General features: G+C 63.3%; 39 protein-coding genes (2 of these 39 running past the window's edge). 27 read left to right on the top strand and 12 right to left on the bottom strand.

Features of this window, described 5'->3' with window-relative positions; translation table 11 throughout:
- Both ACVOLQ_RS02455 and ACVOLQ_RS02450 read right to left on the bottom strand, forming a co-directional pair.
- Positions 1-109, bottom strand: partial view of an AmpG family muropeptide MFS transporter gene (locus tag ACVOLQ_RS02455; protein ID WP_481526948.1) — the start only. 1,421 nt of this gene lie to the left of the window's left edge; 109 of the gene's 1,530 nt are visible here — the first part of the coding sequence; the start codon lies at positions 107-109; its stop codon lies beyond the left edge, outside the window.
- The gene (locus ACVOLQ_RS02450) at positions 106-906 is read right to left on the bottom strand and encodes an exodeoxyribonuclease III (protein WP_313174632.1); all 801 of its coding nucleotides are present in this window, start codon (positions 904-906) and stop codon (positions 106-108) included. The genes ACVOLQ_RS02455 and ACVOLQ_RS02450 overlap by 4 nt, the downstream gene beginning before the upstream one ends.
- Before the next feature lie 196 nt (positions 907-1,102).
- On the opposite strand from ACVOLQ_RS02450, the gene pyrE reads away from it, so the two are divergent.
- The 8 genes from pyrE (at position 1,103) to ACVOLQ_RS02410 (ending at position 11,271) form a co-directional block, all read left to right on the top strand.
- Positions 1,103-1,762 carry an orotate phosphoribosyltransferase gene (gene pyrE / locus ACVOLQ_RS02445; RefSeq protein ID WP_313174631.1) on the top strand — a complete coding sequence of 220 codons (660 nt, stop codon included), beginning with the start codon at positions 1,103-1,105 and terminating at the stop codon, positions 1,760-1,762.
- Between the two features lie 75 nt (positions 1,763-1,837).
- Positions 1,838-2,488: a hypothetical protein gene (locus tag ACVOLQ_RS02440; RefSeq protein ID WP_481526954.1), complete on the top strand. Its 651-nt coding sequence runs from the start codon at positions 1,838-1,840 to the stop codon at positions 2,486-2,488.
- 904 nt (positions 2,489-3,392) lie between these two features.
- A complete protein-coding gene (locus ACVOLQ_RS02435; RefSeq protein WP_054660392.1) occupies positions 3,393-3,485 on the top strand; it encodes a potassium-transporting ATPase subunit F in 93 nt (30 codons plus the stop codon).
- An 11-nt stretch (positions 3,486-3,496) separates the two neighbouring features.
- Positions 3,497-5,215, top strand: coding sequence for a potassium-transporting ATPase subunit KdpA (gene kdpA / locus ACVOLQ_RS02430; RefSeq protein ID WP_481526947.1), 1,719 nt, complete (start codon positions 3,497-3,499; stop codon positions 5,213-5,215).
- Positions 5,216-5,223: 8 nt separating this feature from the next.
- Positions 5,224-7,269, top strand: coding sequence for a potassium-transporting ATPase subunit KdpB (kdpB, locus tag ACVOLQ_RS02425; protein WP_481526946.1), 2,046 nt, complete (start codon positions 5,224-5,226; stop codon positions 7,267-7,269).
- A gap of 8 nt (positions 7,270-7,277) precedes the next feature.
- Positions 7,278-7,874 carry a potassium-transporting ATPase subunit KdpC gene (gene kdpC, locus ACVOLQ_RS02420; protein WP_481526945.1) on the top strand — a complete coding sequence of 199 codons (597 nt, stop codon included), beginning with the start codon at positions 7,278-7,280 and terminating at the stop codon, positions 7,872-7,874.
- Positions 7,875-7,910: 36 nt separating this feature from the next.
- Entirely contained in the window at positions 7,911-10,571 is a 2,661-nt protein-coding gene (locus ACVOLQ_RS02415) for an ATP-binding protein (protein ID WP_481526944.1), read from the top strand.
- A complete protein-coding gene (locus ACVOLQ_RS02410) occupies positions 10,561-11,271 on the top strand; it encodes a response regulator transcription factor (protein WP_313173141.1) in 711 nt (236 codons plus the stop codon). The genes ACVOLQ_RS02415 and ACVOLQ_RS02410 overlap by 11 nt, the downstream gene beginning before the upstream one ends.
- A gap of 398 nt (positions 11,272-11,669) precedes the next feature.
- Here ACVOLQ_RS02410 and ACVOLQ_RS02405 read toward each other — a convergent pair whose 3' ends face one another.
- The 3 genes from ACVOLQ_RS02405 to coaBC are packed head-to-tail and all read right to left on the bottom strand — an operon-like array spanning position 11,670 to position 15,743.
- Entirely contained in the window at positions 11,670-14,021 is a 2,352-nt protein-coding gene (locus ACVOLQ_RS02405) for a phosphomannomutase/phosphoglucomutase (RefSeq protein WP_481526943.1), read from the bottom strand.
- Between the two features lie 16 nt (positions 14,022-14,037).
- Complete coding sequence (gene dut / locus ACVOLQ_RS02400; protein ID WP_313173143.1) at positions 14,038-14,505, bottom strand: dUTP diphosphatase; 468 nt, start codon at positions 14,503-14,505, stop codon at positions 14,038-14,040.
- On the bottom strand, positions 14,502-15,743 hold the full coding sequence (gene coaBC, locus ACVOLQ_RS02395; RefSeq protein ID WP_481526942.1) for a bifunctional phosphopantothenoylcysteine decarboxylase/phosphopantothenate--cysteine ligase CoaBC: 1,242 nt from the start codon (positions 15,741-15,743) through the stop codon (positions 14,502-14,504). Before coaBC ends, dut begins: the two co-directional genes overlap by 4 nt.
- A gap of 97 nt (positions 15,744-15,840) precedes the next feature.
- Between coaBC and radC the strand changes: the two genes are divergently transcribed.
- The 12 genes from radC (at position 15,841) to ACVOLQ_RS02335 (ending at position 28,519) form a co-directional block, all read left to right on the top strand.
- Positions 15,841-16,515, top strand: coding sequence for a RadC family protein (gene radC / locus ACVOLQ_RS02390; protein WP_481526953.1), 675 nt, complete (start codon positions 15,841-15,843; stop codon positions 16,513-16,515).
- Between the two features lie 185 nt (positions 16,516-16,700).
- On the top strand, positions 16,701-18,389 hold the full coding sequence (gene argS, locus ACVOLQ_RS02385) for an arginine--tRNA ligase (RefSeq protein ID WP_481526941.1): 1,689 nt from the start codon (positions 16,701-16,703) through the stop codon (positions 18,387-18,389).
- Positions 18,390-18,410: 21 nt separating this feature from the next.
- Entirely contained in the window at positions 18,411-19,295 is an 885-nt protein-coding gene (locus ACVOLQ_RS02380; RefSeq protein ID WP_481526940.1) for an SPOR domain-containing protein, read from the top strand.
- Positions 19,296-20,162: 867 nt separating this feature from the next.
- The gene (locus tag ACVOLQ_RS02375) at positions 20,163-20,912 is read left to right on the top strand and encodes an SDR family NAD(P)-dependent oxidoreductase (RefSeq protein WP_313173147.1); all 750 of its coding nucleotides are present in this window, start codon (positions 20,163-20,165) and stop codon (positions 20,910-20,912) included.
- 260 nt (positions 20,913-21,172) lie between these two features.
- Positions 21,173-21,862, top strand: coding sequence for a HEPN domain-containing protein (locus ACVOLQ_RS02370; RefSeq protein ID WP_313173148.1), 690 nt, complete (start codon positions 21,173-21,175; stop codon positions 21,860-21,862).
- 139 nt (positions 21,863-22,001) lie between these two features.
- On the top strand, positions 22,002-23,009 hold the full coding sequence (locus ACVOLQ_RS02365; RefSeq protein ID WP_313173149.1) for a helix-turn-helix transcriptional regulator: 1,008 nt from the start codon (positions 22,002-22,004) through the stop codon (positions 23,007-23,009).
- Positions 23,010-23,215: 206 nt separating this feature from the next.
- Complete coding sequence (locus ACVOLQ_RS02360) at positions 23,216-24,010, top strand: ATP-binding protein (protein WP_313173150.1); 795 nt, start codon at positions 23,216-23,218, stop codon at positions 24,008-24,010.
- Between the two features lie 35 nt (positions 24,011-24,045).
- A complete protein-coding gene (locus ACVOLQ_RS02355; protein ID WP_313173151.1) occupies positions 24,046-25,329 on the top strand; it encodes a hypothetical protein in 1,284 nt (427 codons plus the stop codon).
- Positions 25,329-26,981, top strand: coding sequence for a hypothetical protein (locus ACVOLQ_RS02350; RefSeq protein ID WP_481526939.1), 1,653 nt, complete (start codon positions 25,329-25,331; stop codon positions 26,979-26,981). Before ACVOLQ_RS02355 ends, ACVOLQ_RS02350 begins: the two co-directional genes overlap by 1 nt.
- Positions 26,978-27,625, top strand: coding sequence for an OmpA/MotB family protein (locus ACVOLQ_RS02345; protein ID WP_481526938.1), 648 nt, complete (start codon positions 26,978-26,980; stop codon positions 27,623-27,625). The genes ACVOLQ_RS02350 and ACVOLQ_RS02345 overlap by 4 nt, the downstream gene beginning before the upstream one ends.
- Positions 27,626-27,716: 91 nt before the next feature.
- Positions 27,717-28,115, top strand: a complete 399-nt coding sequence (locus ACVOLQ_RS02340; protein ID WP_481526937.1) for a hypothetical protein — start codon at positions 27,717-27,719, stop codon at positions 28,113-28,115.
- Positions 28,112-28,519 carry a hypothetical protein gene (locus ACVOLQ_RS02335; protein WP_481526936.1) on the top strand — a complete coding sequence of 136 codons (408 nt, stop codon included), beginning with the start codon at positions 28,112-28,114 and terminating at the stop codon, positions 28,517-28,519. The genes ACVOLQ_RS02340 and ACVOLQ_RS02335 overlap by 4 nt, the downstream gene beginning before the upstream one ends.
- 564 nt (positions 28,520-29,083) lie before the next feature.
- On the opposite strand, the gene speA is transcribed toward ACVOLQ_RS02335, so the two are convergent.
- Positions 29,084-30,973: an arginine decarboxylase gene (speA, locus tag ACVOLQ_RS02330; protein ID WP_313173156.1), complete on the bottom strand. Its 1,890-nt coding sequence runs from the start codon at positions 30,971-30,973 to the stop codon at positions 29,084-29,086.
- A 234-nt stretch (positions 30,974-31,207) separates the two neighbouring features.
- On the opposite strand from speA, the gene speE reads away from it, so the two are divergent.
- Together speE and ACVOLQ_RS02320 are read left to right on the top strand one after the other, a co-directional pair.
- Positions 31,208-32,065, top strand: coding sequence for a polyamine aminopropyltransferase (speE, locus tag ACVOLQ_RS02325; protein WP_282267936.1), 858 nt, complete (start codon positions 31,208-31,210; stop codon positions 32,063-32,065).
- Between the two features lie 269 nt (positions 32,066-32,334).
- Complete coding sequence (locus ACVOLQ_RS02320) at positions 32,335-32,991, top strand: RIO1 family regulatory kinase/ATPase domain-containing protein (RefSeq protein ID WP_481526935.1); 657 nt, start codon at positions 32,335-32,337, stop codon at positions 32,989-32,991.
- A 157-nt stretch (positions 32,992-33,148) separates the two neighbouring features.
- On the opposite strand, the gene ACVOLQ_RS02315 is transcribed toward ACVOLQ_RS02320, so the two are convergent.
- A complete protein-coding gene (locus ACVOLQ_RS02315; RefSeq protein ID WP_057628415.1) occupies positions 33,149-33,487 on the bottom strand; it encodes a P-II family nitrogen regulator in 339 nt (112 codons plus the stop codon).
- A 155-nt stretch (positions 33,488-33,642) separates the two neighbouring features.
- Here ACVOLQ_RS02315 and ubiK point away from each other — a divergent pair, with 155 nt between their 5' ends.
- From ubiK to ACVOLQ_RS02300, 3 genes are all read left to right on the top strand, one after another.
- On the top strand, positions 33,643-33,900 hold the full coding sequence (gene ubiK, locus ACVOLQ_RS02310) for a ubiquinone biosynthesis accessory factor UbiK (protein ID WP_481526934.1): 258 nt from the start codon (positions 33,643-33,645) through the stop codon (positions 33,898-33,900).
- Positions 33,901-33,910: 10 nt separating this feature from the next.
- The gene (locus ACVOLQ_RS02305; RefSeq protein ID WP_481526933.1) at positions 33,911-35,425 is read left to right on the top strand and encodes a YifB family Mg chelatase-like AAA ATPase; all 1,515 of its coding nucleotides are present in this window, start codon (positions 33,911-33,913) and stop codon (positions 35,423-35,425) included.
- Between the two features lie 225 nt (positions 35,426-35,650).
- A complete protein-coding gene (locus ACVOLQ_RS02300) occupies positions 35,651-37,177 on the top strand; it encodes an esterase/lipase family protein (RefSeq protein WP_481526932.1) in 1,527 nt (508 codons plus the stop codon).
- A 275-nt stretch (positions 37,178-37,452) separates the two neighbouring features.
- On the opposite strand, the gene ACVOLQ_RS02295 is transcribed toward ACVOLQ_RS02300, so the two are convergent.
- A complete protein-coding gene (locus ACVOLQ_RS02295; protein WP_481526931.1) occupies positions 37,453-38,868 on the bottom strand; it encodes an aminotransferase-like domain-containing protein in 1,416 nt (471 codons plus the stop codon).
- 270 nt (positions 38,869-39,138) lie between these two features.
- On the opposite strand from ACVOLQ_RS02295, the gene ACVOLQ_RS02290 reads away from it, so the two are divergent.
- Entirely contained in the window at positions 39,139-40,338 is a 1,200-nt protein-coding gene (locus ACVOLQ_RS02290; protein ID WP_481526930.1) for a hypothetical protein, read from the top strand.
- Positions 40,339-40,370: 32 nt separating this feature from the next.
- Positions 40,371-41,294, top strand: a complete 924-nt coding sequence (locus ACVOLQ_RS02285; protein ID WP_481526929.1) for a hydroxymethylglutaryl-CoA lyase — start codon at positions 40,371-40,373, stop codon at positions 41,292-41,294.
- 691 nt (positions 41,295-41,985) lie between these two features.
- Here ACVOLQ_RS02285 and ACVOLQ_RS02280 read toward each other — a convergent pair.
- From ACVOLQ_RS02280 to ACVOLQ_RS02265, 4 genes are all read right to left on the bottom strand, one after another.
- Positions 41,986-44,046: a UvrD-helicase domain-containing protein gene (locus ACVOLQ_RS02280; RefSeq protein ID WP_481526928.1), complete on the bottom strand. Its 2,061-nt coding sequence runs from the start codon at positions 44,044-44,046 to the stop codon at positions 41,986-41,988.
- Positions 44,043-50,432, bottom strand: a complete 6,390-nt coding sequence (locus ACVOLQ_RS02275) for a DEAD/DEAH box helicase (protein WP_481526927.1) — start codon at positions 50,430-50,432, stop codon at positions 44,043-44,045. Before ACVOLQ_RS02275 ends, ACVOLQ_RS02280 begins: the two co-directional genes overlap by 4 nt.
- 89 nt (positions 50,433-50,521) lie before the next feature.
- Entirely contained in the window at positions 50,522-52,750 is a 2,229-nt protein-coding gene (locus tag ACVOLQ_RS02270; RefSeq protein ID WP_481526926.1) for an AAA family ATPase, read from the bottom strand.
- Positions 52,747-57,671, bottom strand: partial view of an Eco57I restriction-modification methylase domain-containing protein gene (locus ACVOLQ_RS02265; protein WP_481526925.1) — the 3' portion only. It continues 136 nt past the right edge of the window; the window shows 4,925 of its 5,061 coding nt (coding positions 137-5,061); the start codon falls outside the window, past its right edge; the stop codon is at positions 52,747-52,749. Before ACVOLQ_RS02265 ends, ACVOLQ_RS02270 begins: the two co-directional genes overlap by 4 nt.

The raw sequence follows: 57,671 nt of genomic DNA, 5'->3' as shown, positions 1-57,671 counted from the left end.
CGGTCAGTGCCAACGGCAGGCCGGAGGCAAAACCGAGCAGCAGGATCACGAACAACCGCCGCAGGCGTTGCAGCCCTGCCGGCGGGGCTTCCACTACCGCTTCACTCACAGGTCGTAGTCCACGGTGAACGGGGCGTGGTCGGAGAAGCGCTGGCCGGTATAGATCGAACTGCCACGCAGGCGCTCACGCAGGCCCGGGGTGACGAACTGGTAGTCGATGCGCCAACCGACATTATTGGCGCGGGCCGCGCCACGGTTGCTCCACCAGGTGTAGTCCTGGCCTTCGGGGTGCAGCGCGCGGTAGGCGTCCACCCAACCGCGGCCCTTGGCCGTGTCGGTCAGTTCGGCCTGGTCGGCGCAGAAACCGTTCATCCAATCGCGTTCCTCGGGCAGGCAGCCGGAGTTCTTCTGGTTGGACTTCCAGTTCTTGATATCCAGCGCGCTGCGCACGATGTTCCAGTCGCCGCACAGCACATAGTCACGGCCACTGGCCAGCCACTCGTCCAGGATCGGCTTGAGCCACTCCATCACCTCGAACTTGAAGCCCTGGCGCAGGTCGCCCGAGGAGCCGGAGGGGATGTAGAACGAGACCACGCTGAGATTGCCGAAGCGTGCCTCGATGTAGCGGCCTTCATCATCGAACGGCGCCCAGCCCAATGCCGTACGCACCTCATCGGGCTCGCGGCGGCTCCAGATGCCTACGCCGCTATAACCCTTCTTGGTGATGGCATCACGGTAGAAGCAATGATGGCCATCCGGGCGGAACAGCGCGTCGGTCAGCTGCGACTCCTGCGCCTTGGTTTCCTGAATGCAGAGCACGTCGGCCTGCTGGCCGAGGAACCACTCGTTGAAGCCCTTGGTAGTGGCCGAACGGATGCCATTGGCATTGAAACTGGTGATACGCATGAAGGACCGCTGTAAGGAAAGCTCAAGACCGGCACAGCATACCGCCCGGAACGGGGCGGTCGACAAACCTGCGGCGCTTTCGCCTGACAACCGCCCAGCCTTGCCGCCCAGGCCCCTCCAGGACGCGCAACGCAGCAATTGCAAGGGCCATGCTTTACCCTAGCAACCTCAATAGACGATAAGAAAGCGTATTTACATGAGTGACCACCGTTCCCGTTTCCTGCAGCTGGCGCTGAACGCCGACGCGCTGCGCTTTGGCCAGTTCACCCTCAAGTCCGGCCGCGTGAGCCCGTATTTCTTCAATGCCGGCCGTTTTGACACCGGCCTGGCCCTGGCCCAGCTGGGCAACTGCTACGCCGATGCCATCGACGATGCCGGCATTGCCTTCGACCAGTTGTTCGGCCCGGCCTACAAGGGCATCCCGCTGGCCACCGCGATTGCCTGCGAGTTCTCGCACCGCGGCCGCAACCTGCCGCTGACCTTCAACCGCAAGGAAGCCAAGGACCACGGCGAAGGCGGCAGCCTGATCGGCGCCGACATGGCCGGCAAGCGCATCCTGATCGTTGACGACGTGATCACCGCCGGCACCGCCATCCGCGAGGCCCTGGCCATCATCCGCGAGGCCAAGGGCATCCCGGCCGGCATCGTGGTGGCCCTGGACCGCCAGGAGATCGCCTCGGAGCAAGACCGCCGTTCGGCCGCCCAGGCCGTGTCGGCCGAAACCGGCATTCCGGTGATCGCCGTCGCCAATCTGGCCGATCTGCTTGCATTCGCCTCCGGGAACCCGGAACTTGTCGGCTATCGCGAACCGTTGCTGGCCTACCGTGGCCACTACGGGAGCAATCCGACAGGCTGATAGCAGGGGGCTGCCAAGGTGTCGAATCCGTCAAGAACCACCGCAACGTTGCTGCTGGTACTGGCCACGCTGGCAATGCCGGCGCTGGCCCAGAACCGGGCGTCTGATGCCGGCAAGAAGCTGTATTGCTGGGACGAGGGCGGCAAGCGCATCTGTTCGGACACGCTGCCACCGGAAGCGGTGAACAGCGCGCGCCAGGAGTTCAATGCCCGCAGCGGCACGCGCTCGGCAGAGGTACAGCGCGCGCTCACCGCCGAAGAACGCGCCGACGCGGCCCTGGCACAGGCCCAGCAGGAAGTGGATGCCGCGGCAGCCGATACGCGCAAGCGTACCGAGCAGGCCATGCTGTCCACGTATGCCACCGAAGACGATCTGCGCCGTGTGTTCAGTGAACGCACGGCGATCGTCGACAACAACATCAAGACGGCGATTTTCAACGTGACCAGCCTGCGTGGCGCCCTGGCGGCACAGCTCACCGCTGCCGGCAACAAGGAACTGGCCGGGCAGAAAGTGCCGGACAAGCAGGCTGGCGAGATCCGCCAGCGCCACAACGAGCTGTTGGCGCAGCTGCGCCTGCAGGCGGCATTTGAACAGCAGCGACAGGCGCTGGAAGTCGAGATCGCCGAGAGCCTGGCACGCTACCGCGAGCTGAAGGGGATCGCGGCACCGGTTGACGCAGCCGCCGCCCCGGCACCGGCTGTCAGCGCCGAGCCCGCCAAGGGCTGAGGTAGTGCCGAGCCATGCTCGGCAGGGGCTTTCCAAACCATTCACCAGCCTTGTAGGAGCGGCGTCAGCCGCGAAGCCAGCAGCGCTGGAAAGGCCACAAAGCCAACCCCTCCCCAACCCTCCCCTCCGCCTGCAGCGCAAGGGAGGGAGCAACAGCGGTAGTGCCGAGCCATGCTCGGCAGGGCTCTCCCGGTGAGCCATTGGATTGAGAACAAAAGCGGCCTTAAGGCCGCTTTTGTTGTTTAAAAGCCCCCCTCATCCGCCCTTCGGGCACCTTCTCCCGCAAGCGGGAGAAGGCATAGGCCGCCTGCGGCTGAAGGTCCACGTGTCACTGCGACTTCACCGGCGGTTGAAAGTCTGCGGAATACAGCAGATCCCCAGGCAGACTCCGCCCTCTCCCTCTGCCTGAAAAAGGGATAGGCCCCCTGCGGCTGAAGGTCCACGTGTCACTGCCACTCCACCGGCGATCAAAGGTCTGCGCGCTACGGCAGTCTCCATCGCCAGCCAAGACCATTCCTTCTCCCGCTTGCAGGGTCAAGAACAGGCGCTTTCGAGCCAAAGGCTCGTGACTGTTCGCAAAACCCGCGTGCTGCGCCGGGCCAGGCCGGGACTAGGAGCACGCAGAGCCTACTCCCCGCGAAGGCGGGAGCGGATGAAAGGAGCTCCAGCGCCGCTTGTGCTCCCCGCATCAGCGATCACCGCCCCAACAGCCCCCAACTTTTTACGCGCCTTTTACGCCAGCCCCGCCCAAGCAGCGTCGATCGTTTACGCCCCGCAGGATGACGATAACGGCCTGATCGGGGTGATCAGCGTAGTCGTCCGCGCCTGCCTGCCGCCCTGCCCGTCCACCGACGCAGGTTCCGGCACAGCCGGCCGCGTCCTGCTTTCGTTTCCGAGGTTTTCCATGCCCGGCTGGCTTGCTTTGTTGTGCGGCGTAGTGGTGCTGATCGCCGCTGCCTACCTGTTGTACGCGGTCCTTCGACCTGAGTCGTTCTGAGGAGCGCCGTCGTGATTGAAGCCACACTCATTCTTCTGGCCAGCCTGGCGCTGGCATGGCCGCTGGGTCTGTACCTGGCACGGCTGATGCGCGGTACGCCGATGCGTATCGACGTCCTCTTCCACTGGATCGAAAAGCCGCTGTACCGCGTGCTGGGCGTCGATCCCGCCCATTCCATGTCCTGGCGCGGCTATGTGGTCGCGTTCCTGATCAGCAACCTGGTGCTGGCGGTGCTGACCCAGGCGGTGTTCATGACCCAGGCCTGGTTGCCGTTGAACCCGGACAACATCCCCAACATGCGCTGGGACACCGCGCTGCACACCATGGTGTCGTTCCTGACCAACACCAACCAGCAGCACTACAGCGGCCAGGCGCAGCTGTCCTACTTCTCACAGATGACCGGCATCACCGGCCTGCAGGTGATCACCCCGATGATGGGGCTGGCACTGGCAGTGGCAACGCTGCGTGCCCTGTTCATGAAACCGGCCAGCAACGACAGCGGCAATGCCGCACCGCGCGTCACCGTCGGCAACTATTACGCCGACGTGGTGCGCCTGTGTCTGCGCTTCCTGCTGCCGCTGTGCCTGGTGTGGACGCTGCTGCTGAACTGGCAGGGCGTGCCTTCCACACTGGCCGCTGGCCCGCAGGCCACGCCGATCGATGCCGGTGCCGGCATGGAAACGCAGAAGATCCCGCTCGGCCCGGTCGCAGCCATGGTTGCGGCCAAACAACTCGGCGCCAATGGCGGTGGCTGGTATGGCCCGAACAGCAGCTTCCCGCTGGAAAACCCGACCCCGCTGTCCAATGCGCTGGAATTGATCGGCATCCTGCTGATCCCGATGGCCATCATCTGCATGCTCGGCAGCTTCACCGGACGGCGGCGCTTTGGTGCGCTGGTATTCGGCTGCATGCTGACCATGTCGGTGCTGTCCACCAGTGCCAGCCTATGGCTGGAAGGCCACAGCGCCAGCGCCGCCAGCGCGTTGCTGATGGAAGGCAAGGAAGCCCGCTTCGGTGCCGATGGCACGGCGCTGTGGTCGTCCATCACCACCCAGGTGCAGAACGGCTCGGTCAACGGCATGCATGACTCGCTGAGCCCGCTCGGCGGCATGATGCCCATCGTCAACATGCTGGTCAGCGCGATCTGGGGCGGCATTGGCTGCGGCATCCAGCAGTTCTTGGTCTACCTGATGATGGCGGTGTTCCTGGCCGGGCTGATGACCGGACGCACGCCCGAACTGCTCGGCCGCAAACTGGAAACGCCGCAGGTGCGCCTGCTGGCGGTGCTGGTGCTGCTGCAACCGATCACCCTGCTCGGCCTGACCGCACTGACGTTGGCCGTACCTGGCCTGGCCGGCACCTCCAACCCCGGCTTCCATGGCATCAGCCAAGTGTTCTACGAGTTCACCTCGGCCTATGCCAACAACGGCTCCGGCTTTGAAGGGCTGGCCGACAACAGCGTGTGGTGGAACCTGAGTTGTGCGCTGGTGTTGGCATTGGGTCGCTTCCCGATCCTGATCATCCCGCTGGTCATTGCCACCCAGCTGGCGGCCAAACGGCAGGTGCCACAAAGCGCGGGCAGCCTGCAGATCGAAACCCCGACCTTCGCCCTGACGCTTGTCTGCGTGGTCATCGTCCTTACCGTGCTGCAGTTCCTGCCGGCGCTGGTGCTTGGCCCGGTGGCCGAACACCTGAGCCTGCTGGCCCTGCAGGGAGCCCCCTCACCGTGAACACCCCCATGAACCGCCCTGTTTCCCACACAACGCCGCGCCCAGCCCTGCTTGATGGCGCCGGCCTGCGCCGTGCGCTGCTGGACTCGCTGCGCAAGCTGTCGCCGCTGCACCTGCTGCACAACCCGGTGATGGCGGTGGTGATGGCCGGCACCGTGCTGGCGCTGCTTGTCACCCTCAGTGGCACGGCACCGATGGGCTTCGGCCTGGCTGTCACCGCGATCCTGCTGCTGACCGTGCTGTTCGGCAACTTCGCCGAAGCGGTAGCCGAGGCACGTGGCCGTGGCCAAGCCGCCTCGCTGCGGCGCGCACGCCAGGACCTGGTCGCACGGCGTGTCGCCACGCCGTTGCAGGGCGCTGCAGAAAGCCGTGTACCGGCCGCCGAGCTGCACCCCGGTGAGTATGTGATCGTCAGTGCCGGCGAGTTCGTGCCGGCCGACGGCGAGATCGTGCGCGGCCTGGCCACCATCAACGAGGCTGCTGTCACCGGCGAATCGGCACCGGTGCTGCGCGAGGCCGACACCGACCGCTCCGGCGTGATCGGCGGCACCAAGGTGCTGTCCGACGAGATCGTGGTGCGGGTCAGTGCCGAGCCGGGCCACAGCTTCCTGGACCGCATGATCGCGCTGGTGGAAGGCGCCAACCGACAGAAAACGCCGAACGAGATCGCCCTGACCCTGTTGCTGGCGGCGATGTCGCTGACCTTCCTGGTGGTGGTCGCCACGCTGCCGGCGATTGCGGGCTTTGTCGGCGTCACGGTCGATCCGCTGCTGCTGATCGCCCTGCTGGTGTGCCTGATCCCGACCACCATCGGCGGTCTGCTGCCGGCCATCGGTATCGCCGGCATGAACCGCGCACTGCAGGCCAATGTGCTGGCCAAATCGGGCAAGGCCGTGGAAGTGGCCGGCGACGTCGATGTGCTGTTGCTCGACAAGACCGGCACCATCACCTACGGCGACCGCCAGGCCACGCACTTCCATCCCTTGGCCGGCATCGATGCGGCGCAGCTGCGTGAGGCCGCATTGCTGTCCTCGCTGGCCGACCCGACCCCGGAAGGCAAATCCATCGTGCGTCTGGCCCGCCAGCAGGCCTGCAACACCGCCGAACCGGACAAAGCGGAGTATCTGGCGTTTACCGCACAAACCCGCATGTCTGGCGTTGACCTGGACAACGGCCGCAGCATCCGCAAGGGCGCTGCCGATGCCATCAGCGCGCACGTGCTGGCGCTGGGCGGCACGGTGCCGAACGAGCTGCAGGCGCGGGTGGATCAGGTTGCCCGTGGCGGTGCCACGCCGCTGGTGGTCAGCGAAGGAAAACACGTACTCGGCGTGGTGGAGCTGGCCGACGTGGTCAAGCACGGCATGCGTGAGAAGTTCGCGCAGCTGCGGGCGATGGGCATCCGCACGGTGATGATCACCGGTGACAACCCGCTTACCGCCGCCGCCATTGCCGCCGAGGCCGGCGTGGACGACTACATCGCCCAGGCCAGGCCCGAGGACAAGCTGGCACGCATCCGCAGCGAGCAGGCCGGTGGCCGGCTGGTAGCGATGGTCGGCGACGGCACCAACGATGCGCCGGCGCTGGCCCAGGCCGACATCGGCCTGGCGATGAACTCCGGCACGCAGGCGGCCAAGGAGGCCGGGAACATGGTCGACCTGGATTCGGACCCGGCCAAGCTGCTGTCCGTGGTGGAAGTGGGCAAGCAGCAGCTGATCACCCGCGGCGCGCTGACCACCTTCTCGCTGGCCAACGACGTATCCAAATACTTCGCCATCCTGCCGGCGCTGTTCGCGGCCAGCATCCCGTCGATGGCGGCCTTGAACGTGATGCAGCTGTCGAGCCCGCGCAACGCGGTGCTGGCCGCACTGATCTTCAATGCACTGGTGATTCCGGCCCTGATTCCGCTGGCCCTGCGCGGTGTGCGTTTCCGCCCGGCCACCGCCACCGCGCTGCTGCGGCGGAACATGCTGGTGTACGGGCTGGGCGGCGTGCTGCTGCCGTTTGCGGCCATCAAGGCCATCGACCTTCTTCTTGTCCTGGTATTTGGCGCATGAACACCTCAATGAAATCTTCCCATCGCTCCGGCAACCCGCTGTGGCGGCCGGCCATTGGTCTGTCCGTGTTCGGCCTGCTTGGCACCGGCCTGGTCTATGCGGTGCTGGCGACCGGCATCTCCGGCTCGCTGTTCCCGGCGCAGGCCGACGGCAGCCTGATCCGCGATGCCGATGGACAGGTGCGCGGCTCGCTTTATCTGGCGCAGCCGTTCGTTGGCGATGGTTATTTCCAGAGCCGTCCTTCGGCGGCCAACTACGACCCGATGGCCGCGGCCGGCAGCAATATGGCGCGCAGCAATCCAGACCTGGTCAAACGCGTCAGCGAGGCCACCGCCGCCGTCGCCGCACGCGAGAAGATCGACCCGGCCACGGTGCCGGCCGACCTGGTCACGCAGTCGGCCAGCGGGCTGGACCCGGAGCTGTCTTCGGCTGCGGTGCAGGTGCAGGTGGCACGCGTTGCCGCGGCACGCGGCTGGTCGCAGGCAGAGGTGCAAGCGCTGGTTGATGCTCAACTGCAGGACCGCCAATGGGGCGTATTCGGACAGCCGCGCATCAACGTGATTGCCCTCAACCTGGCCTTGGACCAGGCCGCGCATGCGCCCTGATGCGGGGCGCGCCTGCAACAGCGCACAATCGTGGCCATGAACGACTCCCGTAGCCGCCAGGCCGATGCCTTGGCCGAGGCCCTGCAACGCGACGCCGACGGCAAGCTCACCGTCTTCCTCGGCGCTGCACCGGGCGTGGGCAAGACTTTCAGCATGCTTACCCGCGCCCAGGAACAGCTGCGGCGCGGCGTGGACGTGATGGCGGCCGTGGTGGAAACCCATGGCCGCAGCGATACCGCCGCCCTGCTCGACGGCCTGCCGCGCATTGCCATGTGCGCGGTGGAGTACCACGGTCACCAACTGCAGGAGATGGATCTGGATGCGGTGCTGGCGCGCAGGCCGGCACTGGTGCTGGTCGATGAACTGGCCCATCGCAATGCCCCCGGCAGCCGCCATGAGCGGCGCTGGCAGGATGTGATGGAGCTGCTCGATGCCGGTATCGACGTGTGGACGACAATCAACATCCAGCACCTGGAAAGCCTCAACGATGTGGTGATGCGCATCACCGGCGTGCGCGTCAGCGAGACCGTGCCCGACGTGGTATTCGACCGTCTGCATGACATCGTGCTGGTCGATCTGCCACCGCGCGAGCTGATCGAGCGCCTGCAGCAGGGCAAGGTCTACGTACCGGAACAGGCCGCGCAGGCGCTGCAGGCGTTCTTCTCACCGGCCAACCTCACCGCCCTGCGCGAGCTGGCCATGCAGGAAGCCGCCGACCGCGTCGACAGCAGCCTGCGCGAGACCCGCGCCGCGCGCGGCGAAGGCAATCTGCCGCTGCGCCGCCGCGTTGTGGTTGCCATCGACGGCGGCGGCCAGAGCGAATACCTGGTGCGGGTAGCGCGGCGCATCGCCGAGCGCCGCGATGCACCGTGGACGGTGGTGACCGTGCAACATCGGCGTCACGACGAGGCAACCCGTCGCGAAATCGACGATGCGTTCGCACTGGCGCGGCGGTTGGGCGGCGACGCCGAACTGCTGCACGGGCCGGGCATCGCCGATGCGCTGCTCGACTACGCCGCCCATAACGCGGTGTCGTCGCTGGTGCTCGGCCGTACCCGCGAACGGCCACTGGCGCGCCTGTTCAACCAGACCCTGACCCAACAGTTGATCCAACGCGGCGCCCACTACGAGATCACCATCATCAGCACGCCGCAGGCGCGCGCCAATGCGCGTCGCTTCGGCCTGTCGCTGGCCCCGGACAGCTGGGGCAAGGATGCGATGACGGCGGTATTGGCCACCGTCGTTGCCTGCCTGGCCGCATGGCTGGGCGAACACTGGATAGGCCTCAGCGACCTGGCGATGGTGTTCATCGTGGCGGTGGTGCTGGTGGCTGCACGCACGCGCATGAGTGCGGCGGTACTGGCAGCGACGCTGTGCTTCCTGGCCTACAACTTTTTCTTCATCGCGCCGCGCTTCACCTTTGCGATCAGCGCGCGCCAGGGCGTGATAACCGTCTTCCTGTTCCTCGCCGCCGCACTGGTCGCCGGCCGCCTGGCCTCGCGCCTGCGCATGCAGGTGGTGGCGCTGCGCGCCGCCAACCGCCACGCCAATGTGCGGCAGACGCTGGGCCGGCAACTGGTGGGCGCCACCGACAATGCCCAGGTTGCCCATGCCGGGCGGGTAGCCTTGGAACAGGCGCTGGATGCACCGGCCTGGGTGCGGCTGGGCGCCGATACCAGTACCAGCGGCAGCGCTGCCCCCGGCGACACCGATCTGGCTGCGGCCGATTGGGCCCTGCGCCACGGCCAGCCTGCCGGCCGCTTCACCGACACGCTGGCCGGTGCCGGCTGGTGGTTCCTGCCGCTGCTGGACGGCGAGGCACATGCGATAGGCGTGGCCGGGCTACGCTTCGACCACCAGCATCCCCGCCTGGCCCCGGAACAACGCCAGCTGGTGGAAGCGATGGCCGACGACATCGCCCAGGCTGCGCTACGCACGCGGCTGGTGGCCGATCTGGAAACCGCGCATCTGCACAACGAAACCGAGCGCCTGCGCTCTGCACTACTGTCCTCGGTATCACACGATCTGCGCTCGCCGCTGGCCGCGATGATCGGCTCGGCCGACAGCCTGTCCAACTACGCCGATGCGATGGACGCCAGCGACCGTCGCGCCCTGCTCGACACCATCGTGGTCGAGGGCGAGCGGCTGGACCGCTATATCCAGAACCTGCTGGATATGACCCGGCTCGGCCATGACGGGCTCAAGCTCAACCGCGACTGGATCGGTGTGGACGAGCTGATCGGCTCGGCCGCGCGCCGGCTGCAGCGCTATCAGCCGGAGGTGCGGTTGCAACTGGATATCCCGGCAACGCTGGCACCGATCTGGGTGCACCCGGCGCTGGTCGAACAGGCGGTGTTCAATGTGATGGAGAACGCGGCCAAATTCTCGCCCGCCGAGATACCGATCGAGGTGCATGCGCGCCAGCATGATGGCGAACTGGTCATCGACGTGATCGACGCCGGCCCCGGCATCCCCGATGACCAGCGCGCGCGCATCTTCGACATGTTCTACAGCGTGGAGCGCGGCGACCGTGGCCGCCAGGGCACCGGCCTGGGCCTGACCATCTGCCAGGGCATGATTGGTGCCCATGGCGGCCGTGTCGAGGCGCTGCCGGGCCACGACGGACGCGGTACCCTGATACGCATGAGCCTACCCATGCTCCAGCCGTACCCTGAGAGCCCGCGCGATGATGGCTGAAGCGCCGGCCATTCCGCCGCCGCGCGTGCTGGTGGTGGATGACGAAGTACAGATCCGGCGCTTTCTGGATATCTCACTGCGCGCGCAGGGTTATGCGGTCAGCCAGGCAGCCAACGGCGCCGAAGGCCTGCAACGGCTGGCCGAGGACGGTGCCGACCTGGTGGTGCTGGATATCGGCCTGCCCGACATGGAAGGCCATGACGTGCTGGCCGAGCTGCGGCAATGGAGCCAGGTGCCGGTGATCATGCTCAGCGTGCGTGCCGGCGAGGCGGAGAAGGTGCGGGCCCTGGACAATGGCGCCAACGACTACGTGACCAAGCCGTTCGGCACCCAGGAGCTGATGGCACGGGTGCGGGCGCTGCTGCGCAGCCGCAGCACCGACAGCGAAGGCCAGGTGCCGGTGTTCGACGATGGTCACCTGCATATCGACCTGGCCCGCCGCGACGTGCGCGTGGACGGCGAGGCGATTGCCCTGACCCGCAAGGAATACGCGCTGCTGGCGCTGCTGTTGCGCAACGCCGGGCGGGTGGTGACGCAGCCGCAGATCCTGCAGGAAATCTGGGGGCCGACGCACCGGCATGACACCCATTACCTGCGCATCCTGGTCGGGCGCTTGCGGCACAAGCTGGGCGATTCGGCATTGGAGTCGCGTTACCTGTTCACCGAGCCGGGTGTTGGTTTGCGGTTTGGTGGGACGTGAAGTGATGCGAGCCGGGTGTGGTGGTGGGAGCGGCGTCAGCCGGGAAGCTGGTCAAACAACTGCCGTTCGTTCTTCTAAGATTGTTGGTTCGGGAAACCCCTGTCGCAACGCGGCTGACGCCGCTCCTACAAGCGAGCGAAGGCACGAGCAACGGCAACCCCTCCCCGGCCCTCCCCTTGGCTACGCCAAAGGGAGGGAGACAAGCGACGGCGCTTCGATCTGACGGTCAGCGCACGATGCGCCCCCTCCCTTTGGCGCAGCCAAGGGGAGGGCTGGGGAGGGGTGCTCTTCGCGGTAATCCAAAGCCCTCAACCAGCCCGCTCGCAAGCAGCCGTCCAGAAAAAACAAAAGGCCGCCTCGCAACACGCGGGCGGCCTTTCGCCAGGCAGCACGCTCGATCAGAACCCCAGCTCGGTCCCGGCCGGCAATACCTGCAGCAACTGCTCACGGAACACCGCCTTGATCCGCTCCAGCGCGGCCTCGTCATTGCCTTCGAAACGCAGTACCAGCACCGGCGTGGTGTTGGACGCACGCACCAGCCCCCAGCCGTCGTTGAAATCGGCACGCAGGCCATCGATGGTGGAGATGCGGGCGCCCGCGAACGGTGACTCCTCCAACTGCGCCGCTGCCACGATCAAGGCCACCTGCGCATGCTGGGTGCCCTCTTCCACTGCCACCTTGAGCTCGGGCGTGGAGACCGCATCCGGCAGTTCGTTCAATACCTCCGACGGTTCTTCATCGCGTTGCGCCAGAATCTCCAGCAGGCGCGCCGCCGCGTACAGACCATCATCGAAGCCGTACCAGCGTTCCTTGAAGAAGAAGTGGCCGCTCATCTCGCCAGCCAGCTCGGCATCGGTCTCGCGCATCTTGGCCTTGACCAGCGAATGCCCGGTCTTCCACATCATCGGGCTGCCGCCATTGCGCAGGATGTAATCGGACAACTTTCCGGTGCACTTGACGTCGTAGATGACCATAGCGCCAGGGTTGCGGGCCAGCACATCGGCGGCGAACAACATCAGCAGGCGGTCGGCAAAGATGATCTTGCCGTCCTTGGTGACCACGCCCAAGCGGTCACCGTCACCATCGAAGGCCACGCCCAGGTCCGCGTCGAAACGCTTGACCATCTGCACCAGGTCTTCGAGGTTGTGCGGATCGCTGGGGTCCGGGTGGTGATTGGGGAAGTTGCCATCCACGTCGCAGTACAACGGAATGACCTCGGCACCGATGGCCTCCAGCAACTGCGGCGCCACCGCACCAGCCACACCGTTGCCGGCATCGGCGACGATCTTGAGCGGGCGGTCCAGCTGCACGTCATCGGCGATGCGCTGCACGTAGTCATTGATGACCTCACGCTGCTGCAGGCTGCCTTCGCTGTCGGCGCGCTGCAGGCGGCCTTCCTGGATGCGCTTGTACAGGTCGGTGATGGCACCGCCGGACAGGGTCTCGCCACCGATGACGATCTTGAAGCCGTTGTAGTCCGGTGGATTGTGGCTGCCGGTGACGGCGACGCAGCTGCCCGCACGCAGGTGGTAACTGGCGAAGTACACCACCGGTGTCGGTGCCATGCCGATATCGATGACATCGCAACCGGCGCGGCGCAGGCCCACGATCAGGGCATCGGCCAGCTCCGGTCCGGACAGGCGGCCATCGCGCCCCACCACCACGTCGCGCAGCCCCTGCGCCTGCATTTCGCTGCCAATCGCCTGCCCTATCAAGGTCGCGACACTGGCATTCAACTCGGTGCCAAGCACGCCACGGATGTCGTAGGCGCGGAAGATCACCGGCAATACCGCTTCGGCACCCGGCTCGACCTGCGCCTGCGGCGCATCACCCGTGCGCGCCGTGGCCGCCAACGGCACCGGCTGCGGGTCCTGCTCCAGTGTTTCCTGCAGGGTCGGGCCGGCGTCGTCGGCCTCGGCATTGTTCTTGCGCAGGGCCGGCAGGTTCATCAGACGCTTGCGCCCCAACAGCAGCAGCAATGCCGTGGCCACCAGCAACAGCGCCACGATGGCGCTGGGGATCACCCCCAGTCCCATCGCCCCGGTGTTGGCATCCGGCAACTCCGCCACCACCCGCAGGCCGGTGTCGCCGACCGGACGCGCCAGCGCGTCGGCGCTGTTGCCCAGGCTGGTGTCGCCCTTCTGGACGATGGTGAAGCCGCCCTGGCGCAGGCCCAGGAAGGCACTGTCCGGCGAGTCGATGCCATCAAACACGGAGGTCAAACGGGTCAGCGGCTGGCGGATGTAGATCACCGCCGGCTTGCCTTGCAGCAGCACCGGCGCGGCCAGGCCCAGGCGCGGACTCCCACCATCGCGGACTACCAGCGCTACCGGCTGGCCGGCGGTCAGGGCCTGTTCCAGCAAGGCCAACCGCGAGTATCCGAAGGTCGCCGGCTCGGCATAGGCCGCAGCCAGGCTGGCGTCGAGGACCTGCGCGTCTTCCACGCCGTTCCACTTGTCACGTACCGCCAAGGCGACGGCGGTTGCGTCGCCGCTGGCCAGCGCAGCCTTCACCGGCTCCAGCGCCAGCTGCTTGCCGAACTGCGATGTCTGCGCGGCCAACGCCTGCTGCACGCCGGTCACGGCCTGATCGCGGGACTGCTCCAACCCGGCACTGGTACCGGACTGCATCCATTGCTCTACCGCGCTCCAGCCGAACCAGCCGGCCAACAGCAGCAGCAATACCGCCAGCAGTGGTGTTGATCGACCCAGCGCGGGACGTGGCCGCCCGCTGTCATTGCCTTGGCTCATCGTGCGTTTCCCCCTGTCAGCGCACCCCGGTGTGGCCGAATCCACCCGTTCCACGTGCACTGTCGATGAAAGTATCCACTACCTGCAACGTCACGCGTGCAATCGGCATCACCACCAATTGCGCGATACGGTCACCGGGCTCGATGGTGAATGCATCGCGGCCCCGGTTCCATACGCTGATCAGCAGCGGCCCCTGGTAATCGGCATCGATCAGGCCCGTCCCGTTGCCCAGCACGATGCCGTGGCGATGGCCCAGCCCGGAACGCGGTAAAACCACCGCGCACAGCCCCGGATCGGCGATATGGATGGCAATGCCGCTGGGCAACAAGGCCGCATCGCCCGGCTCCAACGTCAACGGCGCTTCGATGGCGGCGCGCAGGTCCATGCCGGCGCTGGCCTCGGTGGCATAGGCGGGCAGCGGCCAGCTGTCACCGAAGCGCGGATCCAGCAACTTCACCTGCAAGGGCTGCAGTCCATTACTCATGCGTCCAACCTCTCTGCGATAAGGTCCAGCAACTGCTCTGCCAGCTGGGTCTTGGCGGTGCCCGGGAACTCGCGCAGGCCGCCGTTCCAGTAGGCCACGGCCGCGTTCTGGTCGCTCTCGAAACCATTGCCGGCAATGCCGACCTGGTTGGCGATGATCAGGTCCAGGTGCTTGTCGGCGAGCTTGCCGCGCGCATATTTCTCCACATCGTGGGTTTCGGCGGCAAAGCCGACCACCAGCTTCAAAGCCTGCTCCTGCACGGCCACTTCCGCCAGGATGTCGGCGGTGCGTACCAGCTCCAGGGTCAGGGTCTGGCTGCCGGCGGTCTTCTTCAGCTTCTGCGGCGAGACCTGGCGTGGCGTGTAATCGGCCACGGCGGCCGCGCCAATATAGATATCGGCAGGCAATGCGCCCAGCACCGCCTCTCGCATCTGCGCGGCCGAGCGCACATCAATGCGCTGCACGCCTGCCGGCGTGGGCAACTGCACCGGACCGCTGACCAACACCACCTGCGCGCCCTGACGGGCGGCGGCGGCGGCCAGGGCGTAGCCCATCTTGCCGCTGCTGCGGTTGCCGACGTAGCGCACCGGATCCAGATCTTCGTAAGTGGGACCGGCGCTGATCAGCACGCGCATGCCGTTCAGCCGGCCCGGCTTGGCCGGGGCCTGTGGGGCCAGATTGCCGGCAAGTGCCGCAATGATGGTCGGCGCTTCACTGACCCGGCCAGGGCCGGATTCACCCTCGGCCAGCGGGCCATCTTCCGGCCCGATCACCTGCACGCCGCGCTCGCGCAGCATGGCCATATTGGCCTGGGTTGCCGGGTGCAGCCACATGCGGTGGTTCATGGCCGGGCACACCGTCAGCGGTGCAGTGCTGGCCAGGCATAGCGTGGTGACCAGATCGTCAGCATTGCCATGCGTCAGCCGGGCCAGCAGATCAGCGGTGGCCGGGGCGATGAGGATGCGATCGGCCCAACGTGCCAGCTCGATATGACCCATGGCCTGCTCGGCGGCGCTGTCCCACAGCGTGGTGCGGGTGGGATGGCCGGACAGCGCCTGGAAGCTCAACGGGGTGACGAACTGCTGCGCCCCCGCCGTCATCGCAACCTGCACGGTGGCGCCGGCATCACGCAGCCGACGCACCAGCTCCAGCGACTTGTACGCAGCGATGCCGCCGCCGACGCATAGCAGCAGCTTCTGTCCTTCCAAGGGGCGGGAAGTGGGGGAAACGGCGGTCACGGATGGGGATTCCTAGGTACAGAAGAAGGGTTAGCTTAACCGAAGGCTTTGTTACGCCTGATCCAGTTTTTGGCAAATGGCGGTGAATCTGCCACTCATGCATATCCGTGATTGGCCCAGCGCTGAACGCCCGCGCGAAAAACTGCTGACGCGTGGCGCGGCCGCACTTTCCGATGCGGAACTGCTGGCGATTTTCCTCGGTTCCGGCCTGCGCGGGCGTGATGCGGTACAGACCGCCCGCGAGCTGCTGCAGACGCACGGCCCGCTGCGGGCATTGCTGGACCGCAGTGCTCCGCAACTGGCCAGACTTCCCGGCCTGGGGCCCGCCCGCGCCTGCCAGCTCAGCGCCGCGCTGGAGCTGGGGCGGCGCCATCTGGCCGCCGGGCTGGAACGGGGCGATGCGCTCACCGACCCCAGCGCCGCCGGCCGCTACTTCGCCCAACGCCTGCGCCACCGCCCGCAGGAAATATTCGCGGCGTTGTACCTGGACAACCGCCACCGTGCCCTGGCCTTCGAGGAGTTATCCACAGGCACGCTGGACAGCGCCGAGGTGCATCCGCGTGAAGTCGTCCGTCATGCTCTGGCCCATAACGCTGCAGCAGTGATCGTCGGCCACAACCACCCCTCCGGGAATCCTGAACCGTCGGCGGCAGACCGGGCGATCACCGAGCGGCTGAAGCAGGCCCTGGCATTGGTCGATATCCGCCTGCTGGACCACTTCGTGATCGGTGACGGCACGCCGGTATCGCTGGCCGCCCGCGGCTGGGTCTGAACGGGCCAGCCTGAACTCTGCCGCCGGTGGCAAACCTGCTCGACCATCAGTGAAATCCACCCGCCCTGTAGCCGCAGCGGCCTTTCTGTTTTTTTGACATTCCTGACCCCCGCCCGCGCCTCGCAGGCGGCCTCGGCGCAGGTCAGGTAAAATGGTCAGTTCCGCGCTTCAAGCAGAATAGTCACGTGAAAGCCCAACTCCGCGCCCTCATCGGCCAAGGCATCGAAGCCTTGCGCGCCAACGGCACCTTGCCTGCCGACACCCTGCCGCCGGATTTCGTGGTCGAGCGACCCAAGACCCGCGAACACGGTGATTTCGCCACCAACGCCGCCATGCTGCTGGCCAAGGCCGCGCGCAGCAATCCACGTGCCGTTGCGCAGGCGCTGGTCGCCGCGTTGCCGGCCAGCGACGACATCATCAATGTCGAGATCGCCGGCCCTGGCTTCATCAATTTCAAACTCTCGCCGGTGGCCTACCAGCGCGAAGTGGTCAGCGTGCTCAAGGAAGCCGAGGACTATGGCCGCAACCTGAGCGGCAACGGCCGCAGCGTCGGCGTCGAATACGTGTCGGCCAACCCGACCGGCCAGCTGCATGTCGGCCACGGCCGCGCCGGTGCCATTGGTGACTGCATCGCCCGTGTGCTGGAAGCCAACGGCTGGAACGCCAAGCGTGAGTTCTATTACAACGACGCTGGCGTGCAGATCGAAAACCTGGCCAAGTCGGTGCAGGCGCGCGCGCGCGGCTTCAAGCCGGGCGACGCGCAGTGGCCGGCCGAAGCCTATAACGGCGAATACATTGGCGACGTGGCCAAGGCCTACCTGCTGGGCCAGACCGTGGACCTGGAAGGCAGCCACATCGTTGGCGCCAAGGATGCGGAGAACCTGGAAGAAGTCCGCCGCTTCGCCGTGGCTTACCTGCGCAACGAGCAGAACCTGGACCTGGCCGCATTCGGCGTGGATTTCGACATCTACTTCCTGGAAAGCTCGCTGTACAAGGACGGCAAGGTCGCCGAGACCGTGCAGCAGCTGATCAGCTCCGGCCACACCTACGAGGAAGGCGGCGCGCTGTGGCTGCGCTCCACCGACTTTGGTGACGACAAGGACCGCGTGATGCGCAAGTCCGACGGAACGTTCACCTATTTCCTGCCGGACGTGGCCTACCACCTGAGCAAGTGGCAGCGCGGTTACGAGCGCGCCATCACCGAACTCGGTGCCGACCACCACGGCTCGCTGGCGCGCGTGCGCGCCGGCCTGCAGGCACTGGATCTGGGTATCCCCAAGGGCTGGCCGGAATACGTGCTGCACCAGATGGTGACGGTGATGCGCGGTGGCGAGGAAGTGAAGCTGTCCAAGCGTGCCGGCAGCTACCTGACCCTGCGCGACCTGATCGAGGAAGTGGGCAGCGATGCCGTGCGCTGGTTCCTGATCGCCCGCAAGCCGGATTCGCAGCTGACCTTCGACATCGACCTGGCCCGCCAGCAGAGCAGCGACAACCCGGTGTTCTATGTGCAGTACGCGCATGCCCGCGTCTGCTCGCTGCTGCGCCAGGCGCAGGAAAAGGGCCTGGACTACAAGCAGGCTGAAGGCCTGGCCGCACTGTCACGTCTGGATGATGAGATTTCGCTGGAACTGATGAACGAGATCTCGCGTTACCCGGAAGTGGTGGAAGCGGCCGGCATCGCGCTGGAACCGCACCAGATCGCGCAGTACCTGCGTGAATTGGCACACGCTTTCCACACGTGGTATCACGGCACACCGGTGCTGGTGGATGATGCAGCCGAGCGCAATGCCAAGCTCACCCTGGCCAGCGCCGCACGGCAGACCCTGGCCAACGGCCTGAGCATCCTGGGCGTCAGTGCCCCGGAAAAGATGTAAACATCTGGAGACGCAGTAGACATGGCAGCACGACGCGGCAAAAGCCAAGCACGACGCAACAACGACAATGGCACGCCCGGCTGGGTGTGGCTGGTTGCCGGCGTGGCGATTGCGGCGGTGGTGTTCCTGGCAGCGCCCAACCTGTTCAAGAAGGACGGCGACGGTTTCCTGCGCGTAGGCCCGCAGCCCAACCCGGATGCACAGCCGGCACCGGTTGCCGACGCCGACGTGGATGCCGGTGTGGAATCGAACAAGCCAGCCACGCCTGCCGGTGCCAAGCCGGAGGAAAAGCCAGCCACCCAGTACGACTTCTACACCTTGTTGCCGGGCACGGAAGTACAGATGTCCGATGCCGAATTGGCTGCCAGCGCCAAGGCCGAGGAGCAGCGCCGTGCTGCCGCTGCCCGCGCAGCGGCGGCAGCGGCCCCGGCCACGCCAGCCACACCGCCGACCGAAGCGCAGCGCGCCCAGGCCGCGCTGGAAGGCCGCCCGTTGCCGGCACCGGTGGCCGAGGCCGTGCGCCAGCCGGCGCCGATCAACGAAACCGCAGCCCGCCCGGCCCAGGTAGCCAGTGCCGCACCGGCAACCGCAACCCCGGCACCACGCCCGGCGGCGGCAACGCCTGCACCGGCGGCGGCCGCAGCGGCACCGGCAGCTGCAGCAGCGTCGGAGAATGTGCGCTACATCCTGCAGGCAGGCGCCTTCGGTGCCTCCGGCGACGCCGAAGCCACCAAGGCCAAGCTGGCGATGATGGGCCTGGCTGCGCGCGTGGAGTCGGCGCAGATCAACGGCAATACCGTGTACCGCGTGCGCATGGGGCCTTATGGCACCGCCAGCGAATTGGCCGAAGCCAAGGCCAAGCTCAACGGCACGGGTCTGCAGGCGATGGCGATCAAGGCGCAGTGAAGTCGCCTACGGCGGCTTCACCCCAAAGTTTGTGATGCAAACTTTGGGCCCCACTCCCGTTACATCCATATCCCCGCGCCTGTCGGCGCGCCCCCTTAACTAAAGGGGGAAGTGAAACCGCCTACGGCGGCTTCACCCCAAGGGTTTGCGCTGCAAACCTTGGGCCCCACTCCCTGTCCTTCCATATCCCCGCGCCTGTCGGCGCGCCCCCTTAACTAAAGGGGGCTATTACGACTGTAGGTTCGCGGGTAGTGCCTTTGGAACTTTCTAGCCCCGATATCGGTTGATGTCGGGGCTTTTGTTTGTGCACTTGTAGCCCGGGTAAGCGCAGCGCACCCGGGGCTTTGCTCGTCCGCTTGCTTGAGTTTGTCTGTTTGCGAGGTTCATTTCCCTGCAAAAAGCACCCCTCCCCAACCCTCCCCTGCGCCTGCGGCGCAAGGGAGGGAGCGAAGCGCGGCCGCACTGCGAACTGACAGATGCCGCAATCTGCCCCCTCCCTTTGGCGCAGCCAAGGGGAGGGTTGGGGAGGGGTGCTTTGGCTTTGGCTTTGGCTTTGGCTTTGGGTTTGGGTTTGGCTTTGGCTTTGGCTTTGGCTTTGGCTGTTGCTTTAACCCTTCTCCCGCCTGCGGGAGAAGGGTTGGGATGAGGGCGCCTTGGCCTTGGCTTTCTCTTCTCCCGTTTACGGGAGAAGAGCCTGTCCCCGCGAAGGCGGGGATACCCCGAAGGGGCGGGCTTTGGGTTTTACCGATAAAGCCCCTGCCGAGCATGGCTCGGCACTACGGATGAGGCTTGGCCTTGCTTCATTCCTTCTCCCGCTTGCGCCGCCACAGTGCGAAAATTCAAACTCCCTGCCCCAAGGATTCCGCAATGTCCAAGACCGCTTTGATCACCGGCGCCACCTCCGGCTTCGGCGCCGCCGCCGTCCGTCGCTTTGCTGCGGCCGGCTGGAAAGTGATCGCCACCGGTCGCCGCGCCGAGCGCCTGCAGCCGCTGGTCGAAGAATTCGGCGCCGACAAGATCCACGCCGCCGCCTTCGACATCCGCGACGCCGCCGCGATGGAGGCCGCGCTGGCCGCCCTGCCGCCTGCCTTCCGCGACATCGACCTGCTGGTCAACAACGCCGGCCTTGCCCAGGGCACCGCCGCAGCCCAGCACGCCAGCCTGGAAGACTGGCGCACCATGATCGATACCAACATCACCGCGCTGGTCACGCTGACCCATCACCTGCTGCCCAAGCTGGTCGAGCGGCGCGGCGCCATCATCAACATCAGCTCCACCGCCGCGCTGTATCCCTACCCGGGCGGCAATGCCTACGGCGGCACCAAGGCCTTTGTCAGCCAGTTCTCGCTGGGCCTGCGCTCGGACCTGCACGGCACCGGCGTGCGCGTGACCGCGATCGAACCTGGCATGGCCGAAACCGAATTCACCCTGGTGCGCACGCATGGCAACCAGGCCGCATCGGACCAGCTGTACGGCGGCGCCAATCCGATGACCGCCGAAGACATTGCCGAGCAGATTTTCTGGGTGGCCAGCCTGCCGGCACACCTCAATGTCAACCGCATCGAGTTGATGCCGGTGAGCCAGTCGTTTGCCGGGTTCCAAGTGCATCGCGGTTGATTCACACATACTGCACCGCAACAATTCTGCACCTCATAAACCAAAGACGCCCTGAAGCTGAACCCTTCGGGGCGTTTTCATATCCGGCGTCGGTCAATTACCCGTTTCCCGCCCAGGCAACTCAAGTATTTCGTGTGCACGCCGATGAGGCTTGTGTATTGCCAAATACATTTTTTCACGCCATCTTCATCATCAGGGGGTCCGGTCGGGGATTGATCAGACGGTAAGTTGCAGCAAGGAACAGGGAAGCAAGCCGCCTCATGGAAGTCGGAACAGCGAGTGCACTGCGCGAGCGCCATCGCGCAATAAGGAACACGCAAAGCGAGGCACTGGCGATTCGCCTGCATCGCGCTATCAGCTGGTTGGCCGCTGCGGAAAGCAACCGGCATGACAATGACACCCGTTTCGTTCAATTGTGGATCGCCTTCAACGCGGCATACGCCGGCGAATTCCCAAACGAACAGAGCGAACGCCAACACGTTGCTGACTTTGTAACGCGGTTGGTCAGCTCAGATACCCAACAATGCTTCCACGCCTTGTTGTTCAAACAGTTCTCCGGACCGATCCGCCTGCTGATCGATAACCGCTACGTCTACGCGCCGTTCTGGAATGCACTGCGCGACCATGATTCCAGCGATCGTTGGAAAATCCAGTTCGAGGCCAGCCGCAAAGCAGCGATGGGCGCCTTGCTCGAAAACCGTCTCGCCGAACTATTGAGCATCGTGCTGGACCGCCTCTATGTGCTACGCAACCAGCTCGTGCACGGCGGGGCAACGTGGAAAAGCAACATCAACCGCGACCAGCTCCGCGATGGCAACAACCTGCTCGGCGCACTGGTGCCAGCCATCATCACTGTGATGATGGAGACCGATGCATTCGAAGATGACGCCATCGCCTACCCCATTGTGCCGCAGCGTCTGGGCGTCTCTCGGGAAACGCATCGCCATTAAATAGGTATCCGTGCTGGCAAGACGCGACGACCGCGACAGAAACCGACGCACCAACTAATTAACGCCCGCTCGTCACCCAGACCGCACGCTGCCATGGGCGGTTCACCCGCAACCCCGGATTGATCACCTGCCATACGCCATGTCCAAGAAAGACCCCAAAGATCCCCTTGTCCGATGCCTCGTCCTTCTTGGGCTGATCCCGCGTTATCCCAAGAGCAGCTCGGTACAAGAGCTCAAGACAGCGCTTGAACAACGCGGTTTCTCTGTCACCGCTCGAACGTTGCAACGCGATTTGGGCGAAAAGCTCAGCACACGTTTTCCGTTGATCTGCCAGGACGATGGACAGACGTATCGCTGGAGCTTCGACAGCCAAGCGCAGATCAGCCTACCGGCCACTGATACCGCAGCAGCGCTCGCTATGAACCTGGCAGAGGGTCACCTTAAACACCTGCTGCCACCCGGCGTACTGGCGCTGCTGGAACCGCAGTTCGCAACCGCCCGCAACCATCTGCAATCGCTGCAACACAATCCGCTTACCCGCTGGGCAGAACGCGTACGCAGTCTGCCCAATGGCAAAGCACTATTACCCGCCAGCGTTGATGGTGCTGTATGGGAGAACGTGGCGACCGCCCTGCTGGAACAGCGCCAGCTGCAGGTCGACTACCTCAGCCGGGTCAAGGGCGAAGTCAAAGCCATGACTCTGCATCCGAAAGGCCTGGCGTCGCGCGGCCCGACCAGCTACCTGATCGCCAGCGTCGGTGACTACATCGACTTGCGTCACTTCGCCTTGCACCGTATCCAGCGCGCCGAAGTACTGAGCCTTTCGGCACACGACGACGATTTCGACATGGATGCCTACCTACCAACGGCAGCATTTACCCCAAGACAGGGCACGGGCACCGTGGAACTGGTAGCAGATCTGCATCCAGATACTGCATGGATATTGCGCGAAACCCCACTAAGCGAAGACCAGATCCTGGAGTCATTGCCGGACAGCGACTGGCTACGGCTAAAGGCAAGTGTCCCGGATGACCGAGAGACTCTTTGGTGGCTGTCCAGCATAGGAAACAAATTGAAAGTGCACCAACCTAGTCGCTTTGTCAGCGAAATAAAAGAAGGAGCCCTGCAGTTGCTCGAATTGTACTGACAACCGATTTCATACCCACTCAATTGACCAGAGCTCTGAACTACCCAGCAAGAATTTCAAGAAAAGCAACTATGACTAGCTCTTCTCGCTCATCGCCGTCTCAAGCAAAACACGCACATCTCTTGCCAATTGCTCGCGCCCCCCGATTCACCCTCGAAAGGGACGTGATATTGGGGGCTCAGGCGCGCCTGAAACTACAAGAATGTTTGGCACGCATCCGCCATCACCGCACGATCTACAGCGACTGGGGCTTCGCCGCGGTTGACCCACTGGGCCGCAGCAGCGTAATAAATTTCCATGGACCGCCTGGTACGGGAAAAACCATGGCTGCCGAGGCATTGGCCGGAACATTGGGACTGGACTTTCATCACATTGGCATTGCCGAGCTGGAAAGCCGCTATCTAGGTGAAACCGCGCACAACATCCAAGCCGCGTTCAACCTTGCACGCGAGAATAATTCACTGTTGTTCTTCGATGAGGCTGACACCCTGCTAGGGGCACGTTTGTCCAACGTAACTCAAGGTGTGGACAACGAAATAAACGCAATGCGCTCAACCCTATTGATCGAATTGGAGCGTTTCGAAGGCATCGTAGTGTTCGCAAGCAACTTCGCTCGCAACTACGACGAAGCATTCCGCAGCCGCATCAGCTACCACATCCATTTCGACCTGCCGGACAAACTCGCGCGCAGTGCGCTGTGGGACCGCATGCTGGTGCCAGGCATCCCGCTCGCCACCGAGCGTGCCACCTTACTGGAGCAGGCCTCTGAGGCATCGCGAGGGCTTTCGGGCCGAGATATCCGCACATGTCTACGGCTGGCGCTACCCAAGGCACTGCTTGAGGCAGATAGCCAGCCCGCGCTCGCACGGCTGAGCTGGCAGAACCTTCATCAGGCCATCACCGATGTGCAGAGCTCTCAGCAGCAGGTCGGCCGTCCCCCTTCGCACAGCGCTGCGACGCAGGGAACGGTACAGGCTGCACGCGATCTTCTTGGCGTCTAAGCACGCCCCCTTTTGATACCTGAAGGAAAACCGATATGGGATGGTTCAGTAATCTACTCTCCGCTACCAGCAACTTCGTCAGCAAGGCCGCCAGCGCAGCAACCAGCGTAGCCCAATCCACCTGGGCTGCCATCAAAAGGACTGCGGCCAAAGTAGTCACATGGGTTGCCAATCATGGGGAAAGCACCGTTGCCAAGGCCAAGGACCTGTGGAAGGCCGCACGTCCTTACGTGGCGCATGCGACGACCTGGCTGCACAAGGCCGGGATGGCGCATCCGCTGATCAAGAAAGTCGCGGTGCTCATCGATGGGCTGCTTGCACTGGAAAAATCTCCGGTGTTGCAGTGGCTGGACAAGGCAGTGACATGGATCGTGGAGCAGGCTAAGCGCCTGAACGCCGCGATGGAAGAAGGTGCGCAAGTAGAACTGAATGACGCAGAGCGCGCGCATGCGGAGCAGTACCAGCAGTCCTTCCGTGATGCTCAAGGCAGCTTCAGCGGTGAGCAGGCCTACTCAATTTCGGTAGTGGCCATGATCAACGACCTGGTGCTGGCGCAGCACAACATCAATGCGCTGGTAAAAAGTGGCGAGGTTGTCGACGTGGACCACTTCCTGCGCCTGCGTGCCACTCAAAAACTTCTGAAGGAGGCCAATATCCGCTTCGCGAAACTGAATGAGGAGGCCTTGGTTTCGGCCGACGATATCTTCCTTGTGCGTGTGGCAGCTGATCTACTAGCGCCCGCCCCCACACTTTCAGAAACTGACGCACAGACGCTGGATCAGCTGCTACAGCGCCGCTATAACTGCGGCCTGCTGCCGTTCGCCTTCGAGGAGCTTCTTCCTGCCTGGCACATGCGCAACGAGGTGCTGAACGAGCAGTGGAAGGTACTAAGCAAGCAGGTAGCTCAGAAGCAGGTCCTTCTGCGCCGGCTGGAATCCGATCTTTCGGTATCGATCGATGGTCGATTGAGCGATGAAGAACAAGCGATGCTTAACGACCTGCGTAAGTCCCTACCGCTGGACCGCAAAGCATTCGAAACGATCAGTGCAGAAAAGCTGGCGCTTTCCCACTATTTGCATGCCGCAGAAGGCTTCCTGCAGGTTCTGGAGAAATCCGCCGAAGAACTGGAAGCCACCGGCATGGGCTATCTGATCGGCACGGGGCAGCAAGTGGGTGAGCTGATCATTCAAGGCGCGGAGCAGGGTAAGCGCTGGGAGCAATTCAGCACCGAAGAGCAGGACCTGATTATTGACTTTGCCAACATCTTCGAGGAAGAGTGCCTGCAGCGCGTGCAGCGACTGGTTGAGGTCAGCGCCTGATGCTCGACCATGTCGTGCACTTCATTACCCCGGACTGGAGCGAACCATTCCAGTTAGGATTCTTTGCCATCATCCTCTGCGCCGCCTTGCTAACAATCATTGGGGTATGGCGTACCGCGCGTCAAGCGAACTGGGAAGCCAACTGGGAAGGCACCGGCCGTGGCACTGCGGGGCTGGCACTAGATGTTGATCATGGCTCGTTCAACGATGTCTGCGATGCAGTGGCTACCAAGCCGGAAAAGTACGCCGAGATCGTACCCGGCCTGCTATTGATCTTCGGCCTTTTGGGTACATTCGTTGGCCTCGGCATTGCGTTGGACAGTGCCTCCTCGATCCTGACCAACGCCAATGCGCAGAATGCGCTAGATGGCGGCATGAATGATCTGCTGGAAATGATGGGAGGGCTGGGCACTAAGTTCAAAACGTCAACTTGGGGAATTCTTGGCTTCCTACTGGTGAAGCTGGCACTAGCTAGCATGGGCCGCGACACCAACCGCCAGCAGTGGGTGATTGCCCGCATGAAACAGGAGATGGACAGGGCCAGACAGATCGGCAAGCAACAGGAGGAGCAGCGCAACCAGCGTATGCAGGCGGCCTTGGTTGACTTAGCCGTACACATCGATGACTCACTGGAACAGCGGCTGCAGCAGGACCGCGGGCTGCGTCTGCAGCACCATGAGGACATGGCCACCGCGATGCAACAGGCCTTGCAGGCGCTTGGCCAGACCTATGGGCAGCAGCTCAGTGCGGCGCTAGAGCACGATCGCACTCTTCGATTGCAAGCCAACAGCGCGAGCGTCCTTCAGTTGGGTGCTCAGCTGACGGGCGCGCTGGAAGATCTTCGAAGGCAGCTGGGCCAAGGCAACGATATCGCTCTGAATACCCAACAGATCCTGCAGACGTTCACCGCTTCGCAGGAGGTTTTCAGCGACTCGATTAAGCGCAGCGCTGACACGATGTCTGAGGCAGCTTCCAGTATGAACGGTGCTGCTGACGAAATGTCGGCGGTGATTACTTCTTTTGACATCGGCGTACGTGAGACGCTGGGGACCATCGAGGGCAACCTAGGTACCACCATTGGGAGCATGGACCGCTCGCTACGCGATAATCTCGGCACCATGGCGACCCTGCTGGACGGCACGGCCAGTACGTTGCAGAAGTCGCTGGATACATTCTCGACCAACACCGGAGATACGCTGAAGCAAGTGACCACCAGCATGGCCGCTGCTTCGGAAAGCCAGAACAAGGTGATGGGCGATGTGCGCAACGCAATGGGCGACGTGCAGGAGATGGTGCAGGACACCACCAACTCCATCGCTGCCATCAGCGCAACGCTCAGCGACAGCCTGCGTTCGGTGGCCAAGAGCAACCTGCAAATGGCAGCACTAGTGGACCCAGTGAAGGATTCACAGGCCAACATGTCGCGAGTAGTTGCCTCATTACAACAACTAGTGCTCCGTCTGGATCGCGATGGTAGTGAGGGAGAGCAGCTGCGTGAGGAGGTCGCGAGGGGCTCCGATGCCGTAGTCAGAGCTCACAAGGACAGCCAAGACCTGCTGCAACGCCAGACCCATAGCTTGGAAGCATTGCGCGGTCTGATGCAAGGCATTGTTAGACCCCTCCCCAAGGATGAGGCGGAGCTGGCGGGATGAAGGATAAGCCCAACGAATGGGTAGCCATCTCCGATCTGATGGCCGGAGTACTTGCTGTGGTGATGCTAATGCTGGCGGTAGTCGTGCTGCAGCGCAAGTTTGCCGAAGCTCAACACCAGCGCGACCTGGCCGCGCTGGATACGATCAGCGGTAGTCCGGTAACCGAGCTACTCAAGAAAGTGCAAAACACGCTAGGTGAGCAGGGTGCCAGCCATCTGATCAGCGTGGATATGCCAAGTCGCCGTATCACCCTGCGCGATGGTGTCTTCGCGCAAGGAAGCGCCTGTGTGACTTCGACAGCCGCAATTGCAGTGGGAGCGATTGAAGAGCAGGTCGGTAGGTTTTTACGTGACAATCCTTCAGGCCGAATCTTCGTTGAAGGCTATACCGACAATGCACCAGTCAAACGTCCAGTCATCGACTACGTTCGTTTCTGCACAGTTTACGACGACAATTACACGCTCTCAGCAGCACGCTCTCGTGAAGCGCGTAAAGCGATGCTTGGAACTCTTGAAGCCACATTGGCAAGACGCATAGTTGTAGCAGGGTATGGCGACTCACGCCCCTTGCCGAATATTTCCCCGTCCGATTCGCGTAACCGTCGTGTCGAGGTTCTATTCACTATGGATGGAACTTCTGATTAGGGAAGAAGCGTGGCGACACAATCTGTCGCCACGCGCCCCCATCATTGACCTGACGCAGCCGCTCCGGCTGCCCTTCAAAAGGGGTACTCTGATGGAAGCCCTTGCCGTCCTGTTTTTCCTGTTCAATCTGTTCGTCATCCTGCCGCTGCAGATCTACGCCTTCATCCGCGGCATCAACGTGCAGCGCTACAACCTTGGCATTGCCGAGGGCCGGCGCTACAAGCAAGGTTTCTGGTGGCGGCAGGCGGCGGCCTTGGCACGCTCGCGCAAGGCCGGTGGTGTCAACTTCGTTGTCACCGCCGTACTGGCTGCTATTGGCTTGGTACTGGCCTTCTCAATCAACGCCTGGCTACAGGTTGGGCTCTGCAGCTACATCCTGGTCAACGCGCTGGTGGCCGCCAACTTCTTCGCCACTCAGTTGCCGATCATCGATGCCGAGGCGGCCGCATCTAGCGACAATTCCACCAGCACGCCGGAGGCGACGCCTTGATCCGCATTATTCGTTCCGTTGGCGCCTTCGGCTTGCTGCTGGCGCTCAGTGGGTGCACGGGCACGCCAGGATGCAGTAGCGGCGACAGTCAGGACCTGCTGGGCGACATAATCGAGGAGGCGTTTGAAAGATCTGCCCATGGCAAGGAATTGCGGCCATTGGTGGACTACCGCGTGCGCAGCATCCAGACCGTAGGCCATGACAAGGATGTCGACCGCTACGAATGTGCGGCGACGCTTGAGATCAGTTTGGCTGGTAGCAACGCAAAGCCGGTCTCACAGGACATCGAGTACGACGTCTATCTGATTCAGGACGATGAAGCCGATTTTGAGATCAGCTTCGATGAGGGCGTTGACACCGCCATCAGCAATGCGGCGCTGCGCAAGGCCATGGGCTGGCGCTGATGCGCCCAGAGCAAGCACAACAAACCAAGCACGCGCCAATCTCGGCGCAGTCAGGAGCGTTCATTGGCCATTCCCACCCCGCCAATCACTTTCTACTGCCGCAACTGCAATTGGAAGAAGACGTTGCCGATGCAAGTGGGCGACTGCCGCCTTCCAGGGTTCAGCCGTTTCTCTTCCTGCCCCAACTGCGGGCGCGAGGATACGTTGCAAGAACGACGTGCCGGACCGCTGGATCTCGCAGCCGCTCGCCTTGCCAGAATCGTTCGCGGTAGCTGATGGACTTGTGCGCTGGCGACACGCTTTGTCGCTTGCGCAGCGCAGTATTGCACTCAGGCTGCGGCGTTCCTTGCGCCCGGTCTTTCACACCAGGAGATACGCATGTTCAAGATCGTAGGTAGCGTCGTTGTGTACGGCTTCGCACTGTTGGGCCTGGCCGCTTACTTGGACAAGGCGCATGGCGATGGGCGCTTGTTCGCAGATGATTGAGGTGGGAGTGGCGGATAGCCTGCCCTCACCCCAACCCCTCTCCCGCGTGCGGGAGAGGGGCTCTAGACCACGCTGGCTTCAGCCCAGCGGTTCGTCCGACAGGTAGGTGTAGCCGGTCAGGCCAGCTTCCAACGCTGCATCCAGCTCGGCGGCGCGGGCGGCCGGCAGCTGGGCATCGGCCACACGCTTGCGGTAGGCCGCACGCAGGTCGGCCAGGCTGTAACCCACGTAGTCCAGCATCACGTCGGTGGTGTCGCCGCGACGCTGCTGGGTGATCACGTAGCCATCGTCTTCGACCACCACTTCCACCGCGTCGGTGTCGCCGAACAGGTTGTGGATGTCGCCGAGGATTTCCTGGTAGGCGCCGACCAGAAAGAAGCCGATGCGGTAACTCTCGCCGTGACGCACCGCGTGCAGCGGCAGCGAGCTGTCCAGGCTTTCGTTCTCGACGTAGGTCTTGACCATGCCATCGGAATCGCAGGTCATGTCGGCGATCACGCCGCGACGCTCGGGACGCTCGTTCAAGCGCTCGATCGGCACGATCGGGAACACCTGGTCGATTGCCCAGGCATCGGGGATGGATTCGAACACGCTGAAGTTGACGAAGTACTTGTCGACCAGACGATCATTCAATTCGTCCAACGCCGGGCGATGGCTCTTTTCGTCGTAACTCAGGCGCGCGCGCACGCCGTTGGCGATGGCGTAGAACAGGTCGTCGATGCGCGCACGCTGCGGCAGGTCGATCTGGCCCAGTGCATAGGCACTCAGGCCCTCGGCGTGGAAATGCTGGGCTTCCTGGAACAGTTCCACCGCCGGGCGCTGGTCGAGTTCCTCGTGGATTTCGCGCAGGTGGCGGATCGCCGCCGGCTCGTCGTCATGCGCTTCCGGCACGCGGCCTTCGGCTGCCTGCTCAACCTCCGACACGTTGGCGATCAGCACCGCATGGTGCGCGGTCATCGCGCGGCCGCATTCGGTGATGATGCGCGGCGGCGTCAACGCATGCTCTTCGCAGGCTTCGGCCAGCGGCTGCACGATGTTGCTGGCGTAGGCATTGAGGCCGTAGTTGATCGAGCAGTAGCTGCGCGAACGGGTGCCTTCGTAATCGATACCCAGGCCGCCGCCGACATCGACGTGGCTGATCTTCGCGCCCAGCTGCGACAGCTCGACGAAGTAACGGGTGGCCTCACGCATGCCGTTGGCGATGTCGCGCACATTGCTGATCTGGCTGCCCATGTGGAAATGCAGCAGATTCAGGCAATCGGCGTACTCGGTGTCACGTAGCGCCTTCCACAGGTCCAGCAGCTGGCGCGGGGACAGGCCGAACTTGGCCTTGTCGCCACCGCTGTTCTGCCACTTGCCGGCGCCCAGCGAGGCCAGGCGCATGCGCACGCCGAGGCCCGGCTTCACGTCCAGTGCCTTGGATTCCTCCAGCACCAGCTTCAGCTCGGACGGCTTCTCGATGACGATATAGGTCTGCAGGCCGAGCTTGCGGCCGATCAGGGCCAGGCGGATGTACTCGCGGTCCTTGTAGCCGTTGCAGACGATCAGCCCGCCCGGCCGGCTCAGCGCCAGCACCGCCATCAGCTCCGGCTTGGAACCGGCTTCCAGGCCGAAGCCTTCGCCGTGGTGGCTGGCCAGGGTGCCGGCCACGCCACGGTGCTGGTTCACCTTGATCGGGTAGACCGCGGTATAGCCACCAGCGTAGTCCCAGTCGGACTGGGCTTGGGCGAAAGCTGCCTGCAGCTTGCCCAGGCGCTGGCCGAGGATGTCCGGGAAGCGCACCAGCAACGGCAGCTTGGCGCCGGCGGCACGCGCCGAATCGACAACCTGCGGCAACGACACCGCCGCGCCCTGGGCGCCTGCGGGACGGACCACGACGTGCCCGGCGGCATCGACGTCGAAATAACCATCAGACCAGTGCGGAATCGAATAGGTCTTGCGGGCCTGTTCGAGGGACCAATCGCTCATCGGCGTAGCAACTCTCAGCTGTGGATAAATAAGGACGCGCATTCTAACGCTAGCGGGGCAAGGGTCCGTTACAATCCGCGCCCTCACTACCTCCCCTCTCCCCCCGGGAGAGGGGTCGGGGGTGAGGGCAAGCGTGAAACCTGACTGTGACAGGCTTCGCCCTTACCCTCATCCGCCCCTTCGGGGCAGCTTCTCCCGGTGGGAGAAGGACAGCCCCAGCACCCAGGAATCATCATGACCTCCAACGAAAACTGGTTCATCGAACACTTCCAGCCGACCGGTTCGGCTATTGGTTTCCGCATCACCGGCAAGCTGGACGAGGTGCAGTCGCCGTTCCAGAAGATCGAGATCTATGACAGCACCGACTGGGGCAAGCTGATGGTCATCGACGGCGCCATGATGCTGACCACCAAGGACAATTTCTTCTACCACGAGATGATCAGCCACCCGGTGCTGTTCACCCACCCGGCGCCCAAGCGCGTGGTGATCATCGGCGGCGGCGACTGCGGCACCCTGCGCGAGGTGCTCAAGCACCCGGGCGTGGAGAGCGCCACCCAGTGCGACATCGACGAGCAGGTCACCCGCATGGCCGAGAAGTACTTCCCGGAACTGTGCGAATCCAACGGTGACGCCCGCGCCGAGCTGCTGTTCGACGACGGCGTGGCCTATATGGCCAACTGCGCCCCGGGCAGCGTGGACGTGGTGATCGTCGACTCCACCGACCCGGTCGGCCCGGCCGAAGGCCTGTTCAACAAGGCCTTCTTCGAAAGCTGCTTCCGCGCCCTGAAGGACGACGGCCTGCTGGTGCAGCAGAGCGAGTCGCCGCTGGCCCTCCTGGAGCTGATCAAGGACATGCGTTCGGAAATGGGCAAGGCCGGCTTCCAGTCGTTCAAGACCCTGCCGTTCCCGCAGCCGTGCTACCCGACCGGCTGGTGGTCGGTGACCGTGGCCAGCAAGCAGGCCGGTTTCGGCTTTGGCTTCCGCGAGGCCGATTCGGCCGCCAAGCCGTTCGACACCCTGTACTACACCGCGCCGCTGCACACCGGCGTGCTGGTCAGCCCGCCGTTCGTGGCCAAGGCCCTGGGCGAGTAAGCCCGCTGCCAGCAGCACCATGAACCGAACCCCGCGCCAGCAATGGCGCGGGGTTTTTCGTTTTCCGGCGAGGACGCAGACAGGCGGGCTCTCATCATTCACATGACCGCAACAATCCTTTCCGGCGCCTGACTCCTACATTTTTTTTACATTCAGCAATTCATGGACTGTGCAGTTTTATAATTGCCGCACATCCCCGCCCGCCCAGGGCTCGTTAGACCGGCTTTGCAAGACGCTTTCCGCGCCATGCCCGCGTCAGGAAGGTTTTGATGAACACATTGCCCAGTTTCGACGGCGATCACGCCGTTGTTCCCGTCCACCATTTGCTCAAGCGCGGCGAACGCCTGCTCGAGCCTGATGTCTACCGCACCGAACTGGATGGCCGCCCGGCCGTGGTCAAGGACTACCGCCGCTATCAGGGCACCCCCCTCTCCCCGGTGGCACGCCTGCTGGTACGCCGCGAAGCCAAGGTGCTCAAGCGCCTGCAAGGCTGGAAACACGCGCCCGCGCTGCTCGGCACCCTGGGCGGCCTGGCGCTGGGTATGGAATTCATCCCCGGCGACACCTTGAGCGCCGGCGTGCAGGGCGTGAGCCAGGAAGTCTTCGACCAGCTGCAGAACGCCCTGGCGCGCCTGCATGCAGCCGGCATTACCCACAACGACCTGCATGGCACCAATGTCGTGGTCAGTGCCGGCGTACCGGTGCTGCTGGACTTCACCTCGGCGCTGCGGGCACCGCGCTGGCTGCGCAACTGGCCGATCTTCCGCCAGCTACGCCGCAGCGACATGAAGAACCTGGTGAAGATGCGCCAGCGTCTAACGGGGCAGAAGCCTTCCGCCGAACAGGCCGCAGCGCTGGCCGAGCCGGGCTGGGTGCAGGCGGTGCGTAATGCGTGGAAGCGGCTTTATCGGTGGATCAAAGGCTAAGGCCAAAGCTACCCCTCCCCAACCCTGCCCTTGGCTGCGCCAAAGGGAGGGGGGCCAAGCTCTGCTCCCTCCCTTGCGCATAGCGCAGGGGAGGGCTGGGGAGGGGTGCTTTAAAGCTTTAAAGCTTTAAAGCTTCAAATCCCCAAAACCCAAAACCTCAAAGCGCATCCCCGTCCAGCTCGCCGGTGCGGATCCGCACCACGCTGCCCAGGTCGTACACGAATACCTTGCCGTCGCCGATCTTGCCGGTGCCGGCGGCCTTGACGATGGCCTCCACCACTTCATCGGCCTGCGCATCGGTCACCGCGACCTCGATCTTCACCTTCGGCAGGAAATCGACCACGTACTCGGCACCGCGATACAGCTCGGTATGGCCCTTCTGCCGACCAAAACCCTTGACCTCGGTGACGGTGATACCGGCCACGCCGCGTTCTGCCAGCGCCTCGCGCACGTCGTCCAGTTTGAACGGCTTGACGATGGCCATGATCATCTTCATTGGTCGGCTCCTTGGGTTGTGCCCGAAGCATACCGTGCAGGCTGACGTGCCACTAGCTGGGTTCCGGACTATCCTTACCGTTGGCAATAACGGATACCGATGCCCGCAAGCAACAGCCGCCGCCTAGGCTCGGCTCACCCCTGCGGAGAAAACCCATGATCGACCTCAACCACATCGACGAGCTGGCCCGCCGCCTGAGCAGCCTGGTGCCGCCCGGTCTGCGCGAATCGCGCGAAGAACTGCAGGCCACCTTCAAGACCGCGCTGCAGGCTGGGCTGGGCAAGCTGGACCTGGTCACCCGCGAAGAATTTGAAGTGCAGCGTGCGGTATTGCTGCGCACCCGTGAAAAGCTCGACGCGCTGGAACAGGCCGTCGCTGCACTGGAAAACCGCGTCTCCGACAAGAACGCCTGAGCGCCGGGCCGTGAGCCTGGCGCTGGTGCACAGCCGCGCTCGTGCGGGTGTGCATGCACCGCTGGTGCAGGTGGAAGTCCACCTGTCCGGCGGCCTGCCCTTCACCCAGATCGTCGGCCTGCCCGAGGCCGCGGTACGCGAATCGCGCGACCGGGTGCGTGCCGCCATCCTGTGCGCGCAGTTCGACTATCCGGCGCGCCGCATCACCATCAATCTCGCACCGGCCGATCTACCCAAGGAAGGCGGCCGTTTTGATCTGCCGATCGCACTCGGCATTCTCGCCGCCAGCGGCCAGATCGACCGCAATGCGCTGGCCAGCTACGAGTTCATTGGCGAACTGGCACTGACCGGCGAGCTACGCGCGGTAGACGGCGCCTTGCCCGCCGCCATTTCGGCCGCCAACGCCCAGCGCTGCCTGATCGTACCGCCGGGCAACGCGAGCGAAGCAGCGCTGGCCCAACATGCGCAGGTCAAGGTCGCTCGCACGCTGCTGGAAGTCTGCGCTGCCTTGGGCGGCAGCAAACAGCTGCCCGATGCGCAGGTGCCGCCAACCGAACCCGCCGCGCTGGCCGACCTCAGCGATGTGCGCGGTCAGCAACATGCGCGGCGTGCGCTGGAAATTGCCGCGGCCGGCGGCCACCATCTTCTGCTGCTGGGCTCACCCGGCTGCGGCAAAACCCTGCTGGCCTCGCGCCTGCCCGGCATCCTGCCCGAGGCAAGCGAGGAAGAAGCACTGGAGTCCGCGGCAATCGCCTCGATCAGCGGGCGCGGCGTTGACCCCAGTCGCTGGCGGCAACGCCCTTACCGTTCGCCGCATCACACCGCAAGTGCGGTTGCCCTGGTTGGCGGTGGCTCGCATCCGCGGCCCGGCGAAATTTCGCTCGCGCACAACGGCGTTCTATTCCTGGACGAGTTGCCGGAGTGGAATCGCCACGCGCTGGAGGTGCTACGCGAGCCACTGGAGTCCGGCACAGTCACCGTTTCGCGTGCCGCGCGCAGCATGGAGTTCCCCGCACGCTTTCAACTGGTGGCGGCGATGAACCCATGCCCGTGTGGTTGGGCCGGTGACAGCAGCGGTCGCTGCCGTTGTTCCGCTGAGAGCATCCGTCGCTATCGCGCACGCATCTCCGGACCCTTGCTGGACCGCATTGACCTGCACCTGCAGGTGCCACGTTTGGCGCCGAGTGAGTTGCGTGGCGATACAAGCGCAGGCGAAAGCAGCGCCGTTGTGCGCGAGCGGGTGATGCAGGCACGGACACGCCAGTTGCAACGCGCGGGCAAGGCCAACGCACATCTTGGGCAAGGGGAGACGCTGCGCGACTGCGCGCTGTCCACTGCTGAAGGCGATCTGCTTGAGCAGGCGATGGAGCGCTTGCAGCTGTCTGCGCGGTCGATGCACCGGATTCTGCGGGTCGCACGGACGATCGCCGATCTTGCTGCCGAAACTGCCATCCAACGGGCGCATCTGACCGAGGCGATTGGGTATCGGCAGTTGGATCGGGGTGGTGGTGGGAGTGAGGGGTAGGTTGTGGAGGGCTTTGGTGTCGCGTAGAGCCACTACAAAGGCAAAGACCTCACCCCTCCCCAGCCCTCCCCTGCGCTTCGCGCAAGGGAGGGGGCAGAGCTTGGCCCCCTCCCTTTGGCGCAGCCAAGGGGAGGGCTGGGGAGGGGCAAGCTCTTGAAGCACCACATTCAAGACAAATCCCGAAAATCCGTTCACCATCGCCGGCAGTCCCCGCGGAGACCGGCCATGGAACGTATCGAACGCCCTTACTTCCCGATCATCTATGTGCGCGGTTATGCGATGACCCGCGATGAGATCGTCGAGACCACCTCCACGCCCTTCATGGGCTTCGAGGCCGGCTCCACCAAGATGCGCCAGGCGCAGGACGGCAGCATCGTCAAGTTCGTCTTCGAGTCGCCGCTGGTGCGCTTGATGAAGGACTACAACTACCGCGACGTCTACGAGTTCGGCGCCGAGCGCCGCGACCGCATCTCACCGCGCTGCATCGTCATCCATCGCTACTACGACCCGGCCGACCCGGCCTTCGGCGATGGCAAGACGCCTTCCATCGTCGATGCCGCCGCTGCGCTGGGCAAGCGCATCGAACAACTGCGCGACAGCATCTGCGGCACCAACGCGGGGATGCGCAAGGATTTCCGTGTCTATCTGGTGGCCCACTCGATGGGCGGACTGATCTGCCGCTGCCTCCTCCAGAACCCCGACGTGGCCAGCGCCGAGGTCCGAGCGATGGTCGACAAGGCCTTCACCTATGCCACGCCGCACAACGGCATCGAGGTCGGCGGCATCAACCTGCCGAACCTGCTGTCGATCAACGACATCAACAATTTCAACCGCAGCAACATGGGCAAGTACCTGAAGGTGCCCAAGGACAAGGTCAATACACTGGGCAATTCCGGCTTCCCGCCCGAGCGGCTGTTCTGCCTGATCGGTACCAACAGCCGCGACTACGCCGCTGCGCATGGCTTGTCTTCCTTTGCGGTCGGTGCACTGAGCGATGGCCTGGTACGCATTGCCAATGCCTATGTCGAAGGCTCACCGCGGGCCTTCGTCAACCGCAGCCACAGCGGCTACTTCGGCATCGTCAACTCCGAGGAGGGTTACCAGAACCTGGTGCGCTTCCTGTTCGGCGATACCTGCGCCACGGCCCAGCTCGACATCAGCGCCCTGCCCTTTCCGCCCGAGATCGAAGCCGCGCGCAAGCGCGGCAAGAAGATCGAATCCTCGTACTACATCGAGGCCACCGTCGCCCCGCGCGGTGCCTACACCTACGAACTCACCTCGCGCACCCAGGCCAACCAATGTGCCATCCGCCGCGGGTACGGCGATATCTTCGATGCGCAGGGCAACCTGCTCAAGGACAAACGCTCGACCGTGCTGTTCTCGGTGTTCCTCGACAGCAGCAAGATCCTGGCCGGCAGCGAGATCGCGTTTTCCATCGATCTTGCGGTCAGCAATGCCGGCTATCAGGTTGATGGCGCGCTGTTCCTGAAGAACCACATCCCCGGCGAGTACCTGTTCCGCAACACGCTGGTGGTCTTCGCCAAGCCCGACGATGCGGGCGGCTGGCGCCTGCGTTACGTGTGGAGCGATGATCAATGGGCCGGCGGTCCGAAGAACGAGGCCGAGCTGGACACGGCCCGCACCAAGGCCATCGGCATCAACCAGCAGGCACCCAATATCTTCGGCATTCCGCTGCAGTCGGCCAAAGGCTTCCAGGCAGAGCTGAAACTGTCGCTCTCTGACTGGCGCTAGGAAGAACGAGGGCCACGGCAATTGCGGAGCAGACGCCACCATGCTGCTGTTCTGTGGCGATGGCGCTTCTGGCCCGAAGCCGCAATTGCCACGACGTCGGCGCCAGGCGGAGCGCCACCCCGGCAAGGGACCCTCAATCGCGCCCCGCCCACTTTCGCCATCAGCGCGATGCACAGATCGTGGATCACCAGGACCCGCCGCACGACGCAATGATCAAGCCATGCGTCACTGCCGGTCGCGGCCGGCAGTGACAGTTCCGCACTTTCAGCCAGGCATCACGCCAGTGCCGCAACCTGGTCCATCTCCTCGCGGAGGCTGTCGATGAAGACGCTGTCGTTCAGATAGGCCACATTCAAGCGTGTCCATGGCGACACCTGCTCGGCGTCGACGTTGAAGAACGCACCGGGCGCCAGCACAACACCTCGTGCCAGCAGGCGGGCGGTCAGCTGGCGCGTATCGTCGATGCCATCGAAACGCGCCCACAGATACAAGCTCTGCTCGGGTGTGGCATAGACCGTGGCGTTGAGCCGCTGCAGCACGTCCAGACCTTCGGCAGTGGCGGCGCGGACGCGGTCCTGCAGGCGCCCGACATGGCGCAGGAAGTTCCCCTCGCGCAGGATCGCTTCAAGCACGCGTTCGCCATACTCGCTGCTGCCGATATGCAACAGCATCTTCAGGTCGGCCAGCTCCTCGATGTGGGCGTTCTCCCCGGCGATGAATCCGCTGCGCAGCGCGGCCGATACCGATTTTGAGAAACTACCCACATACAGCGTGTTGCGGAACTGCGCCAACGACGACAGGCGAAATGCCGAATTCGGCTTGAAGTCGGCCATGGCGTCGTTTTCGACGATCAGCACGTTGTGCGCCGCCGCCAGCTCAAGCAAACGCTTGCCGACCTCCGGCGACACATCGGTGCCGGTCGGATTGTGCGCGGTGCTCTGCATGAAGAAGATGCGCGCCTTGCTGGTCTGCAGCGCCGTCTCTAACTCGACCAGGTCCGGGCCATCCACGCGCCGGGTGATGGCGACGGATTTTGCGCCATGCAACTGCAGCTTGCCGAACAACGGGTAATAGCCCGGCTGTTCCACCAGCACGGTGTCACCGGGTGCAACATAACGCCGGATGATCAGGTCGAGCGCGTGATTGGCACCGAACGTGGTCACCAGCTGGCGTGGGCCAAGCTCCATGCCGTGCATGGCCAGGCGGCGTATCAGCTGCTGGCGCAGCGGCAGATAGCCGTAGCGGTTGCCGTAGCGGAAGAGGCTGCCGATGCCGCTGCGGGCAACCTGGCGGTGGAAGCGGTCAAGGCGCATATAGGTCAACCAATCGACCGGCGGAAAACCCTCCGCCAGATGCGAGCGCCCCGGCTCGCGGATTGCCTGTTGGCGCATCATCCACAGCGTATCGATCACCCGGCTGTAGCCGATCGGTTCCTCGTCCAAGTCGCGTTCGGCGGGCACCTCGATGCCGCGTACAAAGAAGCCCTTGCCGTGCTGCGCTTCGACCAGTGCTCTCTCGCCGAGCAGATCAAACGCCGAGATGACCGTGTTCTTCGAGTAGCCGTTCAATCGTGCGTACTCGCGCAACGAAGGCAGCTTGTCGCCGGGCTTCAGCACACCGGCCAGAATCTGGCGACCGATGTCCATGGCAACTTTTTCCGCTAGTGAAATCTTCCGTGGTTCAGAGCGCATAAAAATCCATGCAAAATTCTTCGGGCACTGACTGTATCGGCGCACCGCGGCACTCTGTAAAGAGCATAAACAGACATTTTGAGATGCGCTCGCGCTCGCGCGTCAACGGCTTTGCTGTTTCCTCTAACTGTACCCACCGGCTGCGCTGCATTGCTTACGCGCCGCTTGCAGATTCGCGCGACCCTCGATGGCGATCACTCGTGCAAGGGGATACGCGTGAACGCAGTTTTTGCACATTCACCACCCGCGGTTCCAGAACACGGGACTGCAATGCAGGCAGCAAAAACGCGCGCACATGCCGCCTGTACTTTCGCCGACAGTGCACTACCGGATGACTCGTTTGGCATCGGCGCGGACCGCGTCGGCTGCCGTGAGCCACCCAACGATCCGTCATCCGGCTTCATCGATGGCTTGCTGCTCAATGACATCGCGCAGCGCGGCCACATGCCAGGGATCAGCAGGACGTTGGCCTCTCTCATCAGTCGTTTGGCCCACCTCAGCGGCAACGATGGATTCATCGCCTTCGGCGCAGGCCCGCTCTTACGCGTATGCATTCAGTTCGCGGGCATCGACGACATCCGCAGCGCAGGTTCGCGGGTACTACGCCTTGGCAATCAGTTGGTCGGGCTGGCCAACACCATGAACCCGCTGCTGGTTGCCCACGGGGGCGGCTGCAAGAGCATCGACGCACATCCGGGCTACGCCCTTCGCCACGGTGCCTGCCTTGAGGTCGCGCTGGTTGTGGATCTTGCCGGGTGCTCCAATCGCCGCGGCATCAGCGGCATGGTTGCGGGGGTAGCGCAGCATATCGAGCCGCTGATCCAGGGTCGCAAGGTCGGAACGTCCATCACTCGCATCGCTGATCAGCAGCTGCTGTGCGCACAGATCACCCTGCAGACGCAGCGCTTCGCCCACTTCCTTGACGTCGATGCATTGGCCGGGCGCATTGTGGATCTGCACACCTTCATCTGTGCCCGTCAGTATCGGACCGACCTGTACAACGCCCGCATCGTTGAAACAGTGAACGCGGTGCTCGCCGGCACAGCCGCAACTCACACCCGGCCGCAGAACAGCTGGATGGCGCATGACCGCGACAATGCCGCGCTGGCCGTCTGGCACTGCGACCACCGTGGCCGTCTCTGCGGCAGGATTGCCGTGCCGGTGGTCGCCGCTCAGTGCGAGGTGTGCCAGGACAGGCAGCGTCCGGTACCTGCTGCCGATGCCTGCCCAGGCCCGCAGCCGATCAATCACGCCGCCGCCATCGGTCTGGCATGCAGTCTGGCCAGCCTGCATGCCCATGCGACTGACGCCATCGCTGCCGCGGAGCCCGCCAGGCACGCACGTAATCTCGCCCTATTGGTGGGCGCGCGAGCGGATGAGGTGGATCTGCTCGTGCAGGCCATGCCAGCTGCGGCAGACATCTGCAGCGACCGTGCGATGGCGTTGCTCGATGCACTGCGGAGCCGCTGATGCAAACACAGGCGCCGACAACGGCAGATCGGGTGCGCATCATCGAGACAGGCGCGCACCGCGGCTTGGCCAACCAGGCCAGGGTGCTGCCGACCACGGTGCGGATCAATCTGATCGAATTGTTGGAATCAGCAGGGATCAGGGAAGTCGAGATCGGTTCGTTCGCCCCCTCACGCCAGGTACCGCAGATGGCCGACACCGCGACACTCTGTGCGTTGTTGGGCACGCCGCCCATCGACCGGATCCGCTCGCTGTGGGTGCCAGACATGAAAGGGCTGGAAAGGGCCATCGCCACTGGCTGCCGCGATGTCACCGTCGTATCGGCGGCATCGGATGCGTATTGCCGCGCCAACTTCAATTGCAATATCGCCGAGAGCCTGCGCCGCGCCGACGAGATCGCCGGACATGCACTCGCAGCAGGCATCCAGGTCAGGGCTGCACTGTCCACGGCCATCGACTGTCCGTTCGATGGGAGGGTGGCGCTGTCGGATGTCACCCGCATTGTTGCGCGCTTCCATGAAATGGGCTGCCGCGAAATCAGCCTGGGAGACACAGCCGGATCGGGGACCCCTGCGTCAGTGGGCACGTTGCTCCGCGCGTGTGCCAGCGAGGTGCCCGTGCATCACCTCGCCGCCCATTTCCATGACACCTTCGGGCTGGCCATCGCCAACGTGGTTGAAGCACTGGAGCACGGCGTGCGCGCGTTCGACAGCGCCATTTCCGGGCTCGGTGGCGACGCCCATGCGCCGGATGCTGCCGGCAGCCTCGCCACCGAAGACCTGGTCTATCTGTGCACCGAGCTGGGTATCGGCTGCGGGGTAGATCTGGATGCGCTGCTGCTGGCGGCCGATTACATAGATTGCATACTGCAGCGCAAAACCGAATCGCGGGTGGGTCGCGCCCTGCGCGCCAGGCACCGCCAGGCCAAGGGCAGGACCGGGCTCCCGACGGGCTGAGATGGCCACGGCCCGCAGCCCTGCGCGCGGCGCAAGCGCACCAGGCACGCCTTGCCGCGGTTTCCAGTCCGTAGTCTCCGCGCCGGTCGGCCCTATCGTCGAAAAGCAGAAGCCCCGCGATGCGGGGCTTCTGGCGACCTGCTATGCATTCTCACAAAGAATGTCGCCGGTTTCTCAGGAAAATTGTCGCGGCACCACCACAGGGCCTTCGATGCCCAAAGCGAGGTCGCCCCTGTTCTGAACCGCCAAGCACTATCTCTTACGCGCGCCTACTTCGGCAGCGCTTGAGCGCCGGCGTCGGACCTCATTGCCTTGCACTCCTTCTTACCACCATCCAGCCGGCCAGGAGCGGACCTTAGTGAAGGACCGCTTTCTGCTGGGTCCACGACGTCCCCCGCCTTCAGTAGCACGGCGATTTAGGGAAGATATGAACAACTCCATCTTTAGTCGTGGCGTCCAAAATTTCGCCGAAGCTGGCGTTTCATGCAACGAAAAATCAATGACTTACCAGACAGGTTCGTGAGTAAGTTCCTTTCCAGCGACCAGCTTGGCGAATTGTTCAGGCCATCCTTAGAGTCCGGGGTCAATCGTATCGGATGCCAACTGTCTGGCGTAGTCGCTTGGGGTCAGCCCGACGTCCCGGTGGAAGCGCTCATCAACCACCAACTGCCCAGCGTCCCACCGCCGCCGACTACCGAATCAGCAACGCAACCGACTTCGCTCGCGTGAGCGAGACATACACCAGCTGCTCAAAGTCATCCCCAGCCCATCCACCGGCAAGAGCCAGCACTGCTACACAGTCAAACTCCAATCCTTTGGCTCGATGCATCGTCGCCACGCGCACCGCCGAAGAATCTGCCGATTCGACAGTGTCAGCCTCGATGGTGGTCGTTCCAATCCCCTTCTGATCGAGCGCAGACGCCACCGCATCCCGTAGCCTCGCAGTCGGTGCCATGACGCACACACTGGGCGATCCCTCTGCACCGACCTCACCCATCCAGGCAGAGACACGGCCGACGGCTACCGCGATAGCTTCGTCAACGTCGCCTGTCGCCAACACTTCAGGGACAGGCCCATGGGAAAGTGACTTATAGCGACGATTGTCGTCGCTGCCACCGTCCAGATCGTCGATATCGCGCCCTTCCAGTAGCGCAACAGCCAGTTTCCGGATCTCGTCAGTAGTGCGGTAATTGAGGTACAGCTTGCGCGAGCGCCCGCGAATATCGATTCCGCAGCGTCCCAGTACCGCCTTGTGCTTCGAGTAGATGCGCTGGTGACCATCGCCGACAAAGAACAGGTCGTTGCGGCCTGCGGGCACTATCGCCCGAATCAGCCGCAATGCTTGTGGTCCGAAATCCTGGGTTTCGTCGACAACCACTGCTGAGTACGCGGCAGCAGGTTCGTCCGTCAGCAGCTGAGCGGCATCTCGATAAGCGTCGTCCACATCCTTCATGCGCTTGGCGCTCAGTTGAGCGCGATACTCCTCGAAAACCGGCCAGACCAGATCCCGCTTGCTGCGTGACAGGATGACTTTGCGCCCAACACGGCTGACGCGACGGTAGTCGTCCAACGTCTGGACACCCTGCGCCGCCACGACCTGGTCCCACTCCTCCACATAGAACGCCTCATCCAGACCAGCATCCGGCGCGGCCACCTGCATGGCACGACCCCATGCCTCTGGGTCACGGCTGTAAATGATCTTGTGCTCGTAGTTGCGTTGGCGCAGGAAGCGATGCACCCAGCGATCGAGATTGCAGACCTCTACCTTGGCGACATCCGGATCATCTAGAAACAGGGACTTGAGGTTCTGTTCAACATCGAGCGAAAGGTTTCGAGTAAAGGTCGTGAACAGCACCTTTTGCCCATCGGAGGTGCGGTTCTTGGCAAGCCACTTCGCCCTGTGCAACGCCAGTACCGTCTTGCCGGTACCAGCACCACCAAGAATGCGGACCGGACCACTGCGATCGCCAAGCACCAGCTTACGCTGCACGGGGTGCAAGAAAATGCGCCACTGGGCCAAGGGCGCATTGAGGATGGCGGCCATTTCCGCGTCGCTAGTCACCACCACGAAGCGCGATTGGCTCTCCGCGGAATCCAGTGCCGCAACAAAATCACTGGTATCGAAGTTCCGATCGACGCGGGTCTCCCGCTCGCTCAGGACCTGTGAAACGCTGTCGCCTGCGGCCACCAGGAACAGCCCTTCGTACGCTTCGACAGGAAGTTGTGCCTGGATCGCATCCAGCTCTGTCTCGCTTCCAACTCGACGGACCAGTGGCACTAGTTCCTCAGGCGTTCCCAACTGAACCAAGGCCTCGTCGGACAGCCCAGCGAACAGAGGCTCGCGCTCCGCAAGCTTCTCCACCGCAATGTGTTCAACCCCGGCGGACTCGGTGTTCAGCTCCTCGACCGCCTCCAGACTTACTAGTTGTAGAGCACCCGTGACTGGATTGACCGCCATCTTGCGACGCTCGGCCCAACGGTAAGCATCGTCGTGGTGATCGACATGGAGCAGGATGTACAGGTCGCCCTGCTCGGGCTTGAAGACAATACCCCGCCAATCCTGGTCAATCCGAACGGAGCGGAGGTTGGGATCGCGGGCCGCCTTGATGGTCTCGTAGTTGATCCCGGGCGACATAGGATCCTGTTGAAACTTCAATGCCCATTTGACGATCCTGGCATGCACGGCCGATGGCAGCTTGCCCAGCCTCAACAAGAACTCCTGTGACAACGCGACGCGGGGCGTCATGCTCATCCATCACTCCTTTTCTGTTCCAGTACCAGCAAAGGCCACTCAGGCACACTGGCATCAATCACTGCCCAACCCGCTGCTTCCCATGAGCCGCGCATGTCGGCCTGGTGCGAGGCAAGCACGACCAGCCGCCAGACATCCCACGCCAGCTCCGCCTCCGCGGAGACATCACCCGACGCGGACGCCAACTCGAAGCCCACGTGGTTCGGCGCCGGTGCGCCAGCGCCCCGCAACTGGTCAATGCCTACGTGCAACTCTTCCAGCGCCAACCCTCTTGTGGTTCGCCACGGGTCTGCGTCCTCCGCCTTGTCGGCATCGAACGCACCGTTTGCCTGCACCAGCGTCCCATAGTCGCCGTGCAAGACCCCCGAGGTTTCCAGCAAATACGTATGAGGCAATACCTGAACGCGGTTGTAAAGTGCCAGCCACTCACGCCATGCCTGTTTGAGCTCGTCGGCTGAACCAGCCAGATCCGGAGACAGACGCACTGCCCCATATCCCGTGTCAAAGGTCTTCTGCAGGAAAGCCTTGGGCCAGGCATAGCAAAAGGTCGTAGCGCCGACAGAGTTCCGTGACAGCGCCGGCGCTCTTCCCAAGGGATCGTCCTGGTACCCATCGGGTAGCGCCGATGCAACATCCTGTAATGCCTTAGCCGCTACAGCCTGTTCGGGAGTTCCGGGGGGTACGACGAGACGCGCGGCCAGCATGGCTGCCTGTCGCTTCATGCGCTCAAGTCCCGTGTCCTCAGCCCCGGTAATAGGCGTTGCCAACAAACGCAGCAGAGCCGCCACGGCGTTTTCACTCCGCGCATGTGCAGGCACGCCGAGAGCCAAGGACGCCTGAGCGATCAGTGGGTGTTCCGGTGCCAATCGGGCATGTTCGACCTGCACGTCGATATTTGACTCGACCTCACCGGCAAGCGCCGCCTCGACATCCTCCCAGGTTACCGACCACACCCAGTACCGGCCGCTGGCTACCAGCGCAGAGCGCTTGCGTGCGTCATCGCGCAAGCAATCCTTGTGATAAGCCCAGCCATCGGCAAACACCGTTATCGGCCGACGCGGGGACGCTGACCGAATGGGGGTCAACACGAAATCAGGCCGTGAGGCCACCGCAACCCCGTCCTCCTTTCCCAGATCCACCTGCGGCCGCATCCAGTAGCGCTCACTGCCCACTTCCAGCAGATAGCCGGACTTGCCCTGCACCACCTCCTGCATGACACGAACGGGTGGCAGCACATTGTTGCCCTGCTTGTCCTTGCCCCCCCCCAGGCGACGCAAGCTCTCCACAAAGCGCGACTCGAGCACCGAGTCAAAATTGGGGTTGATGAAAATCTGCGATATGGAGGAAACGCGGGTCAGCTTGTCCAGCGACCCCACCAGTTCACCCAGCACGGTGACCGCGGTTCGCCGCGAGACCTGCGCCATCGCACGTCCCTGCCGGTACTGATAGACGCAGCGATAGCAGCCGTCCCTGTCCGGATCACTCTGACAAGGACAGCTCTGTATCTGCGCGTGGGCTTGTTGCAGTACCTCTCCAAGCGTCTGTGCATCCTCGCTAAGAAGCTGGTGCAGATACCCCGTTCCGCCTGGGACCGAGTCATACAACAGCACGTACTGGCGACGCGGCGCGCCATCCACGCCCGGTTCCTCCTGCGGCGTGATCCGCAAGTGGTCCACCTTGCCGCCAAACCGCTGCTTCAAGCCGAGCTGCAATGCGGCCATGAATGACTGCAGCACAATCTCGTCCAAGCCCGAGCGCGTGTACGGCACCAAGATGCGCAGTGCCTCCGAAGCAAATTCGCGGTACAGGTACAGGCAATCAATGATGTTGGCTGCATCGTCACTGCCGAGGGCCACGCAATCGCGGGCATGGTTCTGTGCAGGTGCATCCTGCCCGCCGGGCCTGCGTCGAGGCAGCTTCTGCACCATGCCGCAATGCCGGCACAGCTTGAATCCCGGACGAACCGAATCGCGATCGGCAACCCGGAAGCTCTCACCATTCCTGCCCATCTCCCCAAAGTTGATGTCGCGGAAACTGGCGCGGCGGATGAACTCGAAACCGAAAGCTACTTCGTCTGACTCCAGCTTCCACGCGATCTCCACATCGCCCGGCTCGAAATCCACCAGCAGCTGGCGCACGAAAAACTTGGGCTCACGATCGTCGGAGCTGTCATCAATACGCGATTTGGCGTCATTGGCGTTGGCCATGGCCTGCTTGAACCGTAGCAACGTGCGCTTCTGCGACACGTTGGCCCACATCGCCTCGCCACAACGCGGGCATGCAGGATGCGCATCCCCCGTTAGCTCAACGTTCTCCATGTGGTGACAGGACGGACAAAGCCTCCACTGCTCAGCCTTAGCCAGTTGCATGTTGATCTGATCGATCTCGACGCGGCGACGGTTAGCATAGAAGCGGCTTTCCGGCGCAAATTCAGACAATGCAGAAGACGCGGGCCGCTCGTACCGCTCAGCCGGCAGGGTCACATAAGCACCATTCCCATCCTCGCCCTCGCCGCGCTTGCGCCAAAGGATGGACTTCAGTTCAACTCCCGCTTCCGGGAACGCGTAATTGGGTATCAGGCCGGCATCGGTCAACGTCCCCAGCAGTTCACGGCCGCCGATCTCGCGCGCCAGTTCCAGTGCCTTGTCCCGCTCCCGGCTCAGCTCGCCGACCTGTTGCTGTGTGGCTTCATCCTGCGGCTGCGCCTTCAGTGCCGTAATACGTTGCTTGTTGTCCGCCGCGCGCCGACGATGGGCGGCACGCTCCTTGGACAGCTCCTCCAGCACCTTGAGCAGGCCCAGTCGGAGTCCATCCACATCCCCATTGCCGAACATGTAATCCCGCAAACTGGCCTCGACGCGCAGGTGCAGGTCCGCCCCCATCAGCACGAGGAATCGCTCGAGCAGCGCCGCCTCATCCTGCTGGATGAACGTCAGCAGGTTGTACGGGAAGCGCCCCAGATCGTTCTTGTCTATGGCATCCAACGCCGCACTGGTCTTGTCGGGAAAGGCCGTATCCGGGATACCGCTTGCCACCCAGGAGTCAATGCAGAATGCCAGCAGCTGGCGCCTCAACACCTCGGCAGCCTGCAGGAAAACACCCGGAGGGTTGACCTGTCCCGCCATCATTTCGTGCGGCTGCTCATAGAAGTACAGGTCGTGCGGGCTGGCGCCGTCGGCCAACGTCACCACCATCGCATTGCCATCGCGACGGCCAGCGCGACCCACACGCTGCAAAAAGCTGGCCTGCGAAGGTGGCACCGAGCACAGCAGCACCGACGACAGGCTGCCGATATCCACGCCCATCTCCAGCGTGGGCGTGGCCGACAGCAAGTTCTCGTACCAAGGTTTCGCGCTCTCGGCGGAGGTCTTGAAGCGAATTTCCAAGGCTTCGCGCGTGTCGCGCTCCAGCAGGCCCGTGTGCTCGGCCGAAATCACACGACGGATATCGCCGTCTCGGAACCGCCGGGCCATCCATTCGCCTGCACCACCCGGCTGCTCCGAATGTGCATAGACTTCCTGCATCGCATCCAGGCAGGGTATCCCCTGCAGCCGGCCTGCCAGATTGGCCGGAACCGACAGCGTGCGCCTGCCTCGTTCAGAACGCAGATGCGTGACGCGGGTATCCAGCACCAGCCGCCCCGCGTTCAGCGCCACCGCCCGGCCTGCCGCGCCGTCGGCGGCGACCAACAGGCCATCGGTCAGCAAGACGTCGATCGCCGCTCCATAGAGGTCTGCCTCGGCGCGCTGCGGCAGCAGATGCGTACGCCCCAGGGTGGCCGCAAGCCAATCTTGGTACCAGGTCCGTCCCCGTGTCTGCATCAGGCGATCCGCATCCCGATGTGTTCCGAGCGTCAGGAACACCGGATGCGGGCCGAACTGCGTCATACCGGGCAACCACAGTTCACGCCCACCACGCGCGCTGAAGGCGAACAGACCGCCTTCACGGAAGTAGTGCTCCATCTCGGGGTGGGTCACCGCGCCGCGTTGCCGCAGCCGGATGACAAAGCCCCATAGCCAATGCAACACCGTCTCGGCCGACAAGTCGCGCAGACCAAACTGTTCGGCCAGCGTGACCGCCAACTGCGCCGCCACCTTGTCCAGGGCGTCGACCGGCGGCGCCAGGGTCGCCATGCCAATGCGGTCCAGCGTGCGGCCGCGGCAGCTGAGATACGTAAACTCGGACACCGCTTGCCATGCCAAGCGCCTGGTGACCCGATCCAGCAAGCCACCGCCTGCAGCCAGATGGCCCGATTCGCGCAGCTGGTCCCATTCATGCTGCCAAGTCATGTTCGGCCCGATGAACTCGGTGACAAACGCTTCGGGTGACATGCGGGCGGGATCACGCCACCACTCGGGCAACGCCATCAGGAAGTCGGACCAACCCATCACCGGTTGAGCCTTGGCCTCCAGCACACGCGCCATGGCCATACGTACGTTGTTGAGATAGGTCCGGCTACCGAAGAATCCGGCGCGGTGCGCCGCGTCCTGCACGGAGTCGGAGAACGCGATCAGCTTCTTGTCGTCGTTGTATGGCGTGGCCCAACTCTGCTCGATCAGCTGCGCGCCCAAGGTCGCGCTGCGTGCACCCACCAACAACAGCCGGTCCCGCGAACCGCAGGCCGGACATCGCTTCTCGTGCCAATTGAACGCAACTCCCTCACGGACTGTCTGCCCCTGCTCCAACATGTCCCAGACCGCGACGAGCTCGTCGTGTCCGCAGGATACGCAAGCGCCGGGGCCATCCTGCAAGCCACCGCATTGGCCGCACAGGTGCACGCCGCGGGCATCGCACTGTGGCGATGACAGCCCAGCACGTGGATACAGTCGGGCCACCTCCGGCGCCGCACGGAACCAGGCGTTGTAGATCGTCTCCAGCTCGCGGTCGAGCCGGGTGGCATTGGCTGGCCTGCGGGCCAGCCAACCCGTGGTGCGGCACTCCGAGCACTGCACCAACGGCAGGTTCAAACGGTGGGTGTCGGCCTTCAGGTCAGCCGCCGAGCGCAACTCCACTTCCGCCCCATTGGGCGTGACACTGGCAACCAAACGACGCAACTCACGCATCCATACCTGCACCCTGAGAGTAACCAGCGGTCGCTTCGGATCGGCCGGATCGCGCGCCCAGGCCAACAATGCAACGAGCGCATCGAGCACCTTGCCGGCATACGGACGTGCCGTTTCTGGCAACGGCCCAGCCATCTGCTCATGCAACTGCGGCCACTCCCCGATACCACCCTTGAGCAGGCGCAGCAGGTTGTGGAAGAGCAAATGCTGTTTCAGCAGATCCCCAAGCGCTGCTCGCCAGCCAAGATCGGCCACGGCTGCGGGCGGGGACTCACTGGGGAAGAACACCGGGAACCACGCAGCGATAGCCGCCTCCGGCGTGACATATGCACTGGCATCAAGGCACTCGGATAAATCCTGACGCCCGTCCAGAACGTGGAGGATGGGCTTGTCTCCCAGGAACTCCGCCACGCTATCGCGACTCTCGGTGACCACCGACTCCGCCGGGAATTCACTCGCGAAGATCTGTCGTGCGTAGTCGCGCAACGGCAGCGTATCGCCATCGCCCAGCGTGGCCGACGTCCCCGCGCAGATCAGGTGGTCTTCGGGCGTTTGCAGCCGCGCACGAAGACGGCGCAGTAGCAACGAAAGATCCGTGCCCTGTGCACCGTCGAAGGTATGCAGCTCGTCCACCACCACATAACGGAGCACTTCCGGTCCGTTGTGTGCCCATAGCTTGCGATCCTTGGGTCGCACCAGCAGGTAGTCGAGCATCTTGTAGTTGGTCAGCAACACGTCCGGCGGCGCCTTGCGCATGGCATCGCGGTCGGTGATGACCGATGTGGGCGTCATCACAGTCTCGCCGCCGGTCTTGCCGCCCCCGCCCACGTACAGGCCAACGCGTAGCCCTGCAAACTCAGGGGTCCCGGCGATGACCTCGGCGAAACGACGGGCCTGGTCCGTAGCCAACGCGTTCATCGGATAGATGACCAGCGCCTTGATGCCGTGCACCTGTCCCGCTTGGCGCGCACGCAAGCAATGGTCCAGCACTGGATACAGGAAGCACTCGGTCTTGCCGCTGCCCGTACCCGTGGCCACAAGAGTATTGGCCGCCCCGCGGTTGGAGGCCAGACGGCGCCATGCGGCCTCTTGGTGAGCGAAGCCAGGAAACTTCAATGTGAACCCTGAGAAGAACCCAGCCCCCTCGACACCAGTTCGAAAAGGAAGCCCGACCTGAAGATACGGCCCTTTATCTACACTGTGCTCGCGCTCCACAAATCGTTGCATCACGCCGTGGAAAAAGCCGTCCGACGCCTCGTAGGCGGAAACCAGGAAGTTCCGGGTACTTTTGCGAATTTCGCTAGCGAGAATGGAGGGGAGCATTGCGATTATCAATTCGACCTATTCAGATGTAAAAACAAATCAAAGACACAAAAAAGAGGCGGAATTCCCTCTCAATTTGAGTGCCCGAGCTACGCCCTCGCAGCCGTCCCTTCGCTATCCACACCATCAGCACCGCTTCGCATCATCATGTCGTAGTGACCAAGATGCTCCATCTTCACGAATATTTCCTTGAAAATTCGCAAGAAATTCTCATGAGAGACGTCGCCAGGGCTGAGATACAAAGGATCATCGACAAAATGTGATCCTGCATTGACCCATGACAAAAGCGACTTACATATCAACTTTTCCGTGCCTGCAAACTTGTTGTGCAACTCATCCAGATCGATGTCGCCAAGGATCTTGAAATAGTTCTCAAGAATTCTGCGCAACGTGTTCTCGATTCCACCATGGGCGGGATCTGCCCTGCGAACTTCATCCCAGAGGTACTCGTATGAAGTCCTTATCGGATTCTCTGGATGAACGTCGACAACGTGCTGTCCACCACGTTTACGCAACACCATAAACGTGCGCTGATTGGGGCTATTGCCCTTCTTCGGCTGCTCAAAAACCACTTCTTTGTGGAAGTAGAGGTTGTGGGTCAGCACGAACACCTGCTTGACACTCCCGACTCCGTGGCGAGCCTCGTCACACAAGCCTCGGATAAGACTACTTACGATGAAGAGTATGTTGCTGTCGAGACTGGACACCGGATCATCAAACACCACGATCCGGTTCTGCGTAACTCCATCTGCCGAAAAGCTCCCGCGAATCAGGTGATAGAAGTAGAGAAAGACGACGAACGTCCGTTCGCCCTCGCTCAGGGTTTCCGTTGCAACCTCGCCATTGGCGCGAAGCAGTTGGTAAAACTTGCCATCTTCCGATGTGGCCACGCTGAAGTTGGTGTAGCCAAAACTTTGCAACGTTGCGTTGATCGCATCCACGGTCGGCTGCACGCTGGTGGCATGCCTCTCGAGCTGACGAACTTCCTCGTCTGCCTGTCGAATTGCTGCCTGTGCCGCCGATACCTGTTGCTCCAGGCTCGCAACGGCCTTTTCCAATCCGGCCTTCTTCGAATCGAAGGCTTTGAGCTCGGAATCAAGCTCATTCAGAACGAAGCGCCAAACCTCCGCTGTCAATGCCTTGCGCTCGCCTGCAAGGTTGTCGACCATCGCATTGTGCTTGTCAGTCGCAACGTTGGCGGCTGCGACTAGGTCGTTGATTGGCTGAAGCAAGTCCGTCAAAGGACGCAAAAATTGATCCACACTGGGCGATCTTTGCTTCTCCTCCAGTACCAGCTTGTTGCCGCGGATCGCCTCGTCGAGGGTCGACTTCAGAGCTTCGAGCTTCTCCACATCCAGGAACGGGCCAGGCGCTGCAACTACCCTCTCGATCGCACCTTGCACGGCGGCGGCGTCAGCGGCGTAAGCCGCTACAAGACCATCAATGGCTTGCTTGTCCTGGTCATAGGTTTCGTCGAAATAGGCCTCAAGGCTTGCGGCGAACGCCAGCGTTGTCGGTTGCTGGCAGAACGGGCACGTCGCGTCGTTCTGCTGGTAGAACTTGCGCCCCTGCCGCACCCAGTCGCTGTTGTTCAGCCGCTCGATCATGGCAGCGATATCGACATCGCCCTTGCCGATCACTTTCTTCGAAAGGATCGGATTACCCTCGTGCGCCACTAGTGCCGTGGAACTGACACTTTCCAGACGTCCGGCCGTTTCAGGCGTATCGCCAAAGATGGTTGCTGCTCTTGCTTCGAGATCGGCATAGGGTTTCAACGCCGCCGTTTTTGTTCCATGCTCCAGAAAAGTCCGCTCCTTGAACTTCTGCGTATCGTTCCGAGCGCCTTTGAACGCATCCTTGAACACATCGTCATACTTGACCTTCATCCGCCAGCAGGCGTCTTTGATCCTAGACTCAAGCGTAGCGAGTTCACCCCGCTTGCCTCCCTGCCCGTCGTCACCCTCCAACGCTTGCCGCAACTTATTCTGCTGCGTCTGTCCCGTGTCACGAGCTGCTTTGGCGGCTTCGATCTTCTGCTGAGTGTCCGACTGCTCTTCGCCCAAGGCGAAGATCCCGGCCATCTGCCGGAAGCTACGCTCAACAAAGTCTCGATTGAGAACCAACGCCTGAAGCGGCACAACATTGCTCCACGTAAGCGAGCATCCAGCGTAGGCATTCGGATCTGCAATGATTCGGCTGATCGTTGTCTTGCCGACACCGTTGGTGCCGAACAGGTAGTTCAACTTCCGAAACTGCAGGTGCGTCGGCTCCGCCGCCGTGAATGGTGGCGTATCGCGAATCGTGATCTGCTCGATCATGCCCTCTCCTCTTCTCCATGCGGCTTGTTGCTCTGTCCCTCGAAGAACTCCCACGCAATGCGGTAGTCCTCCTCGCGGCTGGCGAGGGCGAAGGGGGCGACGTAGCGGCGGACTTTCTGATGCGGGCCGCCGGGCAGGGTGTCGTCCATGACGGTCTGCTCGATGACGGTGCCATCGGGTAGGCCGCGGACGTCCTCCCAGCCGTGGTTGCCGCGCAGGACTTTTCCCTCCGGCAGGGTGATGACGGTGGGTGGTTCCTTCTTTGCCCCCTTGCGGGGGAGGCCAACGCCGACGAGGCCTTTGGAGTTGGTGAAGACGATGCGGCCGTGGATGTCGTACCAGGTGTCGCGCTCGTATTGCTGCATTACCGGGAACTGCACGCGGTAGATCAGCAGCAGTTCGTCGAGGGTGAGGCCGAGCGCCTGGGCGACCAGCACGTCGATCTCGACCAGGGCCATGCGGCGGGCGTAGTCGGTGCGCAGCGCGCAGTCACGGCTCCAGCCGCTGGTGAGGTCGGCGAAGAAGTCCTGCGGCAGCCGCGGGTTATCAGGCTGGCTCCAGCGCTGATCGGTGAAGGCGAGGTCGAAGACTTCCTGCCAGAGGTCGGCGTAGTGGGTGGTGAGGCCGTTGAGAGCAAGAGCACGTGTTCTTAGGTCATGCCGGCCTTCGATAAGCGGCGCTCGCCCCAATTGATTCATATAGAGGTGCGCCATGCCCGCAGCCTTGACGCCGTAATCGCATGGCACAGACGCCATAAATGCGGCAACGTCGATTGCGGCTGCACACGCTTTGAACGTCAGAGATGAGACCGTGTGGATATGAGCTGCCCCAAGCGGGGCCAGAATGGGGCGTGTCGTTCGCTCGCCTGAAATGCTCACGTAGTTGCTGAAAACCAACCGGTAGTAGTCCGTCACGGGTTTCGCCTCCGTCTCGCCCTCCTCCACCCAGCTCACGCGCGGTACGCGGCGGGCATATTCGGCGCGGTCGGCCATCGGCAGATAGTTGCTGCGCGGCAGGTAGTCGTCGGGCAGGGCTTCCAAGTCGAGGTGGTCGTAGGCGCGATGGGTCGTGCTGACGCGCATTGGTGTTTGGTGATGCGGGTTTGCGACATAGAAGTGCGGGCCGGACAGCACCCAGTCGATCGGCGTGGCGGGAAAGCGGTTGTCACCGGGTTCGCGGCGGACGATAGTGCCCGACTTCTGATCAATGGTCTCGTTCCACATCTGGGTGGCGTAGTAATCCGCGCCCAGATCGCCCAGACGGCGCGGGTAGTCGGCCAGCTTGCGCAGCACGCTGTTGAGCGCGCCGGCGTGCAGCGCGGGCAGGCGCGCGCGGCGCGGCGACGTACCGGGTTCGTCGTAGAGCTTGGCGAACACGGCGAGCGCGCCATCGTCCACGTGCACGATGCGGTCGCGATGGCCAGTGGTGTTCCACTGATCGTCGTCGTTCTTCAACCCTAGGACTGGGTCAGCACGGTCATGCAGATAGCAGGCATCTACCGTGCTTGGGGTATAGAGGTTTGCAATCATATCGAAAGCTGGCGCCGCTGCAGCTCCGTAAATATTGATGCTGAATTTATTGCGATTTCCGATCGGAAACAGCTTGAATTCATTCTGAAATTGCAGGTGAGCGCGCAAGCGTGCGTACAGCGCCTCGCGCAGATCACCAGCATTGGGATCGTCATACGGTCCTTCTGGATGCAGCAGGCCGGTGACGCCATGCTGACCGGCTAGCCGCCACGCCACCGGCATAAAGCACTTGTACAAATTGGACTTGCTGCCCTGTAGCAGCGGATAGTTCTGCACCGCATTGAGCATGGTCTGAGTACCTTCGGCCTCCTCCAGTTCGGCCATCCAATCCGCTTGCAGGCCGGGAAAGCGCTCGAATGCTTCGGCGCGCAGCTTGGTCAGCTCGCTGGCGCTGAACTTGCGGATGGCGAACAGCGGGTTGGCTTCGCCCAGCACGCCGGCTTCGTTCCACTCCACCTTCAGCCATGGCGGGTTGCCGAGGATGAGGTCGAAGCCGCCACGACTGCGGAAAATGTCGGCAAAGGCCAGTTCCCAGTGCATGAAGCGGCGCTGGCGGGCGATGGCCTCCACCTCACTGATGTCTGGGAACACGTCGCGCAGCTTGGTGATGCGCAGGCGGCCGAAGCGGTCGTGCAAGGTGGCTTGCGCGGGCGTGGCGGTGAGTTCGAGTTGGGATTCAAAGCCTTGCAGGGTCGCTTGCGGTTTGGGGGCAAATGGCTTCGACGCACCCTCCCCTCCAATCCCTCTTCCGACGGGAGAGGGGAGAAGCAGCTCGGACTGGGGGGCAAGGTCAACGATATTGCCTTCGAGGATGGCGCCCACTTCCATCCACCACTCCTCGCGGCTGGGCAGGCTGGCGCTTTGCTGGATGGGCCAGAACCACAGTGCGCACCAGTAATCCATCACCAGTTTCAGGCGGCGGTAGGGCGTGGCTTCGTCGGCGTCCTCGTTGAACAGGCCTTGCTTGCGGGTGGCTTCCTTGTCGGCACGACTGCTGGACGGTGCGGCGATATCAGGCTGCGGCCACACGCTGAGTGGGTCTTCGGTGGCGGCGCGGTCGCGGGCCAGGATGCGAGCGTGTTCAGCCCAGAGCTCGTCGACCTTGCTGCTGAGTTGCTGCAGACGGCCAATTTCGTGAGTTTCGAGCGGTTTGCAGAACGCCTTGCGCCATTGTTTGAGGCGTTCGAAGTCATCCGGGTAGAGGCTCTTGGCCACCTTGTCGGTGTAGGCGGCCATGCCGGGGTCGGGCAGCAGGAAGTGGTAGACCTCGCTGGGCTTGCGGTCGGGCTGCTGCGGATCGAGCCGACGCGGGGCCTCTTCATGCCATGCCGGTTTGGCGCCCCTGAGCAGGCTGCTGGCGGGATAGACCTCGTTGCGCGCTCCGATAAGGCTGTTGCCGTCGAACAACTGGTAACCGAACCAGGGCACGCGTGCCGGTTGCGGCGGCAGCGGGTTGCCATGCTCGTCTTCAGTCGGCTCGCCGTAGATGGCGTTGAGCCACAGCGAGACTTCGGCCAGCTCCACCGCGATGGGATTGAGATCCACCCCGTAGACGTTGCGGTCGGCGAGGTACATGCGCACTTTCTGCAGCTGGCGCGGGTACTCGTCGTGCGGGATGCGACGCTTGGTTTCGTCCTGTTTCAGCTCCAGGTATTTCTCGGCAAGCTGGTTCACCGCCTCGTTCAGGAACGCGGCGCTGCCCATAGCCGGCTCGACCACGGTGAGTTGCAGGATGTCGTCGGCGGTCTTGCCGACCAGCAATTCCTTCAGCGCGTACTTGACCAGGCACTGGGTGAGCACCTGCGGGGTGTAGTAGCTGGCGCTTTTCTGGCGGTCACGGCCGGCCAGTCGGTAGATGAAGCTGCCCTTGGGATAGCGACGCAGTTGCTTGTGACCATCGTCGTTGATGAAGGTGACGCGCTCTGAATCCTTGTATTCGCCAATGCGACTGGCAGGAACGAACCAAGCGCTGTCCATCATGTCGGTGGTGGTGCCGGTGGCGACTTCTTCCTCGGTGCCCTCCTCCTCGTCGTCATCGCTGGCCGCTTTCGCCTTCTTTGGCGCAGGCTGGACCTCAAACAGGTCTTCCTTGGCAAAGAAGCCACGGTAGGACAGCAGCGCCTCGTAGACAGCGCCAAGCTGGTTGATTGACAACAGCTGGTAGCTGACGCGGCCGCGGCGAGACCGTCCCTTCTTCTTTCTGGTTAACGACATCTGCTCAACAACCTGCTGCCATACCCAGTTGGGAAAGCGCAGACGGTTGAGCAACGCGGTGGCAGCAGGGTCGAACAAGCGGCTGTCCAGCGGCGCCAGCGCAAAGGCCTCCCGCACGGTGGCGGCGTGCCCGCGCAAGGATTGACTGACCGCATCGCCGTTGCCGGCGTGGATCAGGCCGAACAGGCGCTTGAGGGTGGCGTCGAAGTAGAAGCCGTTGCGAGCGGCTTCAGTGTTCAGCGGCACTCGCATAGAGTCCAGATCACGCAGGGACTCCAGGCTGTAGCCCTTGAGGTAGGTCTCGCTGCGCTGGATGGGCACATAGCCCAGCTCGGGGCGCGCCTCGATGTAAAACACGAACAGCAGGCGGTACATTAGCCGCAGGCATTCCAGGCTGAGCTGTTCGGCGTCGAGCTCACCACGGCCGGAGAACACGGACTTCTTCTGCTCCTCAGCCAGTTCACGCAGTTGGCGGGCGGCCTCGTTGCCGAGCAGCTCGATGGCTTCGCGCAAGGCGTACTTCAGGTCCTCGCTGACACCGAAGGCGTGCTTGTGGGCGTTCTCGTCCAGGCCGTCGAGCAGCACGATGCCGTCGTCGGGGGCCAGGCTCTCGCGGTGCAGCAGCGCGGCGGCAGCCTCCAGCGTGGGGCCGTCCTTGCGGTCCAGCATCTCGCCCCAGTTGAAGCGCAGGGCCCGGTTGTTGGGCCACTTGTAGCGGTCCACCAGCAGCCACTCGTCCAACCCCACCAGCAGCACGAAGCGCGGCGCGTGGTCGGCACCGAATACCGCTTCGGAGAGCCAATCGGCCCAGGTAGCACCCTTGGCATCCTTCGGCGGCTCGCCGGGGTAGACGGACAGGTCGATGGGCTGGTCGAGGATGTCCTCGTCGGCGTGACCATGCACGGCGACGGGGATGACCAGCAACTGCGGGGCACGGTCGACCGGGCCAAGGCATTGCCAGACGCGGATCGGGTGGCCGTCCACCAGAGTCAGCACGGATGGGTCAATGGCGTAGCCGAAGGCCTGCAGCAGCGGTTGCTGCAGCTGGGCGAACTCCTGCGCAAAGGTGTCGGTGTCGCGCGCCTGCCGCAGCTTCTCGCGACGTTGGAACCAGCGCCCGCCTGCACCTGCCAGGACGCGTTGCGGGCTGCGCCAGGACTCGCCCGCTTCCTTGGCGG

The organism is Stenotrophomonas sp. STEN031, from assembly GCF_056759975.1.
The sequence above is the reverse complement of the archived record's forward strand: the minus strand, read 5'-3'. Positions and strand labels throughout refer to the sequence as shown.

Excerpts from the sequence above, each read along its gene's own strand:
- ACVOLQ_RS02450 (WP_313174632.1), bottom strand. The coding sequence starts at position 906 with ATGCGTATCACCAGTTTCAATGCCAATGGCATCCGTTCGGCCACTACC.
- pyrE (WP_313174631.1), top strand. The coding sequence starts at position 1,103 with ATGAGTGACCACCGTTCCCGTTTCCTGCAGCTGGCGCTGAACGCCGAC.
- ACVOLQ_RS02440 (WP_481526954.1), top strand. The coding sequence starts at position 1,838 with ATGCCGGCGCTGGCCCAGAACCGGGCGTCTGATGCCGGCAAGAAGCTG.
- ACVOLQ_RS02435 (WP_054660392.1), top strand. The coding sequence starts at position 3,393 with ATGCCCGGCTGGCTTGCTTTGTTGTGCGGCGTAGTGGTGCTGATCGCC.
- kdpB (WP_481526946.1), top strand. The coding sequence starts at position 5,224 with ATGAACCGCCCTGTTTCCCACACAACGCCGCGCCCAGCCCTGCTTGAT.
- kdpC (WP_481526945.1), top strand. The coding sequence starts at position 7,278 with ATGAAATCTTCCCATCGCTCCGGCAACCCGCTGTGGCGGCCGGCCATT.
- ACVOLQ_RS02415 (WP_481526944.1), top strand. The coding sequence starts at position 7,911 with ATGAACGACTCCCGTAGCCGCCAGGCCGATGCCTTGGCCGAGGCCCTG.
- ACVOLQ_RS02410 (WP_313173141.1), top strand. The coding sequence starts at position 10,561 with ATGATGGCTGAAGCGCCGGCCATTCCGCCGCCGCGCGTGCTGGTGGTG.
- ACVOLQ_RS02405 (WP_481526943.1), bottom strand. The coding sequence starts at position 14,021 with ATGAGCCAAGGCAATGACAGCGGGCGGCCACGTCCCGCGCTGGGTCGA.
- dut (WP_313173143.1), bottom strand. The coding sequence starts at position 14,505 with ATGAGTAATGGACTGCAGCCCTTGCAGGTGAAGTTGCTGGATCCGCGC.
- radC (WP_481526953.1), top strand. The coding sequence starts at position 15,841 with ATGCATATCCGTGATTGGCCCAGCGCTGAACGCCCGCGCGAAAAACTG.
- ACVOLQ_RS02380 (WP_481526940.1), top strand. The coding sequence starts at position 18,411 with ATGGCAGCACGACGCGGCAAAAGCCAAGCACGACGCAACAACGACAAT.
- ACVOLQ_RS02375 (WP_313173147.1), top strand. The coding sequence starts at position 20,163 with ATGTCCAAGACCGCTTTGATCACCGGCGCCACCTCCGGCTTCGGCGCC.
- ACVOLQ_RS02370 (WP_313173148.1), top strand. The coding sequence starts at position 21,173 with ATGGAAGTCGGAACAGCGAGTGCACTGCGCGAGCGCCATCGCGCAATA.
- ACVOLQ_RS02365 (WP_313173149.1), top strand. The coding sequence starts at position 22,002 with ATGTCCAAGAAAGACCCCAAAGATCCCCTTGTCCGATGCCTCGTCCTT.
- ACVOLQ_RS02355 (WP_313173151.1), top strand. The coding sequence starts at position 24,046 with ATGGGATGGTTCAGTAATCTACTCTCCGCTACCAGCAACTTCGTCAGC.
- ACVOLQ_RS02350 (WP_481526939.1), top strand. The coding sequence starts at position 25,329 with ATGCTCGACCATGTCGTGCACTTCATTACCCCGGACTGGAGCGAACCA.
- ACVOLQ_RS02345 (WP_481526938.1), top strand. The coding sequence starts at position 26,978 with ATGAAGGATAAGCCCAACGAATGGGTAGCCATCTCCGATCTGATGGCC.
- ACVOLQ_RS02340 (WP_481526937.1), top strand. The coding sequence starts at position 27,717 with ATGGAAGCCCTTGCCGTCCTGTTTTTCCTGTTCAATCTGTTCGTCATC.
- speA (WP_313173156.1), bottom strand. The coding sequence starts at position 30,973 with ATGAGCGATTGGTCCCTCGAACAGGCCCGCAAGACCTATTCGATTCCG.
- speE (WP_282267936.1), top strand. The coding sequence starts at position 31,208 with ATGACCTCCAACGAAAACTGGTTCATCGAACACTTCCAGCCGACCGGT.
- ACVOLQ_RS02320 (WP_481526935.1), top strand. The coding sequence starts at position 32,335 with ATGAACACATTGCCCAGTTTCGACGGCGATCACGCCGTTGTTCCCGTC.
- ACVOLQ_RS02315 (WP_057628415.1), bottom strand. The coding sequence starts at position 33,487 with ATGAAGATGATCATGGCCATCGTCAAGCCGTTCAAACTGGACGACGTG.
- ubiK (WP_481526934.1), top strand. The coding sequence starts at position 33,643 with ATGATCGACCTCAACCACATCGACGAGCTGGCCCGCCGCCTGAGCAGC.
- ACVOLQ_RS02300 (WP_481526932.1), top strand. The coding sequence starts at position 35,651 with ATGGAACGTATCGAACGCCCTTACTTCCCGATCATCTATGTGCGCGGT.
- ACVOLQ_RS02295 (WP_481526931.1), bottom strand. The coding sequence starts at position 38,868 with ATGCGCTCTGAACCACGGAAGATTTCACTAGCGGAAAAAGTTGCCATG.
- ACVOLQ_RS02290 (WP_481526930.1), top strand. The coding sequence starts at position 39,139 with ATGCAGGCAGCAAAAACGCGCGCACATGCCGCCTGTACTTTCGCCGAC.
- ACVOLQ_RS02280 (WP_481526928.1), bottom strand. The coding sequence starts at position 44,046 with ATGAGCATGACGCCCCGCGTCGCGTTGTCACAGGAGTTCTTGTTGAGG.
- ACVOLQ_RS02275 (WP_481526927.1), bottom strand. The coding sequence starts at position 50,432 with ATGCTCCCCTCCATTCTCGCTAGCGAAATTCGCAAAAGTACCCGGAAC.
- ACVOLQ_RS02270 (WP_481526926.1), bottom strand. The coding sequence starts at position 52,750 with ATGATCGAGCAGATCACGATTCGCGATACGCCACCATTCACGGCGGCG.